We start from the raw sequence: 40626 nt of genomic DNA on the forward strand, positions 1-40626 counted from the left end.
AGACAGGATGTGTTCGATTACATCGAGATGTTCTACAACCCGATACGCAAGCATGTGAGAAACGGGATGCTGTCACCCGTAGAGTTCGAACGGCAGCAGATGATGAGCACCGAGGGCGTCTAGAAAACTAGGGGCTATTCATTCGAACTTCGGTTCGGTCGAAGTCTGGTTCGCTCATTAGGCAAAATCTTAATCCTCACGGCATCCCTCAAGGTACTCCGCTTTCGGGCCTTTACGCTAATATAAGTATGCTCGACGTAGATGCGAAACTTTATAGATATGTCAGGTCACTGAGGGGCAGCTATCGACGCTACTCAGACGACATAGCGGTGGTCATTCCCGGCGCTGTGGATCCTAAAACTGTTATCGCGAAGATCGAAGAAGTTCTACAAGAGGTTGGATTGCACCTAAGCAGCAAAAAGACCGATACCAGTTCATTCTCTGTCGTTGGAGACAGAATAAAAGCCACTAAGCCCTTTCAATATCTCGGTTTCACTTTTGACGGTTAACGTAAACTCATTCGCCAGTCATCTTTGACCCGCTATTACACAAAAATGCATAATGGAATACGGGCGAAAGTACGAGCGGCCAAAAACAAAGGGGTCGCTCGGGAAGAGATATACCTTCGGGAGCTCTACCGAAGGTATACACATTTCGGTAAAGATAGAAACTTTCCGAGGTATGCCTATCGCGCAGCACGTATTTTGGACGCGCCAGAGATCGGAAAGCAGTTGAGGAACCATATGGGCGCGTTTCGGACTGCTCTTAAATATTATTTGGACCGCGCTTACGATTAGATGTTTATCAAAAGAGTGATTGTTCGAAGCAGTCAGTGAAACTTTAGCTAAAGTCGTCCCAACGAAGAAAGTTGGAATTACTTTCCTGTCCTAGATGCACTGCCTTGTATAACTGGATCGGTTCTCTGCCACTGTGCCTACAGGTGGACCCACATCAGTCGTTCTGCTTTCGCCCTCCAACGCCGGGCGTGACGTGTCAGCGTCGCTTGGCTTTGCGGCATAAGCCGCGGCGACCGGTCGACCTTGCCTCTCCTATCGGCTCGGGACTTTCGCCGATCGAAATTGCGGGAGCTGCCGCATGAAAGCGGACAACATCCCACCCCCGCTAAAGCCCCTAATCACGCATTAATGGCCACAACGCCAAAACCTGCTATATAGCCGTCATCGCCGGACCGATCACGGGCCTTTCGGTGACTGAGAGAAGCTTCGGCATTGCTCCCGCCTAGCGTAGTGGAGCGGTCGCATGCCCACCCAAGTCTTTATACCCCTTCTCGTCGTGACGGCGTTCGTCAGCGCGTGGCTTCTGGGCGAGTGGATTATCCGCCACCGTCGCTCCGGCAGCTAGGCGCGCCGCCGCGCGCGAAAAAGGCGCTGTCCTACACGCGATTATCTCTATAGCTGGACCGGTTCCCTTCCACTTTCGCAAGGTGAACCCATGTCCTTCATGCCCGCCCGTCAGGGTCGTTTCATCTCCGCCGCCGAGCTTGCCGAGGCCGAGGCCGCCAGGCGCGCCGAAACGCGTGCCAAAGCCGCCAAAGCGTCTGCCGCTCCCACACCGGAAGACCCCGCCGAACCGCGCGCCCGCAGCGGCGCGGCGCTGCGTCAGCGCGGGGAAGGGCGGGGCGCTCCGCCTCCACCCTGCGCAGAACCCGCGCCTGCCCCTGCCGACTTCACCCCTGCCGCCGCGGCATCGCCCGATCCCGCGCCCGCCGCATCGCCTGCGCCCGCCAGTTTCCCCGCGCTGGTCGAGGATCTGCTCGGCGACGAGACGCGCGCCCCGCAAACGCAGTTCACGCTCGACCTGCGTATCGCCTTTCTCGAAGCGCTGGCGGTCAGCGGCAGCGTGCGCTCCGCCGCGCGGCGGGTGAAGGTGTCGCACCAGAGCGTCTATCGTGCGCGCCGCTCCAGCGCTCCCTTCGGGCGCGCCTGGGATGCGGCCATGGTGATCGCGCGCGGGCAGGCGGAGGCGCTGCTGGCCGATTACGCCATGTCCGGGGTGGAGGAGGAGGTCTGGTATCACGGCGAGATCGTCGGCACGCGGCGGCGCGTGAGCGACCGGCTGCTGCTCGCCCATCTCGGCCGTCTCGACCGCATGCGAACCGACGCGCGGATAGAGGCGCTGGCGGAAGATTTCGACGGCCTGCTGCTCCGTATGCGCGCCGGCGAGCCGATCGACGTGAATCTGGGCGAGGGGGCCATGCCCGCCGCCGCCGGTCCCGACACCTCCGCTCGCCCTCAGCCTGTCGAAGGGCATGGCCCAAACCACACCCCCGGCACCCCGGAGATTTTATCGCCTGGACAGTGTAACACCCGGTCCATGTCTGCAGCGGAGGATGCCGCGCCACCGCGCGAGGAACGCCATCCCGACGAACCGCCTTGCGACTGCATCGCCGCGCGCAACGGCACCGATGGCGGCAGGCCGCATTACCGCATGGGCAAGGACGGCTTCGAACCCGTGCTGAGCGCGAAGGGGGAGGGGCCATGCTGCGGCGAGCCGCGCTGGCCCGCCTGCCGCGCCTGCCCGCATTACCCGCCCGTCGCGCGTCTGCTCAACGAGATGGAGGACCGGCGCCCCCTCGATGCGCCTGAGCCGGACGAGCTGGGCGGCGATCCTGCGCAGATCGAGGAATGCCAGATTGCCGCCTTCGAGGCGGGGGACGAGGACTGGTGGCGCTACGGCGTGGACTTCGTCGCCTACGCGAAGAACGAGTTCGGCGACTGGGCACCCATCGAGGACCAAGACGAAGCGGACACGGGCAGGGCTTCCGGGCTGAAGTAGGGCGCTGGCGAGGGGCTTGCGGCGGCTCCGGCCTTGCCCGCAGATAAACCGCTGCCGCATCTCGCAACCGCAGCACGTTTCGTCGCAGGGGCGGGATAGCGCTGCCGGGCGGGGCATTGGGTGGGTGATGGACCCGGCTGCGGGGCGAGATGATCCCTCCCCTCCCTCACGAACCCCGCGGCCGGCTCCTCCCTCTCCCCCTCACGATGATGCAAGCAGGCAGGGCCGGTGCGCCGGTTCGCTCAGACCGAGATGATGCCGAACTTCACGCCCTTGACTGCCGCGGCGGACCGGTCGTTCACCTCCAGCTTGGCGAACAGCCGCTGGATATAGGTCGATACGGTGGGCAGGCCGATGTTGAGGATCGATGCGATCTCCGAATTGGTCTTGCCGTGCGCGATCCAGTGCAGGATCTCCACCTCGCGCGGCGCCAGCTTTGGGAACACGCCCTGCTGGTTGATCCGGTCCAGCTGCGTGTGCGCCGCCTGCATGATCGCCTGCAATTCGTCGATATCGGCGCGCTGCAGCACTTCGGGGCCCGTCACCTGTCCCAGCGCAAAGATGCCCATCTGCTGGTGCGATCCGAATGTGGGGATCAGGAAGCCGTCGGTAATTCCGCCCTCGCGCGCGCGGCCCACGAACTCGCGTTCCGCCGGCGTCAGCGTCCCGCTTTTCCACACGTCGCTCAGCTGGATCGGGTGCCGGTGCCGCGCCACATATTGGGGGAAGGGGTCGGACTTGCTCAGCCCCTCGTCGCGATAAATGTTCCGCCACGCCTCCGGCAGGCCGCGCAATTCGAAAACCATGGCGCCCGGCTCCTCCGTCGACGGCACCATGTACCCGAACCCCTCGAACCCCTGTTCGCGGAAATGGGCCCCGAGCATGTCGAGCAGCGAATCCCGATCGGGGCACGCCTTGATCCGTTTGAGCAGCTCGATCACGCGCAGATCCCTATGTCCGTCATGCGGATGACATTGATTCGAATGACATCCAATATCATGTCATACTGCACAATGTCTCGCATTCTTGGCACCTAATCAGTTACACGTAGTTAATCATTATGAACGGAAAGTTCATGGTGGCATAAAAAACAGGGTCGAAAACGTGCAAGACAGACAATTCATCGTGGTGGACCGCGACTTTTCTTGTCGCAATCAGCTCGCCCACAATCTCTCCCGCAAGGGTTACGTAATCCCCCTCGACCGCATGGAAGAGCTTGGTACGCAGCGTCCCAAGGATGCCTGGGTCTTCGTCGGCGACGATGGCGATCAGGTCGAAGCCGCGGCCGATGTGCTCGACCGTGAACTCGAAAGTTTTCCCCTTGTGGCCTACGGCCGCACCCCGCAGATGAGCCGCGTCCTCGAACTGACCAACGGCCCCTGCGTCGGCTATGTCCAGTGGCCCACCGACGGGATTGAATTCTGGCGCAGCTTCGAAGCGCTTGAAAAGCGTATTCCGCTCCGCTCGGAAGCCGCCCAGGTCGCCGCTCGCGCCCGCCGCATGCTCGCGGTCCTTACCGATCGCGAACGCGAAATCGCGGAAGGCATCTCGCAGGGGCTGTCGACCAAGGAAATGGCCGAACCGCTCGGCATCAGCCCGCGCACCATCGAGGTGCACCGCGGCAATATCCTCGCCAAACTCGACGCGCGGAATATGGCGGGGCTGGTCCGGCTCGTGGTTGAATCGGAACTGTCGACGGCCAGCTGACCCGCCGGGCGGGCAGGGGCTGTTACGCCGCTAAATCCAGAACGGCGAGTTCTACCGTTCCGCTTCCCGGGCCGATCAGCCCGAGTTCCGTCGCCGCAGCGCGGCTCACATCGATGACCCGGTTTCCATGGAAGGGCCCCCGGTCGTTGATGCGGACCGTCACCGTTTTCCCGTTACGCGGGTTCGTTACTTCGACCAGGCTGCCGAATGGAAGCGTCCGATGCGCTGCCGTCATCGCGTTCATGTCGAACTTTTCGCCACTGGCGGTGGGCCGACCATGGAAGCGGCGGCCGTAATAGGAAGCGACCCCACCCCCGATCGCCGTAGCGACAGGCGATGCATCGACGGGTGGATCGATATGCGACAGGTCGATGGCATTGGCCGCCGGTGCCGGCGCAGTCGGAAGCGCCGTGCGCGCGACCAGATTGGCGTCGAACGCGGCACTGGCGGTCGCGGTGTTGGCGTTCTCACGCGGCTGAGCCGCGGTTGCGGGCAGCGCAAGGGCTGCAAGAAGTACTATGCTGCGAAGCGCGCGATTGGCCATAATTCTGGACCTCCCGTTCGGTTCCGGCGTCTATACGGGAGCCTTTCGCAGGAGTCCTTAACACGGCAGCCAACTGCCCCATTCGTGCCACAGTTCATCGTAGATCGGGAACGACAATGCGCTTTCCTACCGTATTTCGTGGCTGATAGGGGCGACGGATACCAAAGCTGGTTCCATGATTCCCGCTCCCATTTTCCGGTCGCGGCAAAGCAAATGGGGCCGGCATTGCTGCCGACCCCACTCTCACCGATGCGTGGTCATGTCCGAAGACGAGAACTTGGCATCCGATGTTTTCCCTTCTGAGCATCCGAAGATGTTCGTCCGGTTCTGTCACCGGCGCTCGCACCGGCATCCGGTTCCGTCCGGCGGCCTACCCGGTCGAGTGCGCCAGGTCCGAGGACCCTCGCTTCTGTCCCAGGCCGGCCAGCGATGGGCGGCACCGAGATCGCGCTTCCCATAATGGTCGTTCGCTTTCATCAGCGTCATGGATCCAGTCCGAAGACCTTTTCTTCTGATGCTTCATCAGCAGACGACCGGTTAGCCCGATCCATAAAAGAAGTTTTCTGTGCTCCGTCATCGACCCACTTGCGTCAGACCGAAGTCTTCAGCACGTCAGTCTCTGGAAACACATGGACAGCTTCTTCCATGTCTTCCCGGTTTGGATATTCTCCGTAATTTCAAGCCTTTAGGCTCTCAATTTCGTCGAATGTCCGTGCCGTTCCGATGACTTGAAGCTGCTCCCGATGCAGTGATTCGTCCAGCGTGCAAGGCGCGAGTTATCCACTTTCCCCAGATTTGCTTGTGGAGGAAGGTGGATAACCAAACACTTTATCGCAAAATCATAATGTCAGAGGACTTGGCGACGTAATATTACACTGCCTTGAGCTCTTGTCAGCGTAATTACCGATCGCGTTTTGCGAGAAGGCGGAGACGCAGAGCATTGAGCTTGATGAAGCCTTCGGCGTCTTTCTGGTCATACGCGCCCGCGTCATCTTCGAAGGTCACATGGGCTTCGGAATAAAGCGAGTTGGCCGATTTGCGCCCGACGACCATCGCATTGCCCTTGTATAGCTTCAGGCGAACGGTGCCCGATACCTTTTCCTGACTGAGGTCCACTGCGGCCTGCAGCATTTCACGCTCAGGACTGAACCAGAGGCCATTGTAGACCAGTTCGGCATAGCGCGGCATCAGCTCGTCCTTGAGATGTGCGGCGCCCCGGTCGAGCGTGATCTGCTCGATGCCGCGGTGGGCCCGGGCATAGATCTCTCCGCCGGGCGTTTCGTACATTCCCCGGCTCTTCATCCCGACAAAACGGTTCTCGACCAGATCGAGGCGGCCGATGCCATGTTTGCGACCCAGATCGTTGAGCGCTGCGAGCAACGTTGCAGGGCTCATCGCCTCGCCGTTCAAAGCGGTGCCATCGCCTTTTTCAAAGTCTATAGTGATGTATTCGGGCGTATCGGGCGCATCTTCCGGATGGTCGGTGCGCGAGTAGACGTAATCCGGGGTTTCCTCCCACGGATCCTCGAGCACTTTGCCTTCAGACGAGGTATGAAGAAGGTTCGCGTCGGTCGAAAAGGGGCTTTCACCGCGCTTGTCCTTGGGCACGGCGATCTGGTGCGCTTCCGCCCATGCGATCAGCGCGGTCCGGCTCGTAAGGTCCCATTCGCGCCAAGGAGCGATGACCTTAATGTCAGGATCGAGCGCGTAAGCCGAGAGTTCGAAACGGACCTGGTCGTTGCCCTTGCCGGTCGCCCCGTGGGCGATTGCGTCCGCGCCGGTTTCATGAGCGATTTCGACGAGGCGCTTGGAGATAAGCGGGCGGGCAATGCTCGTACCGAGGAGATAGTCGCCTTCATAACGGGCATTTGCCCGCATCATCGGAAAAACGAAATCACGCACGAACTCTTCACGCAGATCTTCGATGAAAATGTGCTGGTCCGGAATTCCCATCGCGCGTGCTTTTTCACGCGCAGGCTCGATTTCCTCACCCTGACCAAGGTCTGCAGTAAAGGTGACCACTTCCAGTCCGCGCTCTACCTCGAGCCATTTGGCGATGACGGAAGTATCCAGACCACCGGAGTAGGCGAGGACGACGCGTTTGATATCGGACATGGGGGCACCTTGCTGTTACGCGCGCGCCGCTAGCAGGGGGAGGGGGCGCTAGGCAATCGTTTCACGCTTTGCCCGTCTAAAGCTGAAATGCTCACACGCTTCATGGGCGTGCGCCAGCATCAGCGCAATTGACTGTCCTTGCTTCCCCGGCGGTTGATGCCCGAACTGCGCGCGTTCGCATCACGGCCAGACTGGCAGGCAACGCACCGCTTGACGCCGGGAAGGGCTTCGCGGCGTTTCTCGGGAATCTCCTCCCCACATTCAACGCACCACCGCTCGCTTTCGCCTACCGGCAGACGTGCACGTGCTGCGCTCACCGCGTCGGACACGGTGTCGTCGATCTGGTCCTGTACGGCGCCATCGCGCGCCCAACCGCCTGCCATGAAAGCTCTCCTTCTCTTACAAAGGTAGGAAAGAAAACGAGATAATCAAATCAGGGGAGGCAGGCGTATTACTCGGCAGCTTCGCGCAAAGCCGGATCGAGATGCCATTGTGGCACATTGCCCTCGTCGGCGGCCCGGAGCCGTGCGCTTTCCGCTTCCAGATATTCGCGGGTCATCGGAATGGCTTCGCGATCCTTCACATACTGGATTTGCCAATTGACCATATTGCCGTGCCGAAAGCTCTGCTCTGCCCCAGCCAAATAGAATAACCACATGCGATAGAAGCGTTCGTCGTACAGTTCGACGATCTCTTTTTCGTGAAGGACGGTGCGGTTGTACCATACTTCCAGAGTGTGACTGTAATGGAAGCGCATCGCTTCGACGTCCGTTACCTCCCAGCCGAATTTCTCGCTCTGGCTCACGAGTTCGGAGAGGGCCGGGATGTAACCGCCGGGGAAGATGTACTTGCGCGTCCATTTGTCGGTAAATCCGGGAGGGCCTGCGCGGCCACAGCAGTGGCTCATCATGACGCCCTTGGGCGCCAGCAGACGTGCGGTGTGTTCGAAGAACTGCGGGTAATGCGGCGTGCCGACATGTTCGAGAAGGCCGACCGAACTGATCCGGTCGAAGCTTCCGGTAACGTCACGATAATCCATCAATTCGAACCGCACACGGTCGGCCAGGCCAGCTTCCTCGGCCCGCTCCTGGCAGAAAGCGATCTGATCCGGCGCGAGAGCGACGCCGGTGACTTCCACATCGTAATGGCGTGCGAGGTAGAGCGCGAACCCACCCCAGCCGCACCCGATATCGAGAATTCGCTGGCCCGGCTGCACGTACATCTTGGCGGCTAGATGCGCCTTCTTGTCGAGCTGTGCCTTCTCGAGCGAGGTCGTGGCCGGATCGCCACGGTAATAGGCCATGGTGTACTGACGGTCCTCGTCGAGGAAGCGCTCGTAAAGCTCACGAGTGAGATTGTACGTGTGTTCGGCGTTCTTGCGCGCCTTGTCGCGCGGATTGAGGCTGTCGACTGTCGCGAGCAGTTTCTGGGCAGCCTTGCGCAGCGGTCCCTGCGGTTTCAGCGCCCGTTCGCCATCACCTTTGGCATTCTTGGTCACGAAGAGGACGAGGTCGCGAATATCGTGCGGCTCTTCGACATGAAGCCATCCCCACATGAAAGCTTCGCCCGCGCCGACCTGAGGGTAGCGGGCAATGTGATTGGCCGCTTTCTTGTCGGTCAGGCGGATGTGCAGGGGGGGCTCGCCTTCTGAAGCGGAACCGTACTCATAGGTCGCGCCATCGTAATCGGTGACGACCATCCGGCCCTGCTTGATCGCGGCTTTCAAAAATTTATCGAGCAGCCACATCTGAGGCGATCTCCCTTGTCTGAATTAAAGGCGTCTGTGGGGCACCGGGGGAGGGCAAGTCAATCGAAGCGGGATCGCGGAGCAGAAGGGGCAGCAATGCCTAGATCGATCAGATGCCTGCATACCACTGGTATCCGGCGCGGTCTTCCCAGTAACCGCCTTTGCCGAGGCCCACATCGTCGAGACTGGCGACGGCTTCGATCCCCGTCAGATATTTCGCGTGCTTGTAACCAAGCTGTCGTTCGATCCGCATCCTGAGCGGGGCTCCGTTGCGCACCGGAAGCGCCTGACCGTTCAGCGAGTGAGCGATGATGGTTTGCGGGTGGTACGCATCGATCAAATCGACGCTTTCGTAATAATCGCCGCCGTTCAGATTATCGGCGCAGCGAAAGATCACGAACCTGGCATCGTCGCGCAATTCGGCAGCGTCGAGCAGCACAGAAAGTTGCGGCCCGGTCCATTGGCCGATCGCGCTCCAGCCTTCCACGCAATCGTGGCGGGTGATCTGGGTGCGCTGGGGAAGCCTGCGGATGTTCTCAAGGCTCAGGCTGAGCGGATTTGCGACCAGCCCGGTCACTTCAAGGCGCCAGTTGGCAAAGCCTTCCTCGACATGACGGGGATAGTCGCCGTTTTGCGGATCTGTCGAGCCATTGCCGCGGAAGAAGGGCGAGATGGCGCTGGCCGGATATTCCGGAGCGAGAGCGTCGCGGCTCGTCAGCAGGCGCTGGGCATTCTTGTGCCAACTGTCGGCGGCATCCAGAACCGCTTTGCCCGCGTTCGTTTCGGCTATCCGGTTACATCCGGCGACCAGAGCCGCGCCCGCAGCGACGAGGAAATTGCGACGCTTCATGCCTTGCGCCCTCCCGTAATCATGTCTCGCATCTGGCGGATGGGTCCGGAAAGAATGACCAGCAAAACGTGCAGGATAAAGAACCCGGCGATCGCGAAAGCGAAGATGAAGTGCAGGCTCCGGGCCGACTGTCGTCCACCCAGAAGGTCTACCAGCCATCCGAAGGTCGGCTCCATACCGGGGCTGATGGAGATGCCGGTGAAGATCATCATCGGTAGGAACACACCCAGGACGAGGCCATAGGCGAGTTTCTGGAGGAAATTGTACTTCCCTTCGTGATGATCGAAATTGAGCTTGAGATGTTCGACGACATCGCGCCAGATTGCGGAAGGTCGCCATTCCCTGCGTCTCGTCACGATATCGCGTTTGAAATGGCGATTGACCATCATCGCGATCCACATGAACAGCAGGCCCAATGCGAAAGGCCATGCCATCAGAATGTGCCAGTCCCGCGCAACGGCCAGGCTGTAATACCCCGGTATCGTCATCCAGTCGGGAAAGCGCGGCACCATAAGCCATGCCTGACTGGCTTCGAAGCCCCAGTCGCCCCAGTACAGCCGACGATGCGCGTTCGAGATCGTCAGTCCCGACATGAACAGGACGACCACGCACAGCAGATTGAGCCAATGCCAGAGCCGCGTGCTGAGGGCGTGTCGTTTCATGCGTGCCGTTCCTCCCGGGCAAGGTAGATTACGTCGCGTGGCTGGGAGAGCAGGTGCTGCCCGCTGTCGCAATATAGCGTCTGTCCGCTGGCGAGATGACCTTGCGCGAGGAAAAGGGCGGCCTGCGCCACCTCGTCCTGGCCCGTCTTGCGCTTCAGCAGGTTCATGCGGTGGGAGATTTCGGTTTCCTCTTCGCGCTGATCGTGACTGGCAAGAATGGCGCCGGGGGCAAGGGCATAAACCCGGTCGTCCGGCCTGGCGGCGCCCATGGCCAGCATCGGGACCGTCGATGCCAGCGCGTGCTTGCTCATCGTGTAGCTGAAGAAATCCGGGTTGGGATTGGCGATCTTCTGATCGGTAATCTGGATCACGCGGCGTCCGGCAACTGCACGTGCCGAGCACAGATAGGCCTGCGCCATGAGGGCGGGGGTGCGAGCGTTGATCTGCATCGTGCGTGCATTCGTGGCAGGATCGAGAAAGGTTACATCGTCGGCTTCGAAAATGGCCGCGCAATTGACCAGTGCCGGCCAGTCGGACAGGCGGGCGCTCAGTTCGGTGATCATCTGCGCAGTGGCCGCGTCATCTGCGAGATCGCACTGCACTGTTTCGGCCGAGGAGAGACTGTCCGCCAACGCTGCGGCGTCTTCCCGCGAGGTTCGGTAATGGATCACCACATGCCATCCGGCGTTGCCGAATGCCCGCGCGATCGCCGCGCCGATACGTTTCGCGCCTCCCGTTACGAGAACTGCTGGCCTGGCATCACTCATCGCCGCCGACCATAGCGGCACGCCCGGCAAAGAAAAGGCGCGCCGCCACCGATGGTTCGGTAGCGGCGCGCCGCGAGACCGGTTTCCCGATCAGATCCAGCGATTAGCGGCAGCTCAGGCTGCCCCTGTCGATTTCGCGACCGACAACGCCGCCGACGACACCGCCGAGGATCGCGCCGAGGGTACGATCACCGCGGCCGGCAATTTCGTGGCCGGCAAGGGCGCCGACGCCTGCACCGATAACGAGGCCGGTAGTGCCGTTATCGCGCTTGCAATAATAGCGACCGTCATTGCCGCGCCACATGCGGTCACGGCGGCTGATGCGGCGGGGTTCGTAGTAACGGCCGCGATCGTCATAGACCCGGCCACGGCCGCCACGATAACGACGGTCACGGTCGTGCAGGGCCGCCACGGTCGTGGTCGGGGCAGACGTTTCAACCAAGGCGCTTGCCGAAGTGAAAGGGGCGGGTGCAATTTCGACAGCAGCGGCTGGAGCGGCGATTGCTGCCAGCGAACCTGCGGCGATACCAAGGGCGATCCTGTTCATCTGAAATCTCCTCATTCGTGATTTGTGTGTGGATGACGCTCGAAATCGCCAGAGGCTCCACAACGTCCGATGAACGATCTGTTGTCCTGCCAAAAACGCGATGAGCCGAGCCAAAACACAGGACCAGCCGCTGGTTTTCAGAGCTTTCGGGACAAGGAAAGGCGTACCGCTTCGCTCAGCTTTTCGAGCATGCAAATCTCCTCGAGCTGGTCTGGCGCGGGCTTGAAGGAAGGATCGTAAAGCGCCGCGAAGAGGCGTGCCACGGTCCAGTCCGTCTTGCCTTCATCGACCTTCGTCAGATGATCGCCTGACTGCGCGATGCCTTCTTCGATGACGCGGTAATACCAGCCGCTGATGTGCGTCTTTACGATATGCGCAACCATGCCTTTCCGGCCGAAGCGATGTTCGATCTTCCAGCATGGTTTGCGGGGTTGGCTGACCTCCAGCAGAGCTTCGCCAAGACGGAAACGGTCACCGATGCGGACGTCGGTTTCGACGAGGCCCGTAACCTCGATGTTTTCCCCGAAGGCGGCGGGACCTGACAGCAGATCGTGGCCGCCGAGCCATTCGGCCCATGCGGAATAGTGGTCGTGAGGATAGTGATGCACGGCCATGTCGGGGCCGCCATGGTGCTTGGTGTCGGCGACCATGTCCCCTTCGAGCCCGAAGCTGCGGATCATGACCGGACCCTCCGCAGGCCGCTTGTCGATCGCACTGAGTTCGGCGCCGTTGAAAGGCCGGGGCTGGCCCGTGCACAAGGCTTCGACCACAATCGTCATGCGCAATCCCTCATCCGTCCCGATGGTTCGAGACCCGCACGGTAATAGACATGGACCACATGGACCACTGTCCAGGGCACAAAAATGTCAGCTTGCGAAAGGCCCGGGAACGCGCAGTTTTCCTGAGGGTCCGAGAGTGCCATCTGCCCGTTTCAGCACAGGAGAGGGGTGTAGGAAAGCGCTTAGACCCATAGAGGATCAGGACGGGCGCCGGGTCGTCAAGGCCATCCAGTCGCGCGGTGTTCCATCTGCGCCTTGTCCGGGGAAGATTTCCACACCTTCTATGGCGAAGCCGGCGTTGTAATAGCTGTCTTCGAGCCATTGCGGGTCGGGGAAATTATGTAATCGTCCGAGCAGATCGCGACCTTCGCCATTCCCGAGTTTGTAGCTTGCGAAGTGCCACCCACAGGGGCGCAGCGCCCGGCGGATTGCTGTTAGCAGGGTCGGTAGATCGGACCGTGCGACATGAAGCAGGCAAGCATTGGCCCATACCGCGTCATAATCGTCATCTGCCATGAGCTCGTCGAAACGCATCACCCGCGCACCAACGTCATAGTGCTCGTTAGCCTTTGCGACCATTTCAGGGGTGCCGTCCGTCGCATCGACATCGAACCCGCGTTGGATCATCCGCGCAGCATCGCATCCGGCCCCGCAGCCGAGTTCCAGAACCTTTGCGCCAGCTTTCAGGCGATCGAGGAATGCGTCCAGATGTCGGCTCGGCTTCTGAGCGAAGTCGCGCGTGTATTGCGGTGCGTTGGCACGGTAAAACGCGAGTGTGGCCGGATCAGCGGTAATCCCAACCTCCAACTTCAGTACGACCAAACCGCACTCCCGCGGCAGTGGCCAGCAAGTTGATCTCAGGCCGTCGCGGCTGATTCCAATGCTTCGGCCGCTTCGCGGTCGCGCTGGGCGCGGCTTTTCTTTTCTGCGGCGGTCTTGAGCTGGCCGCAGGCCGCGTCGATGTCGCGCCCGCGTGGGGTGCGAACGGGTGCGCTGATGCCGTGTTCGAACACGATTTCGGAGAAGCGCTTCACCCGTTCTGGCGTCGAACATTCGTAGGGCGCACCGGGCCAGGGATTGAAGGGGATGAGGTTCACCTTCGCCGGCAGTTTGTAATGCTTAAGCAGGCGAACAAGTTCGTGCGCATGCTCGTCGGTGTCGTTCTTGTCCTTGAGCATGACATATTCGAAGGTGATGCGCCGCGCATTCGACGCGCCCGGATAGGCGGCACAGGCTTCGAGCAATTCGTCGATGCCGTATTTCTTGTTGAGCGGCACGATCTCGTCGCGGATTTCCTTGGTCACCGCGTGGAGCGAAACCGCCAGGTTCACGCCGATCTCTTCCCCGCAGCGTTCCATTGCCGGAACGACACCGCTGGTCGAGAGCGTGATGCGCCGTTTCGACAAAGCCAGGCCTTCGCCATCCATGACGAGCTTGAGGGCACCTTTGACATTGTCGAAATTATATAGCGGTTCGCCCATTCCCATCATTACGATGTTGGTCAGCAGCCGGCCATCGGAGGTGTATTGGGCGCTGTCTTCTTCCACTTCGAGACCCGCCATCGAACCCTTGGGCCATTCGCCCAGTGCGTCGCGTGCCAGCATGACCTGACCGACGATTTCACCCGGAGTGAGATTACGCACGAGGCGCATCGTCCCGGTGTGGCAGAAACGGCAGTTCAGAGTGCAACCCACCTGGCTCGATACGCAAAGCGTGCCGCGGTCGGCATCGGGGATGAAGACCATTTCGAATTCCTGGCCGTCCGACGTCCTGAGCAGCCACTTGCGCGTGCCGTCGGTCGAATGCTGGGCTTCGACCACGTCCGGCCGGCCAATGAAGAAGCGTTCGGCAAGCCACGGGCGCATGGTCTTGGCGATATCGGTCATCGCTTCGAAATCGGTCACGCCGCGATGGTAGAGCCAGTGGAAGACCTGCTTGGCACGCAGTTTCGCCTGCTTGGCGTCGAGGCCCGCTTCGTCGAAAAGTTCGCGGATACGGTCCTTGGGCAGACCGATCAGGTCCACGCGGCCGTCTTCGCGCGGCGTGATGTCACGCGCGACGGGAACCGGGTCGATCTGCCCGGGAATGCTCATCAGTGTCGTCTGTGTCATGGGAGCGCCCCATATAGAGCGTGGAGGGGGATTTGGCCACATTGAAGAATTGCGGGAAAATTACGGACGCCGAGCAGGGTTCCGACAGGTGAACGCTTTCACTCCGCAGCGGGAGAACGGTGCGCAAATTTCTGCGTTTCATCCCGGGAGGCACACGCCCGGTCCGTAATAATGTGTCCCTAATGCAACATATTCTTGTTGTGTTACGTTAATGAAACTCGCCAGCGGAACCACCGTTTTCCTAGTCCACGCGATGCAAAAATCGCGGGTTAAAAAACGGAGTATATAATGAACAAGACAACAGCTCTTCTCGTCGCAGGAACCATCGCCGGCATGTCGGCCCCAGCCATGGCGCAGAGCACCGATGGCCAGTTCACCGGCTTTCGTGCAGGTGTGACCGCGGGTTACGACGCCGTACAGGCCGGTAGCAGCGTCGACATCGACAACGAGCCGAACAACAACGACCAGTCGATCGACGGTCTCGCCTATGGCGTGGTCCTCGGTTACGACGTGGACCTTGGCGGCGCGGTTGTCGGTGTGGAAGGTGAATACACCGACTCCACGGCGAGCACCAACTTCGACGACGGCGATTTCGAAGGCTTTGGGCTGGGTGAAGTCGACGCTGGCCGCGATCTCTACATCGGCGCGCGCGTCGGTGCCAAGATCGCACCCGATGCCCTGCTGTACGCAAAGGGCGGTTACACCAATGCCAAGCTGAACATCCTCAGCGACTATGGCACGGTCGAAACCGATCGCGACTTCAAGCTCGACGGCTGGCGCGCAGGTGCAGGTGTTGAATATGCCGTCAACCCGAACACCTACGTGAACCTCGAATATCGTTATTCGAACTACAGCGACGCGAACATCGAATTCGCCGACGGCAGCACCAGCCGCAACTTCGATGTCGACCTTGACCGCCACCAGGTCATGGCAGGCGTCGGCATGCGCTTCTAAGCCATTGCGCCATTAAGAAGGGGCCGGGGAGCTTGGTGCTCTCCGGCCCTTTTTTTGTCAGCGTCGCGAACAGGAAAGCGTTGCTGCATCCATCGCGGTGGCCGCGCCGGACAGGGAATAGCTGTCGGAGAAGCGACGGCCGTTGGTGCCGGTAGCGCGGACGGTCATGCGGCTGGCCGACCGCATCGCTGCAACGATAGCGGCATCCATCGTGCGGTCTTCAGCCCAGGCATCGCCGCCGCCGCCGGTCAGCTGGAAACTCTTGGTGCCGATGGAAAGCGTAATGCGGGGCCGCTGCGCGAGCTGGCGCGAGAGGCGGAAATGAACCTGCCCGCGGATATTCTGGCGCGGCCAGGTACCGATGGTGGCGAAGGGTTCAAAATCGCGGCGCGCGCGGCTGTCTTCCGGCATCGCGATGGCATAACACCGCGGTAGCGAGGGATCGCGAAATGCCCCCCAGTCGGAAAACACGCCGAGGCTGTCCTTCGCTGCGAGAGGCGCAGCCAAGGTAAGCGCGGCGACTGCGATCAGTTTACGCATAGGCGATCGCAACGATTTCCCATTCCTTCGCGCCGCCGGGCAGATTGACGTTGCGCAGATCGCCGACCGACGCGCCTTTCAATGCCCGGGCGAGAGGAGACGACCAGCCGATGCGCCCGGAGCTGGCGTCCTGTTCATCGTCACCGACAAGGGTGACGACCCGTTCATTATCATCCTCGTCAGCCAGAGTGACGGTGGCCCCGAAAAAAGCCCGTGACTTGTCGGGCTGTTCGACGGGGTCGATGACCCGCGCGGTCTTCATCCGGCGTGCAAGGTGCGACAGTTCGCGATCGATTTCGCGCATGCGCTTGCGGCCATAAAGATAATCGCCGTTTTCGCTGCGGTCGCCATTGCCCGCCGCCCAGCTGACTATCTCGACGATTTCGGGCCGTTCGGTGCCAAGAAGATGGTCGTAACGGGCCTTCATCGCGGCATAGCCAGCGGGCGTGACGGGATTGGATTTGGGCTGCATGGGCTTGCGCCCTAGCGCAAATCAGCGGCGCAGGTAATTCCCGATATCGCGTTCATAGCTGGACGATTTGTCCGGATGCATGTTGGCATAGCTGACCGCGTTTCCGATCACGCGCATGACATAATAGCGCGTTTCGAAATTGGACGGGATCTGTTCGATCCAGGTAACCCAGTCGACCGAGCCATTGCGCGGGTCGCCATTGGCCGCGAGCCACTGGTTCACCCGCCCCGGGCCTGCATTATACGCCGCGATCGCCAGGGGGTAGGCGCCGCCGTAACGGTCCATCAGGCGGGCGAAGTGCGCATCGCCGAGACGGATATTGTAGCTCGGGTTGGCGGTCAGATCCGCCGACATGTAGCTGACCCCGATCTTGCCCGCTTCTTCGCGTGCGGTTCCGGGCATCAGCTGCATCATCCCGCGCGCACCGGCATGGCTCACACGGTTGCGGTCAAATTCGCTTTCCTGCCGGGCGATGGCATGAACCATCGTCCAGTTTGCGCCCGAATGGGTCTGCACGGTCGGATAGCCGAGGCGTTCGAAGCCCTTGAAGCCGTGTTCGCCCGCCACGAGGCCTGCGACGACCGCCATTTCGTCCATACCGGTCTGTTCAGCCAGCTGACCAACGAGAGCCATTTCGCCGGGTGTGTCCGCCTTTTGGGCAATGGCTTCGAAGAAGGCCCGTTCGGTCCGCCAGTCGCGGCGATTTCGGGAAATCGCCCGCAGCGCACCGGTCAGCGGATCGGCTTCGAACGCAGCGCGTTCGGCCGAACTGGCAGCGGGGACATTCGCGAATGTGGGCATGAGTCGGCCAAGCTCGCTGAGGGCGAGCTGTCCGTAATACCAGTCCGGATATTCGGCGGCCATTTCCCAGTAACGTTGGGCACCGGCACGATCACCGGCGCGGGACGCGGCACGGCCGGCCCAATAGAACCCCTTCGAACGGGTCAGCGGCGTCTTGGCCGCAGTACCGTAGCGGTAGAACAGCGGCGCGGCCTGGGCGCCGTCACCCATCGACCACAATGCCTTCGTACCGCCGAGCCACATGAGATCGGTATATTTGTCGCGCAGAGTGAAGGAGCCGTCCGAAATGTCCGTACCGGGCGCGAAGACATCGTCGATTTTCGACGCGATGCTGACAGCCTGCGCGGAACCCGCGCTCTTGGCCACGGCCAGGGCTTCGCTGACGAATTGCGTGCCATCGAAGGCAGGCGCCGCAAAGGATGCGCGGGTCGAGAGCAGGTTGACCGCTTCGTAGGGCTGGCCCGAATTGCGATAGTAGCGTGCAAGATTGTAAACGTAACCGGCGTCGGTCATCGCGTTGGGGGGAACCGGAACGCCTGCCTGCGACGGCGTGCTGCCCTGAAGCATGGCGAGCCGTGCCTGCGCGGTCGGACGATAGGCGGGCGATACGCGCACGATATGGCGCGAGGCGGCTTCGTAATTGCCCTGCCACAAAAGCGCATCCATCCGCGCGTCCTGATCTTCGGGCGCAAAACGCGCGCCGAACAGGCCCTGCATGTAGAGTTCTGCCGGGCCGCTCATCGTGCCGCCACGCCAGGCTTCGCGTGCCACCTCCAGCGCTTCGGGACGATCCAGCGACGCCAGCGCCAGGGCGTAACGCGCCTTGCCGCTATTGGTGAGGGGCGGGTGCCGGTCGAAGAAGGAGACGAGCGTCTGCGGAGACGGCGCGTCGCGATCCAGCGCAGCTTCCGCCCGCCGCTGGAGCAAGTCCTGCTTGGGGAAATCGGGATAGCTGTTGATGAAGCCCGCGTAGGAAGAGAAGGGCAGGTTTTCCTGACTTGTCAGATATTCCCACTGACCGACCGCCTGATCGAGGCTGCCCGGCTGCTGCGCGACAAGGCTGGTGCGCGCATTGTCCTGTGCCTGAGAGATTGAAGGGAATGCCAGCGAAGTGCCGAGCACAAGTGCGAGAGTGAAAACTGTTTTACTGCCCATGCTGGACATAGTGCCCGGCCCCTCCTTATCAGGCGCTGAATGAATTATGGCGCGTGCCGCCAAAAACTGCCTTGTTTCATATCTCTAACGCAGGACTCACGTAAATGTTTTCAGGCTCGATTCCGGCTCTGGCGACTCCTTTTCGCGACGGATCGTTCGACGAAGCCGCTTTTCGCAAGCTCGTCGACTGGCAGATCGAGAACGGGAGCAAGGGATTGGTGCCCTGCGGCACAACGGGCGAGGCATCGACCCTGTCGAATGCAGAGCACCACCGGGTGATCGAAGTCTGCATCGAACAGGCGGCCGGGCGCGTCCCGGTGATTGCCGGCTGCGGTTCCAACGACACGCGCAATGCGCTGCTGCACATGCAGTTTTCGAAGAAGGCGGGGGCCGCGGCCGGACTGTGCGTCGCACCCTATTACAACCGGCCGAGCCAGGCGGGGCTTATCGCCCATTTCAGCTTTCTTGCAGAAAACAGCGACCTGCCGATCGTTCTCTACAATGTCCCGGGACGGACGGTGACGGATATCGAGGACGAAACGGTCGTCGAACTGGTCCGCAAATACCCAGATCGGATCGTGGCCATCAAGGATGCGAGCGGCGACCTTTCCCGCGTCGCGGATCACCGGATGGGGATCGGGCGCGAGTTCTGCCAGCTATCCGGCAATGACGAATTGTGGCTGCCGCATTCGGCCGCAGGCGGATCCGGATGTATTTCGGTGACCGCCAATGTCGCCCCGGCGTTGTGCGCGGAATTCCACGATGCCATCGCAGCGAACGAGCTGGTCAAGGCACGGGAACTCAACGACCGGCTGTTCCCCTTGCACTATGCGATGTTCTCCGATGCCAGCCCGGCACCGGCGAAATATGCGCTCAGCCGGGTACACGACTGGTTTTCACCCGATGTCCGCCTGCCGCTGTGCAATGCCAGCGAGGCGAGCCGCAAGGCGGTGGACGAGGCGCTCGAGATTGCAGGACTGATCTAGAGCACTTCGTCTTCGTCGAGCAATGGCGCGGCGGGGAAGGGCGGATCGCTGACCGCCAGCGCTTCGACGATACTGTCGGAATGTTCGCCCGCGTGATTGAGCGCGTCGACTTCAGCGATATGGAATAGCGCATCGCCCTGATTGACGATCGGAAGCGTCGCATGTCCGATGATCACGCCGTCCGATGGGCTGACAAGCTTGATCGGGTCCTCTCCGAAGAGGCCGCCGACGAATGCCAGCGGTTCGCCCTTGCGCACGGCGTCGCCCGATTTGTGGATGCGGCGACTGACCCCGCCGCGCGGGGCGCGGACCCAGCTTGAACGGTTGGACCGCAGCGGCACATGGACATCTTCCAGGCCGTCTTCCGCATCGATCATTCCGATATGCGCAAGCACCCGCAGAACGCCCGCCACGCCGACATTGAGGGCGAAACGGTCGAAGCGAAGCGCTTCGCCTGCCTCCAGCAGGAGCATCGGCGTCTCGCGTTCGTGGGCAAGGGCGCGCATCGAACCGGGCCGCAGTGGGCTTTCTATGATGATGGGCGCGCCGAATGCCATGGCGAGTTCCGACAGATAGGGACTGCCAGAGGCAATGCGTATCTGCGGCAAGTTGTAGCGATGGACCGCCGCCGAATGGATATCGATGCCCAGCGAGCAGCGATCGATGACATGGGTGAGGAAGCAGTGTGCCAGTTGAGCGGCAAGACTGCCATGCTCCGCGCCGGGGAAGCTTCGATTGAGATCGCGCCGGTCGGGCAGATAGCGGCTGTGCGCGGCAAAACCGTATATGTTGACGGCAGGCGCAAAAATGATCGTCCCTGCCAGCAGTTCGGGCGACAGGCGTTCGAGCAATCGCTGGATCACGGCTGTGCCGATGATCTCGTCACCGTGAATGGCAGCGCTGACGAAAACGCAAGGCCCACGCCGCGCGCCGTGCATCACGCGAAGGGAAAGAGCGGAGTTCAGTCCCGTCACCTGCTGGCTGACGGGAATGGCAATGGTCGCCTGCGTCCCCGGCGCGATCCGGCTTTCGTGAATGATGAAAGGTTCTGCGGAAGTTTCGGCGTTCATCTGCCTAATCGTCACAACGGCCAGCACCTTGGCAAGCGAAAAGCGTGGTCTGGCTGTTCCAGATGAGGGCGCATGCCACCTTGCCCGCGCGAGCCAGCCATCATCAGGATATCTTTAATCAGCCGGGTTATGCTTCTCCACAAATCCGACTGCCGCTTCGAGCATTTGCAGACGTGTCGATGACAGTGAAAGCCAGTGATCTTCACCCTGCAACGTTACCAATTCGAACGGTTTGCCGGCATCCTTCAGGGCATCTGCCATCTTGTGGGAATGCGAGTAGGGTACGACTGTGTCATCCAGTCCGTGAATTAGCAGAACAGGTGCATCGGCGCGTTGGGCCAGGCGACGAGGTGAGACTTCGTTCCAGCGGTCCTTCGATCCAAGCTGGTCCAGGAGGGACGATTTCGTAATACGTAAGCCGCCCGAAGCGCGATAATCTTCGTTATACATCGCCCGAATGTCGCTAACGGGGGCGACAGCTACCGCGCACCGATACAGATCCTGTTGAACAGTGACGCCGGCGAGAGCAGCATATCCGCCGTAGCTAGCCCCCACAATACAGGCGCGCTTGGGATCGACCAGGCCCTGTTTTGCCAATTCAGCCAAGCCGTCCGAAATATCGGTCTGCATTTTACGACCCCATTCACCGTACCCGGCGAGCTTGAAGGCTTGGCTTCGATTGGTGGACCCACGGAAATTGGGCTGGAATACTGCATATCCTCGTGATGCAAACGCCTGTGCCCACCAGTCGAACTGCAGGCGATCACTACTGTGCGGGCCGCCGTGGGGCAACAAAACAACTGGGAGGTTCCTGGCTTCGCGACCTGGCGGCAACGTGAGAATGCCATCCATCTCAAGCCCATCCGAAGCTGCGAAGGGGAAGGTCGAAATCGTCCCGACCTGCTTTGGTCCAAGGGTCTGCCGTTCGTAGGCAATCGCATCGGCTTTACCTGTGGCGAGGTTGACTACGAACCACGAACCGCTGTCGAGATTGCCACTTGTTCGAACCAGAACTTTTTTGAAGTCAGGTGTCCAGTCGACCATTCGCATATCGAAACCGGCAAAGGCCTTCTTGATTTTTTCTGCAGATTTCTGGAGCTCTTCGACTGCGAAAACCGATTCGTCGTCACTGTTTAGGTAACCGGCGATCTGACCGTTTGTTTTGTCGAAGTATAAACGCTTTATGTCCGTATCTTCGAGGAAGGGCTTTGGCTGCCCGCCTGACATTGGAATTTCATACCAATGCGCAATGTTTTCGCTGTCTCGTGCCGCGTAGACTATGTTCTGACCGCCATGCGACAAGCCGACGAGACCAACTCTGCCATTACGTTCGTTGCCGGTAGCGATGGTCGACCCCTCCGGCCCCGATAGATGCCAATCGCCGTTGGTCATGCTGACGTCCAAGGTCGCCGCAACCTTTCCATTCCCATCGACGAGCCAATCGCGGTCCATACCTTCGCGAGGAGCACTCGCTATCCGTTTGGCGCGGTTTTCCTTGGTATCGACTTGATAGAGAAAAGGTCTGCCATGATCCCAGGTGAAATCATTTCCAAAACTCGAACCTTTTTTCAGTTCGATTGCGCCGAAAAATGCGGTCCAGCGGTTATCGGCAAACCGCACTCCGTAATCGCCATTAAAGGCGTCCATCAATTCACGATTCCGCCCGAATACTGTTTCTACTTCCCCGTCATAGGTTACGGGGATGAGCCGAGCGACGCTGAACTCCGCCTTGTTCGTAGTAAAACCCCAAAGCTTCTCGGTCTGACTGGTGACCAGAATAAGCTGGTCGTCACCGACCCACCGGAAATAGCGGATTTTCGTATCGCCTACCTGAAAACGGCGGATCGCCTTCATTTGTTCGTCAAGAAAGAGGAGTTGTCGCTCGCCTTTCAGCGTAATCAGCAGGGCTATGTTCGATCCGTTGGGCGATATCGCTGCATCTTCGACCTCGGGCAGTGCGCCATAAGCAGAAAGCGGAGGAGCGGATTGGGCGATTGCTATCGACGTAACTAATAATGTGATTGCCGCAAGCAGCGACGCAACGAATCTCGATAACTGCATATACCCCCCCAAGTAATCCTGTGTGATTACCCAAATGCCTTACTGGCGCAAGCGAGATTGATGCTGAAGGGGCTTGGCCTTTCCCACGCCATCTCCTACATGCGCCCGCCTTATGGCTCGTCCCAAACCCGCCACTTTCGATAAGCAGAAGACCGTCGCCGATAATCGGCGTGTGCGGTTCGACTATCATGTCGAAGATACCTTCGAGGCGGGACTCGCGTTGCAGGGCACCGAGGTGAAGGCGCTGCGGGCGGGCGAGGCCAGCATCAAGGAAAGCTATGCCGAAGTGCGCGACGGGCAGGTCTGGCTGGTCAATGCCAACATTCCCGAATATTCGCATGGCAACCGGCTGAACCACGAACCGCGCCGCCCACGCAAACTGCTGCTGCACGAGCGCGAGATACAAAAGCTCTTCGGTGCGGTCGAGCGCAAGGGCATGACGCTTGTTCCGTTATCGATCTATTTCAATGCGACCGGGCGGGCGAAGGTCGAGCTTGCGCTGGCGAAGGGCAAGCAGGCGCATGACAAGCGCGCCACGATCAAGGATCGCGACTGGCAGCGCGACAAGGCCCGCCTCATGCGCGAGCGGGGCTGACCGAGCCATTCGGCCCTTAAAAAAAGCGCCTGCGGTAACCACATCGCCAGCCATGCCGCATTCGTCGCAATCCGCTACGCGCACCCCCTTGAACTCGCCTTCGAGGCAGCGCATGGCGGCGCTGTGTCAATGAGCAAGCGCAGATCGAAGACCTTTCTGACGGACTGGATCCGCCGGCATATGCCGACGCGCGAACAGATGGCTGAAAACAAGTATTTGCAGCCCATTGCTCACCGGTTTCTGACGCCGGAACTCTGGCGCTTCACGCGCCGCAGCGTCCCGCGCGGCGTGGCGCTCGGCATTTTCGCCGGCTTCATCATTCCGGTGGGGCAGATATTCCTTGCCGCTTTCATGTCCTTGCCCGCGCGTGCGAACGTGCCGTTGTCGGCGCTGGTCACCTTCATCACCAATCCGCTGACCTTTCCCTTCTGGGCCGTGGTGGCGAACAAGCTGGGTGTGTTCATTCTCAAGGTGGATCTGGCGGCGACGGGCGGCGCGGCTCAGGACGAGATGACCAGCGGCCGCTGGTCGTGGTTCGTCAATCTGTTCGAAGGGGTGGGCGTGACGGTTCTGGTGACCATCTTCGGCTTCGTCGTTCTCGCCATCGTCGGCGCGTCGATCGGCTATGTGCTGGCGAGCATCGGGTGGCGCATCATCGTGGCCCGCAAGCGCAAGCGCCGTCTGCGCGCTATGGAGCGTCGCCTTGAAGACCGCCTGAGCAAAGATGGCGAGGCATGAAAGTGCAGGACGATAATCCCATAACCCGCCTTCCACCCGCTCCACTGATGTTGGGAGTGGTGGCGGCCTGCATCGTTTCCATCGGTTTGGTGTGGCTGGTCGGCCAGCAATCGGTGGTGGCGCTGGCGTATGGCGGCGCGCTGATTGCGATCTTGCTGATGCTGCTGCTGGCCGCTCGTCTCAAGACCGATCCTGCCGAGACGCAGATGCTGCAACCCGACTGGTCCGTCACCAGTGCAGCGATCGAAACCCGGCACCGCGCCATTGCGATTGTCGATCGCGCCAACCGGCTCGTGTGCGCCAATTCCACATATGAAGGATGGTTCGAGGGAATTTCCGCTCCGTACGAACTGGCAATGGACCCGGCATCGCGCGAAGCTGCATCGGAGGCGGCGCGGAGTGCGTGGAGAGACGGACGGGCCGAGGTTCCCGTTGTCCGGCTGTCCAGCGGCGACATGGAATATCGCCTGCGTATCGAGCGCAGTGGGCGGGGCGAGGCCTATCTGGTCTGGCGCTTCGACGAAATTCGTACGCAGCGCAGTTACGATGGCCTGTCCGAACGGCTGGCCGGTCCGTTGGGCGAAGTATTGTCGCGCGCCGGCGTGGAGGTTGCGCTGGTGGCACCCGACGGCATCGTGCAGACGACCACGCCGGGTCTGGCGGAACGGGCCACCGGCCATCGCGAAAATGCAGTCGGCGGGCTGGAGTTCGTGCAATTGCTGCGATCCGACGACCGCGACCGGATTTTCTTCGCCAGGGAAGGGCAGCAGGGTTCGCCCCAGACGCTGATCCATGTGCCGCTTGATATCCCGAACGCTTCGAAAATGAGCGATGCGGATGAAACGCCGTCCATCATGCTGCTGCTGGACAGTACCGTGGGCATTGGCGGCGGCTGGGAAAGCACGGGCAAGGCGGCGATACCGCAACTGGAAGCCTTGCTGTCGGCGCTGCCTCTGGGCCTTGCGCTTACCGACCGCGACGGACGCTTTCTGTTTGCCAACAAGGCATTCCTGCGTGCGGTCGAACGCGAGACGTCCGGCCTGCCGCAGTTTCCATCCGATCTGGTCGTGCGCGAGGACAAGGCTGCGATGGCTGACACCGTCCGCCGCTTTGCAAAAGGGGCGACGGCCAGCGGCGACATGGCCGTGCGCCTTGGCAACAACAAGGACGAACCGGTCTCGATCGGTCTGGCCGGGGTGCGCGGGCTGGGCGATGCGGCGGTTCTTCTATCCATTTCGGATTCGTCGGAAGAAAAGCGGTTGCGGCGTCAGGTGGCCCAGGCGACCAAGATGCAGGCGGTCGGCCAGCTTGCAGGCGGCGTGGCACACGATTTCAACAATGTGCTGACGGCCATTATCGGTTACTGCGATCTCATGCTGCTGCGTCATACGCCGGGCGACAGCGATTACGACGACATCCAGCAGATCAAGGCCAATTCGAACCGGGCGGCCAGCCTCACCCGGCAGTTGCTCGCCTTCAGCCGCCAGCAGACGCTGCGCCCCGTAGTTCTGCAATTGCCCGACGTGGTCAGTGAAGTGAGCCAGCTTCTGAAGCGGCTCATGGGCGAGAAGATCGAGTTCTCGGTTCGCCACGATCGAGAGCTCGGTTCGGTTCGTGCCGATCCCCAGCAGTTGGAGCAGGTTATCATCAACCTGGCTGTAAATGCCCGCGATGCGATGCAAGCCTATGCGTCGAAACGGGGCAAGCAGGACTGGAAGGGTCGCCTGACCCTTGCCACGCGCCGGGTTTCCGCCCGCGACGTGCGCAAGATGGGCATCGATATCATGCCGGCCGACGATTACACGGTCATGATCGTCCAGGACACCGGCGGCGGGATCCCGGACGAGCATCTCAACAAGATATTCGAGCCTTTCTTCACGACCAAGGAGCAGGGGAAGGGGACCGGGCTCGGGCTTTCCACTGTGTACGGTATCGTCAAGCAGTCGAACGGCTTCATTTTCGCCGATAATGTGCAGGGCCCGGATGGCACTCCGATCGGTGCCCGCTTCACCGTTTACCTCCCGGTCCACAAGGGCGAACTGCCCGCCATCATGCGCGCCGACGAGCCTGAAGAGCAGAAGGCATCCGAGTGGTCTGCAGGCGGCAAGCTGCTTCTGGTCGAGGATGAGGACATGGTGCGCGCCGTCGCCGAACGGGCGCTGGTGCGTGCAGGCTATACGGTGACCACAGCTTCCGATGGCGAAGAGGGGTTGGGCATCGTGGCCAATGGCGATACGCAATTCGACCTGATCGTTTCGGATGTCGTCATGCCGGCAATGGATGGCCCTGCCATGGCGCGTGCGATCCGCAACGTTCGAGCTCACGTGCCCATCCTGTTCATGTCGGGCTATGCGGAAGAACAGCTGCGCAATGAAATCGACATCGAGAACATGTACTTCATACCCAAACCGTTCAGCGTGCAGCAGATCAATGCGAAAGTGGCAGAAGTGCTGAGCGCCCAGCGCAAGTAGGTTGGACAGCCTAACGCTGCCGATTGAAAGACCACGGGAAAAAACTTTCGTTCCCCACTTGTTCTTTTGGAACAAAGCCGATACATCACGTGTCAGTTGAAGAGTCGATACCGGCTCTGGCCAAGCGCAGGAGGTAATGTCATGGCGGCAAGTCTGAAGCTCGTAGAGGACAAGAAAGTGGACGCAGACCGTCAGAAGGCATTGGATGCCGCGCTTGCGCAGATCGACCGCGCATTCGGCAAGGGTTCGGCGATGAAGCTGGGCCAGAAGGAAGCGATGAATGTGGAGGCCATCTCCACCGGGTCGCTCGGTCTCGATATCGCCCTCGGTGTGGGCGGTCTGCCCAAGGGGCGCGTAATCGAAGTGTATGGCCCGGAAAGTTCGGGCAAGACCACACTGGCGCTTCACGTAATTGCAGAAGCCCAGAAGGCGGGCGGCACCGCTGCCTTCGTCGATGCGGAACATGCGCTCGATCCGGTATATGCCAAGAAGCTTGGCGTGGACATTGACGAATTGATCGTGTCGCAGCCGGATACGGGCGAGCAGGCGCTGGAGATCACCGATACGCTGGTTCGGTCCAATGCAATCGACGTGCTGGTCGTCGACTCCGTCGCAGCGCTCGTTCCGCGCGCCGAAATCGAAGGCGAGATGGGCGATAGCCACGTCGGCCTTCAGGCGCGTCTGATGAGCCAGTCGCTACGGAAACTGACCGGTTCGATCAACCGCTCCAAGTGCATGGTGATCTTCATCAACCAGCTGCGCATGAAGATCGGCGTTATGTACGGCAATCCGGAAACCACCACTGGCGGCAATGCGCTCAAATTTTATGCATCGGTTCGTCTGGACATCCGCCGCACCGGCCAGATTAAGGATCGCGACGATATCATCGGCAATGCGACCCGCGTGAAAGTGGTCAAGAATAAGGTGGCGCCGCCGTTCAAGCAGGTCGAATTCGACATCATGTATGGCGAAGGCATTTCCAAGATCGGCGAAATTCTCGATCTCGGCGTAAAGGCAGGCGTGGTCGAAAAGTCGGGCAGCTGGTTCAGCTATGACAGTGTCCGGATCGGTCAGGGGCGTGAGAACGCCAAGACCTTCCTGAAGGAAAATCCAGAGATGTGTACCAAGTTGGAAGCCGCAATTCGTGGCCGAACCGACGAGGTCGCCGAAGAGATGATGACCGGCCCGGACGCGGACGAGGACTGAATTCTCTTCAAGCGGGAACACGTTGATCCAGCATCCCCCGGATCAGCGCGCTAGCCGGACTGTCCCCCGGCGTTCCCGAAAAAACGGAAAGCCGGTGTGCGCCGCTTCATGGCCACACCGGCTTTTCCGTATGGGATTGGTATCCGCTTCGATCCGGACCTAGTGTAGGTGCGAATCGCACGACAGGAGAGCCGCGTGACAGTCACCGTCCACCATCTCAACAATAGCCGTTCGCAGCGCATCTTGTGGTTGCTGGAGGAACTTAACACTGATTACGACATCGTACCGTATCAGCGCGATGCTGAAACCAAACTTGCCCCGCCCGAACTCAAGCAGGTTCACCCCTTGGGCAAGTCGCCGCTGATCGAAGATAATGGTCTGCAAGTGGCGGAAAGTGGTGCGATCATCCAGTATCTTTGCGAGCGTCACGGTGGAGGCAGTTGGCTGCCGGAAGCTGATACGGAAGACCATGTCCGCCAGCTCGAATGGATGCAGTTTGGCGAAAGCAGCTTCTTCGTGCCCGTCATGCTCAAATTGTACACCGGGCGGCTTGGTGACGCGGCGGCTGCCCTGGCCCCCCGAATTGACGAGCAGCTTGCTGCGCATATCCAGTTTGCGGAGGATGCCATTTCAGACGATCTCCATTTTGTTGGCAATGACTGGACGGCGGCCGATGTAATGATGAGCTTTCCTGCCGAAATCGCGATCATGCAGGGATATGGTGACAAAGCGCCCAAGCTGGGCCGCTTCGTCGAGGCGATCCATGCCCGTCCCGCGTGGCAGCGCGCCCGGGAACGCGGCGGTGCGTACTTCATGTGGTGAGTGTTATGGCGCGGTCCGTCCTGCCTTCCAGCAAACGCGTCTGCTCTGCCAGTGTCACGAAAGGTGAGGCATTCGCCATGACGGTAACCCGAATGAGCCCGGACAGAGAGTTTGAGCAGGTTCTTCAGCAACACTTTAGCCCTATAAGGCAGCCGGATAATCAGATTACTGCGGGAATGATCGATGACTGAGACACGTACGGCACTGGTGACCGGGGCCGCCGGGTTCATCGGTTATTTCACCTGTCTCCGCCTCCTCAAGGATGGCTTCCGTGTCCTCGGTATAGACTCGCTTTCCGATTACTATGATCCCGAGCTGAAGCGACGCCGGCAGCAGGCTTTGCTTCAGCACCAGAGCTTTTCCGTGGTGAATGAGCCGATCGAGACGCCGCGACTGCTCGCCGATCTCTTCGCGAAACACACGCCGGACATCGTGGTTCATCTCGCGGCGCAGGCTGGTGTTCGCTATTCCATCGATAATCCGCGCAGCTATCTTGAAAGCAATCTCGTAGGGACATTCGAACTGCTCGAAGCCGCGCGGTGGAACCCGCCACAGCACATGCTGCTCGCGTCAACGTCTTCAGCTTATGGCGCCAATACGGAGATGCCGTATCGCGAAACGATGAAGGCGGACCACCAGATGTCCTTCTACGCCGCGACCAAGAAAGCGACCGAGGCGATGGCGCACAGTTATGCGCATCTCTACGATTTGCCGGTGACGATGTTTCGCTTTTTCACGGTTTATGGTCCCTGGGGCCGGCCCGACATGGCCTTGTTCAAATTCACGAAGGCCATGCTGAATGGTGAGGCGATCGACGTCTACAATAATGGCGAGATGATGCGCGACTTCACTTATGTTGAGGATCTGGTCGAGGCTGTTCGTCGCCTTATCGATGCACCCCCAATCCGGGTCGACCGCCCGCAGGACGTCCATGCAAACGACAGTCTTTCCCCTGTGGCGCCATGGCGGATAGTCAACATCGGCAATTCGCAACCGGTGCAACTCGGCGATATGATCGCAGCTATTGAGGAGGCGCTGGGGATAAAGGCGGAGCGTAATCTCATGCCGATGCAGCCCGGCGACGTTCCTGCCACCTGGGCGGATGCAGAATTATTGCAGTCGCTTACCGGGTATGTCCCCCGCACCGATATTCGCGAAGGCGTGTCACGCTTTGTTACCTGGTATCGTGACTATTACCGGACGTGAATTCACCGCCATGGGCATATGCCGCCCCGCAAGGTCGCACGCTTCGCGATGAACGGTGCCATCCTACTTCGTAGCTATACACCCCGAACATAGCGACTTTCGAGCGTCCGGCCCCGGTCCATCCGGCACCGTCCGCCGGTGCGCACCCGCCTCATCCACTGCTGATCGACTGTAACGCACAGTCTGGCTGGGCTTTCACGCTTGTCGCATGCCACGCGATTGCTTACTTGCCTCGCCATGACTTCGACCAACGACATTCGCCGCAGCTTTCTCGACTATTTCGCCTCCCACGAACATGCGGAAGTCGCCAGCGCCCCGCTTGTCCCGTTCAGCGATCCAACGCTCATGTTCGTCAATGCGGGCATGGTCCCGTTCAAGAATGCCTTCACCGGTCTGGAAACGCCTCCGGCGCAACGCGCAACCAGTGCTCAGAAATGCGTGAGAGCAGGCGGCAAGCACAACGATCTCGATAATGTCGGCTACACCGCGCGCCATCATACCTTCTTCGAGATGCTCGGAAACTTCAGTTTCGGGGACTATTTCAAGGAACAGGCGATCGATCACGCCTGGACCCTTCTCACCAAGGAATGGGGCCTCGACCCCGAACGCCTTCTGGTCACCGTCTACCATACCGACGACGAGGCATTCGATCTGTGGAAGAAACGGACCGGATTTGCGGACGAAAAGATCATCCGTATTCCGACCAAGGATAATTTCTGGGCCATGGGTTCCGATGGACCATGCGGTCCGTGCTCGGAGATATTTTACGATCATGGCGATCACATCTGGGGCGGCCCTCCTGGATCGCCCGAGGAAGACGGCGACCGGTTCGTGGAAATCTGGAACCTCGTTTTCATGCAGTACACGCAGGAAAACGACGAGATCGTCGCCGACCTGCCAAAGCCCAGCATCGACACCGGCATGGGGATCGAACGCGTCGCAGCAGTGATGCAGGGCGTGCATGACAATTACGATACGGACACCTTCAAGAACCTGATCGCTGCGAGCGAAAGCCTGACAGGCGTAAAGGCCGAGGGGGACCGGACAGCCAGCCACCGCGTCATCGCCGATCACTTGCGTTCGACAAGCTTCCTAATGGCCGACGGTGTACTGCCATCCAACGAAGGGCGCGGTTATGTTCTTCGCCGAATAATGCGCCGCGCCATGCGTCACGCCCACCTTCTCGGGGCGAGCGAACCGTTGATGCACCGACTGGTGCCTGCATTGGTGACGGAAATGGGCCAGGCCTATCCCGAACTCGTCCGCGGCCAGCCGCTGATTCAGGAGGTCCTCGAACGCGAAGAAACGCAATTCCGCCGCACGCTCGACAAGGGTCTCAAGTTGCTGGATGAGGCGACGGAAGACATGGGTGAGGGCGGTACTCTCGACGGTGAAACCGCGTTCAAGCTCTACGACACCTACGGGTTTCCCTACGATCTTACCGAAGATGCGCTGCGCAGCCGCGGCATAGGCGTCAATAAGGACGGTTTCGACGCCGCGATGGCGCAGCAGAAAGCTGCTGCACGCGCAGCATGGAAAGGATCGGGTCAGGCCGCGAACGAAGAGGTCTGGTTCGATATTGCCGAACGTGAGGGCTCGACAGAGTTCACCGGTTACAGCTCTACGACCGGGGAAGCCGCCGTCGTCGCCATCGTCAAGGATGGCGCCGAGGTGCAATCGGCTGAGGAAGGCGACGAAGTCGTCATCCTGACCAATCAGACTCCGTTCTATGGCGAAAGCGGCGGTCAGACCGGAGATGCCGGGCGTATCTGGACACCCGAGGGCCTGGAATTTTCGGTCGAGACGACGAACAAACCTCTCGGTCGTCTGCACTCGCACGCCGGCACCATCACCAAAGGAACGGTCAAAATCGGCGAAGCCGTCCATCTCGAGGTGGATGGCGATCGTCGCGATCGTATCCGCGCGAACCATTCGGCGACCCACCTGTTGCACGCTGCGCTGCGTAACCGGCTTGGCGGACATGTGACACAGAAGGGCTCGCTGGTATCCGACGATCGGTTCCGGTTCGATTTTTCCCATCCCAAGCCACTGAGCGAGGAAGACATCGCTGCGGTAGAAGCCGAGGTGAATGAGGAAATTCGCGCCAACGAACAGGTCGGTACACGTCTGATGACGCCTGACGATGCGGTTGCGGCCGGGGCGCTTGCGCTGTTCGGCGAAAAGTATGGCGACGAGGTGCGCGTGCTTTCCATGGGCCGCAAGGGCGGGGAAGGACGCACTTACTCCGTTGAACTTTGCGGCGGTACGCACGTTAAGGCGACCGGCGACATCGGCATCTTCAAGGTTGTATCGGAAAGTGCAGTCAGCTCCGGCGTGCGTCGCATAGAAGCGCTGACCGGCGAGGCTGCACGCCAATGGCTGGTAGCGCGCGACGAAGCGGTTCGCGCGATCGCAAGCGCGTTGAAAACGTCGCCAGACGACGCCCGCACACGCGTCATGGCACTTATCGAAGAACGTAAAAGGCTGGAAAAGGATCTGGCCGAGGCGAAACGCGCGCTGGCGCTTGGCGGTGGCGGCGCTGCAGACGTCGCAGCAGCCGATGAGGACATTGGCGGTGTAACCTTCTCCGGTCAGGTCATTGCAGGACTTGATCCGAAGGAGCTTCGCCCATTGCTCGACCAGGCAAAGAACCGAATGGGTTCGGGTGTGGCGGCGATTTGCGCGGTCAACGATGGCAAGGGCGCCTTCGCAGTGGCGGTCACGGACGATCTCACCGACCGCCTCAGCGCTGTCGATCTGGTGCGCGCCGGTGTCGAGGCTCTGGGAGGCAAGGGCGGCGGTGGCCGCGCCGACATGGCCCAAGGTGGCGGTCCGGACGGCTCGAAAGCCGATGCAGCACTCGACGCCGTGCGCCAGGCACTGGCCAAAGTCTCAGCTTAACGGTCGAAATGCTGGTATAGAGCGCGTAGTTCGCGCTCGATCGCTGCTACTTCGGCCGTATCATTGAGGCTCGATCGAGACTGGGCAACATTTTCCAGACGCTCCGCCAAGACAGTCGCTTTGTCGCGCAGTTCGGCCTTGTCTGTCATCTCATGCGCCCGCTGTGCAAGGAAGTTCAGGTCTGCGACCGGCCGCATGGCGAGAAAGGCATCGACCATGGGGCCGAGCAGCGCCTGATCATTGCGCCAGTCGTTACCGGCAAACAGGTACTGGACGACATGCTGGCCCGCACCAAAGCATTCGAACCGGATACAGCCGGCAAAACCTTTCTCGGCCCGATGCTCGTAAATGGTGCAGAGACCGTTCCCACCAAGCTTGGGGCACGGTTCGCCAGCAGATTTGATGGCGGAGAATCCGGGCATGTCTTCGGAAGGATAGGCGATGCAGCATAGCGCTGCACAGCGATCGCAGTCCGAGCGCGTTTCCAGCACGGCGGGCATGGGTCAGCGTTCCGATGTACTGGTGCGTAGCTTGGGCTTGTAGGTCAGCGCCCCTTCAAGCTCGATCTGTTCGCGGAATTCGTCGCGCTTTTCATGAATGGATGCAATCACCGGCCCCATCGCAACCCCGATATCGATGAGCACGGCCTCGGAAAGCTGGAGCGAACTTTCCAGCGTTTCCGGCACGGCATGACTGGCTCCTGCACGATAGAGTTCGGCAGCGTGCGAACTGTCGCGAGCGCGGGCCACGATCAGCAGGTCAGGGTATGTCTTGCGCAGTTTAGCCACCAAGCGCTGTGCCAGAACCGGCTCGTCCATGGTGAGCACCAGAGCGAGGGCATTCTCGATCCCGAGCTTGTCGAGCGCGTCGGCGCGAGACGCATCTCCGAAAGCCGCGCGGATGCCCTCGCGCTTGGCGTTGGCAATGAGGTCGGCGTTCGAGTCGATTGCGATGTAGGGCTTGTCATGCGCTTCCAGCATCCGCGCGATAAGCTGGCCGACACGGCCCGCGCCGACGATGATGACGCGCGGCTTGTCCATGTCTTCTGCAGGCAGTTCGGGTATCGGCTCGATACGCCGCCCGATGATCCTGCCGATATGCGCAAGCAAAGGCGTCACTGTCAGACCGATCGCTGTAACGATCTGCCAGAACTGGGCCGTACCGGGCTGGATCAACAAAGCCGCCGATGCAGCGGAAATGATGATCAGCGTGTCTTCGGACGGGCTGGCCATGAGAATGCCCGTCTCGACTGCCGTACTGCGGCGTGCGCCCATCAGATACAGCAGTGTCGTGGTAATAAGTGCCTTGAGCGTAAGCAGGCAGACGACCGCGATGGCGATTGCGCCGATGTTCTCGAAGATACTGTAGACATTGATCGTCATGCCCACCGTCAGCAGAAATATCCCCAGTGCGAAGCCGCGAAACGGTTCGAGGATATTGGCTACTTCCGGGGAATAATCCGTTTCCGCGATCATCAGCCCCGCCAGGAGGGCGCCCACGATCATCGAGAGGCCTACCATCGAGGTGGCGAGGCTCGCCCCGATCACCACCAGAAGGCTTGCAGCGAGAAATATCTCGGGGCTTTTGGTACGGGCTGCCTGTGCGAAGAGGCGCGGCAAAACGAAGGGTCCTGCGGCGAGCATCAGCACGATGACGACGGCGCCCTTCCACAGCGTGTCGACCATCCCCTCGAACCCGTCCGCTGCGGCATGGGGGGCGAGGGTGCCCAGAAGAAAGATGATCGGAACCAGCGCGATACCTTCGAACAGCAACATCGACAGGGCCGCTCTGCCGACCGGTGTTCGAGTACCCGAAATCGGCAGAACTACGGCGGTCGACGACATGGCCAGAGCCAGGCCAAGCGCCAGGGCCCCGGTCCAGTACTGCCCCAGAATGGACAGGAAAATCGCGATCAGCGATCCGCCGACCAGCAATTCGAGTGATCCAAGGCCGAAGACCAATCGCCGCAATTGCCACAGGCGTTTGTACGAAAGCTCCAGCCCTATTGCGAACAGCAGCAGCACGATGCCGAGCTCGGCAAACGGCTCGAGCCGTTCCGGATCGGTAATGGTGAACCAGGTGAGCCATTCATATTCGGATGTCGCCCGGCCCAGACCGAACGGCCCCACCACGACGCCGACCAGAATGAAGCCGATGATGGGCGTGATCTTGAACCGGGCAAACAGCGGGATCACGATCCCCACGGCACCCAAAATCACCAGTGCATCCGACATCATCGGAGGGATCGCGGTCTCGGCATTCATAAGGCGCGAATGTTTCCTTCGTGTTGAACGCAATGCCCCCAGCGAGATTGTGCTGGCATCACATAGAGATGGCGCCCGCCGGGTCAGGCGACGTCCGTAACGGGCTTAGCTATGCGCAAGCCACCTGTCAGCCCCGCAATGGCGCGCGGGTTAACCGCCGCCGATGGTGGATGGACCCAGAGGTTCGCGGCGCGGACGCGGTTTGCCCGGGTGCTTGCCATCCTCGTCCCATTCGATGCGATAGAGGTCGAAACGCCGGTCGGCCAGATTGCGGACCGTCCCTTCGGCGCGCGCCCATTGCAGATCGGCAAGGTTGATGTCGCTGATGGTCAGGGTCTCGACATTCTCGGTCGCTTCGGCTGCGATGCCATCGCGTGCAAAGGGGAAATCGCACGGGGTCAGGATACAGCTTTGCGCATACTGAATGTCCATATTCCCTACGTTGGGTAGATTTCCGACATTCCCGCTGAGCACCACGAAGCACTGGTTTTCGATCGCGCGCGCCTGGCCGCAATAGCGCACCCGCAGATATCCCTGCCGGCTGTCCGTGCAGAAGGGCACGAATATGATGCGCGCACCTTCGTCGGCGAGGCGGCGGCTGAGTTCGGGAAACTCGCTATCGTAACAGATCTGCACGCCGATCGGGCCGCAATCTGTCTGGATCACCTCGACCTTGTCGCCGCCCTTGATGTTCCACCAGTACCGTTCGTTGGGTGTCGGGTGGATCTTCTCCTGGGCATGCACTGCACCATCGCGCAGGCAGACGTAGGCGACGTTATGAATATCGCCATCGTCCATGCGCGTGGGATGCGATCCGGCGATGATATTGATGTTGTAGCGCATGGCCATTTCCGAAATGTCCGTACGCAGCCGAGGCGTATATTCCGACAAGCGCTCGATCGCTTCGACCGGTGACAGTTCCTTCTCCTCGAAACTCAGCAGCATCAGCGTGAAGAGTTCGGGAAAGACGATGAAGTCGGCTTCGTAATCGCTTGCCACATCGACGAAATATCGGACGTGGCGCATGAATTCGTCGTAGTCGGCGACCTGCGGCGCCTGGAGCTGGCAGGTGGCCACGCGCACGGCTTCCACGCCGCGGGGCAGGCGCTTCTTCACCGGCTGATCCCGTTCGACGTAAGGGTTGCGCCAGACCATCATCACGGCATTGCTCTGCGAGGCCTTGTCCTCGGGCAGATATCCTTCGAGGATGCGCTCGGGCTCGAAGCCGTTTGCCATCTGAAAGCGCAGGACGGGATCGTGCAGCTTCTTCTCGACCACCTTGTCGAGATAGTCCTGCGGGCCTTCCACGCGGCGGCGGAAGCGGCGATAATTGGGCATGCGTCCGGCAAAGACGATGCCTGTCAGGTCCTTATCTTCGGCCAGCGCCCGGCGCTCTTCATAAAGACGCCGCCCAATACGCACGCCCCGCACCTTGGGATCGACGCACATTTCATAGCCATAGAGCCAGTCGCCGGTCGGATCGTGGCGGCTGCCGTAACCGTTGCCGGTGATCTCGTCCCAGTCGTGGTCCTGAAAGGCGAGTGCCTCGGCCAACTGCATGGTCGCGCAATAGCCGACGACCTCATCATCGAGCAGGGCGACGAAGCACCCTTCGCGGAAATTGTTGATCTGCCCGCGGATCTCGCCGTGCGTATAGGCAGGCATGTCCTCGTAAACGCGGCGCACCAGATTGGCGATGCCGGGAATGTCCTTGATCTTGGCATTGCGGATATCGAGCCGCTTCTGTCCGAATTTCTCCGGACCCTTGCGTTTCACACTGCGCTTTTTGGTAGGCTGCTTGGCCATTGTGTCCCCGTGTCAGATTTCTGGCATCAACGTTCAGTGTGAACGCGTTTCGCGAAGGGCGGTTTCGTGCCGATTTCGTGGTTGGCGATACGGCGCGCAGCGCGCTACGGCAACAGTCCTCGCACGAGGGTCGCTGGCCGCCCTAGGGTCCGGGAAGAGTGCGGATCGTGGGCGATTGTGAAAGAGAGACAGACGGAATGGTGAAACATGACGTGATCGTTGTCGGGGGAGGGCCGGCGGGGATGATGGTGGGCCTGCTGCTGGCCCGGGCCGGTGTCGACGTTCTGGTGCTGGAGAAGCATGCCGATTTCTTCCGCGATTTCAGGGGTGACACGGTACATCCTGCAACCATGGAGATCCTCGATCAGCTCGGCTGGCTGGAGGAATTCTTGCGTCTTCCGCACAACCGGGTCGATAGTGCCGAATTCACCTGGGAAGACCGGACGTACAGTATGGCCGATTTCTCCCATCTACGTACGCCGGCTCCTTTAATCGCCATGATGCCGCAATGGGACCTGCTCGACTTCCTGCGCGATAAGGCACGAGCTTTTCCCGGCTTTCATCTCGTGATGTGCGAGGAGGTTACCCAGCTTGCGCAGGAAGGCGGGCGTGTCACCGGTGTCGTTACCGCGGCGGGCGAGAAATTTCATGCTCGAAGGCTTGTCGTGATGGCAGACGGCCGATCCTCGCTGGTTCGTCGCAAGGGTCTCCTGCCCCTGCATGATCTGGGAGCGCCGATCGATGTCCTGTGGTTCAAGGTGCCGAAGAGCGGTTCCGGCAGCCGACTGCGCGGACAGATAAAGGGCGGCCACATGCTCGTTCTGTTCGAACGCGGCGATTACTGGCAATGCGCCTTCGTCATCGCCAAGGGGCAAGCGGCGCGCATGATGGCACAGCCAATTGCGGACTTGCGCGCGCTGGTCGCCGCCGCGGCGCCGGACCTGCCCGATCTGGAAAGCGCACTGTCAGACTGGGATCAGGTCAAATTGCTCAGCGTGTCGCTCGATCGGCTGGAAAAGTGGTATCTGCCGGGGTTGCTGGCAATTGGCGATGCGGCGCACGCAATGAGCCCGGTCGGCGGCGTGGGTATCAATCTGGCCATTCAAGACGCCGTCTGCGCGGCCAATGTCCTGGCCGCACCGCTAGCCGCGGATTGCGATATCGATCACCTTCTGAGCAAGGTCCAGGCGAAGCGCGAACTGCCAGTACGCGTCGTTCAGGGCGTGCAGAAACTGGCGCACGAGGTGGTAATCGAACCAATCCTGAAAAGTCAGGACGGCAAGCCCCGCGAAGCGCCCTTGCCGCTAAGGCTTGCCGATCGGTTCAGCCGCTTGCGACGTCTGCCTGCGCGTCTCATCGGGTATGGTTTCCGGCGTGAGCGCCTGACAGCGCCATACGCGGCGGAACATGCAGGCTGATACGAAAAACCCCCGTCCCGAAGGACGAGGGCTCTTCAAATACTCAGTTGCGGTGGGGACTTAGCCCCAATTCGCCATTTCCTTCTCGAGGTTCTCGACAATTGCTTCGAAGAACTGTTCGGTGGTCATCCAGCTCTGGTCCGGACCGATAAGAAGCGCAAGATCCTTGGTCATCTTGCCGCTTTCGACAGTCTTGATGCAGACACGTTCCAGCGTTTCCGCGAACTTCACGACGTCCGGCGTATTGTCGAAACGACCGCGATAGATAAGGCCGCGCGTCCATGCGAAGATGCTGGCAATCGGGTTGGTCGATGTCGCCTTGCCCTGCTCGTGCTGGCGATAGTGACGGGTAACGGTGCCGTGGGCAGCTTCCGCTTCCACCGTCTTGCCATCGGGCGTCATCAGGACCGACGTCATCAGGCCGAGCGAGCCGAAACCCTGCGCGACCACGTCCGACTGCACGTCGCCGTCGTAGTTCTTGCAGGCCCAGACGAACTTGCCGCTCCACTTGAGTGCGGATGCGACCATGTCGTCGATCAGGCGGTGCTCGTACGTGATCTTCGCTTCGGCGAACTTGTCCTTGAATTCATTGTCGAACACTTCCTGGAACAGGTCCTTGAAGCGGCCGTCGTATTTCTTGAGGATCGTGTTCTTGGTCGACAGGTACACCGGCCATTTGCGATCAAGGCCATAGTTCATGCAGGCGCGCGCGAAGTCGCGGATGCTGTCGTCGAGGTTGTACATCGCCATGGCGACGCCCGAACTCTGGAATTCATAAACGTCGAGATCGATGTTCTCGCCATTTTCGCCTTCGAAAACCAAGCGCAGTTTCCCGGCGCCGGGGATCAGCGTGTCCTTGGCGCGATACTGGTCGCCGAATGCGTGACGACCGACAACAATCGGGTCGGTCCAGCCCGGCACCAGGCGCGGGACATTGTCGATCACGATCGGTTCGCGGAAGACCACACCGCCCAGAATGTTGCGGATCGTGCCGTTCGGGCTGACCCACATCTTCTTGAGGCTGAATTCTTCGACGCGTGCCTCGTCCGGTGTGATGGTGGCGCATTTCACGCCAACGCCGTGTTCCTTGATGGCGTTGGCGGCGTCGACCGTGATCTGGTCTTCCGTCTCGTCACGCTTTTCGATGGAGAGATCGTAATATTTCAGATCGACGTCGAGGTAAGGCAGGATCAGCCGTTCGCGGATCCACTGCCAGATGATTTTCGTCATTTCGTCGCCGTCGAGCTCGACGATCGGGTTCGCAACCTTGATCTTGGCCATGGGTATCCTGTTCGTTCGAATTGAGGTTGCGCGCGCCATAGCAGAGCGCGGGGCGAGGGCAAGGGAGGGGGCAGGATAGACTTTGGCCGCTGGCGCTGAGAAGGCCGGGCTTGCTCCATGTGCAACCGATCTGGCGTGGGACCAGGCGATAAAAATGCTTTGGCTGGACACTGTCTGCATGCTCAGAGCCTTGCCCTGACGGTTTCTAAACTCGATAGTAACCATCGCAGCATAGGGTTTGCGGGCACTTCCAATCACCTGAATGATCAGATCTAACTAGGCGACGCATGACTATTGTTCCGGTAATTCTATGTGGCGGAAGCGGCACTCGGCTCTGGCCGCGAAGCCGGAAGGCGATGCCGAAACCCTTCCTGCCTCTTGTGGGCGAGAGAACGCTTTTCGAAGCGACCCTCCATCGCTGTGCCGATCCCGAAGTGTTTGCCCGCCCGATCGTGGTTACGGGTGCAGAACATGTCGAGCATGTCGAAGCGCAGTCCGCCCCCGGCACTGCGATCATCGTCGAACCTGAAGCGAAGAATACTGCAGCAGCGATCGCGCTGGCGGCATACCGGCTGCCGAAAGACGCCATAATGCTCGTTTGCCCGAGCGATCATCACATTGCCGATTTACAGGCGTTTACCGATGCAGCCACGAGCGCAGCGTCGCTTGCGAGCGATGGCTGGCTCGTCGCTTTCGGTATCGAGGCGAGGAAGCCGGAAACCGGATTTGGATATATCAAATGCGGCGCACGGCTTGGTGATCGTTCCTACCGTGTAGAACGGTTCGTGGAAAAGCCGGACCTCGCGACAGCCAGGTCTTTTCTCGCGCAAGGCGATTACCGCTGGAATGGGGGTTTGTTCGCCTTCGTCGCAGGGAAATTTATCGAAGAACTGGCGTCGCACCGACCGCAGATTGCCGCCTTGGTCGAGCAGGCGGTTCTCAGTGGCCGCGACGAAGGCGGTCACTTTCATCCGGATGCGGAGGCGTTTTCCAAGGTCAGCGGCGAAAGCATCGACTATGCAGTGATGGAGAATACCGACAGGGCCGCGGTGGTGCCGGTTGATATGGGGTGGTCGGACATCGGCAACTGGGTGGCGCTGCGTGAAGCATGCGTAAGAGCCTGACCCGAAACTAAGTTGGGTGATATCAGCGAGTTAGCTTGACGGCCAAATCCAGGGCTGATTCAGGAGTTTTGCGAAGAACTTCTGGAGATCAGTGATGTGGACCGATACCACCCGTTCGCAGTATGCGCGC

The 40626-nt window shown here is 60.4% G+C and carries 36 protein-coding genes; 15 read left to right on the forward strand and 21 right to left on the reverse strand.

Annotation, left to right across the window (positions count from 1 at the left end):
• The 3 genes from AC13F2_RS02405 to AC13F2_RS02415 all read left to right on the forward strand — a co-directional run.
• A partial coding sequence (locus AC13F2_RS02405; protein WP_482963953.1) for an IS3 family transposase occupies window positions 1-123 on the forward strand: 123 nt, incomplete at its 5' end.
• Between the two features lie 80 nt (window positions 124-203).
• A complete protein-coding gene (locus AC13F2_RS02410) occupies window positions 204-509 on the forward strand; it encodes a reverse transcriptase domain-containing protein (protein WP_482963954.1) in 306 nt (101 codons plus the stop codon).
• A 943-nt stretch (window positions 510-1452) separates the two neighbouring features.
• Window positions 1453-2796, forward strand: a complete 1344-nt coding sequence (locus AC13F2_RS02415; protein WP_482963932.1) for a hypothetical protein — start codon at window positions 1453-1455, stop codon at window positions 2794-2796.
• A 242-nt stretch (window positions 2797-3038) separates the two neighbouring features.
• Here AC13F2_RS02415 and AC13F2_RS02420 read toward each other — a convergent pair whose 3' ends face one another.
• Window positions 3039-3737: a helix-turn-helix transcriptional regulator gene (locus AC13F2_RS02420; RefSeq protein WP_482963933.1), complete on the reverse strand. Its 699-nt coding sequence runs from the start codon at window positions 3735-3737 to the stop codon at window positions 3039-3041.
• A 163-nt stretch (window positions 3738-3900) separates the two neighbouring features.
• On the opposite strand from AC13F2_RS02420, the gene AC13F2_RS02425 reads away from it, so the two are divergent.
• A complete protein-coding gene (locus tag AC13F2_RS02425) occupies window positions 3901-4503 on the forward strand; it encodes a LuxR C-terminal-related transcriptional regulator (protein ID WP_482963934.1) in 603 nt (200 codons plus the stop codon).
• Between the two features lie 22 nt (window positions 4504-4525).
• On the opposite strand, the gene AC13F2_RS02430 is transcribed toward AC13F2_RS02425, so the two are convergent.
• From AC13F2_RS02430 to rlmN, 11 genes are all read right to left on the reverse strand, one after another.
• Window positions 4526-5047: a septal ring lytic transglycosylase RlpA family protein gene (locus AC13F2_RS02430; protein ID WP_482963935.1), complete on the reverse strand. Its 522-nt coding sequence runs from the start codon at window positions 5045-5047 to the stop codon at window positions 4526-4528.
• Between the two features lie 900 nt (window positions 5048-5947).
• Window positions 5948-7162 (reverse strand): argininosuccinate synthase, encoded by a 1215-nt coding sequence (locus AC13F2_RS02435; protein WP_221597587.1) that lies wholly within the window; start codon window positions 7160-7162, stop codon window positions 5948-5950.
• Window positions 7163-7281: 119 nt separating this feature from the next.
• On the reverse strand, window positions 7282-7545 hold the full coding sequence (locus AC13F2_RS02440; protein WP_103023245.1) for a DksA/TraR family C4-type zinc finger protein: 264 nt from the start codon (window positions 7543-7545) through the stop codon (window positions 7282-7284).
• A 68-nt stretch (window positions 7546-7613) separates the two neighbouring features.
• The gene (locus AC13F2_RS02445; protein WP_482963936.1) at window positions 7614-8909 is read right to left on the reverse strand and encodes a class I SAM-dependent methyltransferase; all 1296 of its coding nucleotides are present in this window, start codon (window positions 8907-8909) and stop codon (window positions 7614-7616) included.
• A 109-nt stretch (window positions 8910-9018) separates the two neighbouring features.
• Complete coding sequence (locus AC13F2_RS02450; RefSeq protein WP_482600227.1) at window positions 9019-9759, reverse strand: molybdopterin-dependent oxidoreductase; 741 nt, start codon at window positions 9757-9759, stop codon at window positions 9019-9021.
• Window positions 9756-10421, reverse strand: a complete 666-nt coding sequence (locus AC13F2_RS02455) for a cytochrome b/b6 domain-containing protein (RefSeq protein ID WP_482963937.1) — start codon at window positions 10419-10421, stop codon at window positions 9756-9758. The genes AC13F2_RS02450 and AC13F2_RS02455 overlap by 4 nt, the downstream gene beginning before the upstream one ends.
• Window positions 10418-11188 (reverse strand): SDR family oxidoreductase, encoded by a 771-nt coding sequence (locus tag AC13F2_RS02460; protein WP_482963938.1) that lies wholly within the window; start codon window positions 11186-11188, stop codon window positions 10418-10420. Before AC13F2_RS02460 ends, AC13F2_RS02455 begins: the two co-directional genes overlap by 4 nt.
• A 103-nt stretch (window positions 11189-11291) precedes the next feature.
• Entirely contained in the window at window positions 11292-11735 is a 444-nt protein-coding gene (locus AC13F2_RS02465; protein ID WP_103023250.1) for a glycine zipper 2TM domain-containing protein, read from the reverse strand.
• A 137-nt stretch (window positions 11736-11872) separates the two neighbouring features.
• On the reverse strand, window positions 11873-12514 hold the full coding sequence (locus AC13F2_RS02470) for an MOSC domain-containing protein (RefSeq protein WP_482963939.1): 642 nt from the start codon (window positions 12512-12514) through the stop codon (window positions 11873-11875).
• 198 nt (window positions 12515-12712) lie between these two features.
• The gene (locus AC13F2_RS02475; RefSeq protein WP_482963940.1) at window positions 12713-13336 is read right to left on the reverse strand and encodes a class I SAM-dependent methyltransferase; all 624 of its coding nucleotides are present in this window, start codon (window positions 13334-13336) and stop codon (window positions 12713-12715) included.
• Window positions 13337-13371: 35 nt separating this feature from the next.
• Window positions 13372-14625 (reverse strand): dual-specificity RNA methyltransferase RlmN, encoded by a 1254-nt coding sequence (gene rlmN, locus AC13F2_RS02480; protein ID WP_482963941.1) that lies wholly within the window; start codon window positions 14623-14625, stop codon window positions 13372-13374.
• A 288-nt stretch (window positions 14626-14913) separates the two neighbouring features.
• Here rlmN and AC13F2_RS02485 point away from each other — a divergent pair, with 288 nt between their 5' ends.
• Window positions 14914-15579: an outer membrane protein gene (locus tag AC13F2_RS02485; protein ID WP_103023253.1), complete on the forward strand. Its 666-nt coding sequence runs from the start codon at window positions 14914-14916 to the stop codon at window positions 15577-15579.
• A 57-nt stretch (window positions 15580-15636) separates the two neighbouring features.
• Here the strand turns inward: AC13F2_RS02485 and AC13F2_RS02490 are convergent, their stop codons facing one another.
• From AC13F2_RS02490 to AC13F2_RS02500, 3 genes are read right to left on the reverse strand one after another with little or no spacing between them, the layout of a single operon-like run.
• Window positions 15637-16119 (reverse strand): invasion associated locus B family protein, encoded by a 483-nt coding sequence (locus AC13F2_RS02490; protein WP_482963942.1) that lies wholly within the window; start codon window positions 16117-16119, stop codon window positions 15637-15639.
• Window positions 16112-16591, reverse strand: a complete 480-nt coding sequence (locus AC13F2_RS02495; protein ID WP_103023255.1) for a GreA/GreB family elongation factor — start codon at window positions 16589-16591, stop codon at window positions 16112-16114. The genes AC13F2_RS02490 and AC13F2_RS02495 overlap by 8 nt, the downstream gene beginning before the upstream one ends.
• A 21-nt stretch (window positions 16592-16612) precedes the next feature.
• Complete coding sequence (locus tag AC13F2_RS02500) at window positions 16613-18547, reverse strand: lytic transglycosylase domain-containing protein (RefSeq protein WP_482963943.1); 1935 nt, start codon at window positions 18545-18547, stop codon at window positions 16613-16615.
• Window positions 18548-18651: 104 nt separating this feature from the next.
• Here AC13F2_RS02500 and dapA point away from each other — a divergent pair, with 104 nt between their 5' ends.
• Entirely contained in the window at window positions 18652-19533 is an 882-nt protein-coding gene (gene dapA / locus AC13F2_RS02505) for a 4-hydroxy-tetrahydrodipicolinate synthase (protein WP_103023256.1), read from the forward strand.
• Here dapA and AC13F2_RS02510 read toward each other — a convergent pair.
• Window positions 19530-20603, reverse strand: a complete 1074-nt coding sequence (locus AC13F2_RS02510) for a succinylglutamate desuccinylase/aspartoacylase family protein (protein WP_482963944.1) — start codon at window positions 20601-20603, stop codon at window positions 19530-19532. The two genes, dapA and AC13F2_RS02510, sit on opposite strands and share 4 nt — an antisense overlap.
• Window positions 20604-20717: 114 nt before the next feature.
• Window positions 20718-22664, reverse strand: a complete 1947-nt coding sequence (locus tag AC13F2_RS02515; RefSeq protein WP_482963945.1) for an alpha/beta hydrolase family protein — start codon at window positions 22662-22664, stop codon at window positions 20718-20720.
• A 112-nt stretch (window positions 22665-22776) separates the two neighbouring features.
• On the opposite strand from AC13F2_RS02515, the gene smpB reads away from it, so the two are divergent.
• The 7 genes from smpB (at window position 22777) to alaS (ending at window position 32603) form a co-directional block, all read left to right on the forward strand.
• Window positions 22777-23259, forward strand: a complete 483-nt coding sequence (gene smpB / locus AC13F2_RS02520) for an SsrA-binding protein SmpB (protein ID WP_103023257.1) — start codon at window positions 22777-22779, stop codon at window positions 23257-23259.
• 129 nt (window positions 23260-23388) lie between these two features.
• Window positions 23389-23997 carry a DUF2062 domain-containing protein gene (locus tag AC13F2_RS02525; RefSeq protein ID WP_222827275.1) on the forward strand — a complete coding sequence of 203 codons (609 nt, stop codon included), beginning with the start codon at window positions 23389-23391 and terminating at the stop codon, window positions 23995-23997.
• Complete coding sequence (locus tag AC13F2_RS02530; RefSeq protein WP_482963946.1) at window positions 23994-26468, forward strand: hybrid sensor histidine kinase/response regulator; 2475 nt, start codon at window positions 23994-23996, stop codon at window positions 26466-26468. The genes AC13F2_RS02525 and AC13F2_RS02530 overlap by 4 nt, the downstream gene beginning before the upstream one ends.
• A gap of 141 nt (window positions 26469-26609) precedes the next feature.
• Window positions 26610-27674, forward strand: coding sequence for a recombinase RecA (gene recA, locus AC13F2_RS02535; protein WP_103023260.1), 1065 nt, complete (start codon window positions 26610-26612; stop codon window positions 27672-27674).
• Window positions 27675-27869: 195 nt separating this feature from the next.
• On the forward strand, window positions 27870-28496 hold the full coding sequence (locus tag AC13F2_RS02540) for a glutathione S-transferase family protein (protein ID WP_482963947.1): 627 nt from the start codon (window positions 27870-27872) through the stop codon (window positions 28494-28496).
• 183 nt (window positions 28497-28679) lie between these two features.
• Entirely contained in the window at window positions 28680-29702 is a 1023-nt protein-coding gene (locus AC13F2_RS02545; protein WP_482963948.1) for an NAD-dependent epimerase/dehydratase family protein, read from the forward strand.
• 237 nt (window positions 29703-29939) lie between these two features.
• Entirely contained in the window at window positions 29940-32603 is a 2664-nt protein-coding gene (gene alaS / locus AC13F2_RS02550) for an alanine--tRNA ligase (RefSeq protein ID WP_482963949.1), read from the forward strand.
• Here the strand turns inward: alaS and AC13F2_RS02555 are convergent.
• From AC13F2_RS02555 to AC13F2_RS02565, 3 genes are all read right to left on the reverse strand, one after another.
• The gene (locus AC13F2_RS02555; RefSeq protein WP_301642649.1) at window positions 32600-33103 is read right to left on the reverse strand and encodes a YkgJ family cysteine cluster protein; all 504 of its coding nucleotides are present in this window, start codon (window positions 33101-33103) and stop codon (window positions 32600-32602) included. The genes alaS and AC13F2_RS02555 overlap by 4 nt on opposite strands.
• Window positions 33104-33106: 3 nt before the next feature.
• Window positions 33107-34867 (reverse strand): cation:proton antiporter domain-containing protein, encoded by a 1761-nt coding sequence (locus AC13F2_RS02560; protein ID WP_234003109.1) that lies wholly within the window; start codon window positions 34865-34867, stop codon window positions 33107-33109.
• Between the two features lie 150 nt (window positions 34868-35017).
• Window positions 35018-36673, reverse strand: coding sequence for a GNAT family N-acetyltransferase (locus AC13F2_RS02565; RefSeq protein WP_482963950.1), 1656 nt, complete (start codon window positions 36671-36673; stop codon window positions 35018-35020).
• A gap of 197 nt (window positions 36674-36870) precedes the next feature.
• Here AC13F2_RS02565 and AC13F2_RS02570 point away from each other — a divergent pair, with 197 nt between their 5' ends.
• A complete protein-coding gene (locus AC13F2_RS02570) occupies window positions 36871-38091 on the forward strand; it encodes an FAD-dependent oxidoreductase (RefSeq protein ID WP_482963951.1) in 1221 nt (406 codons plus the stop codon).
• A 60-nt stretch (window positions 38092-38151) separates the two neighbouring features.
• Here the strand turns inward: AC13F2_RS02570 and AC13F2_RS02575 are convergent, their stop codons facing one another.
• Complete coding sequence (locus tag AC13F2_RS02575) at window positions 38152-39372, reverse strand: NADP-dependent isocitrate dehydrogenase (protein WP_103023265.1); 1221 nt, start codon at window positions 39370-39372, stop codon at window positions 38152-38154.
• Window positions 39373-39659: 287 nt separating this feature from the next.
• Between AC13F2_RS02575 and AC13F2_RS02580 the strand changes: the two genes are divergently transcribed.
• Complete coding sequence (locus AC13F2_RS02580; RefSeq protein WP_482963952.1) at window positions 39660-40496, forward strand: mannose-1-phosphate guanylyltransferase; 837 nt, start codon at window positions 39660-39662, stop codon at window positions 40494-40496.
• Window positions 40497-40626: the final 130 nt, after the last annotated feature.

The organism is Qipengyuania sp. L-5Y (assembly GCF_056859455.1).

Bases quoted from the DNA above. Each gene is read 5' to 3' on its own strand.
- AC13F2_RS02485 (WP_103023253.1), top strand. From the start codon at position 14,914: ATGAACAAGACAACAGCTCTTCTCGTCGCAGGAACCATCGCCGGCATG.
- dapA (WP_103023256.1), top strand. From the start codon at position 18,652: ATGTTTTCAGGCTCGATTCCGGCTCTGGCGACTCCTTTTCGCGACGGA.
- AC13F2_RS02470 (WP_482963939.1), bottom strand. From the start codon at position 12,514: ATGACGATTGTGGTCGAAGCCTTGTGCACGGGCCAGCCCCGGCCTTTC.
- AC13F2_RS02465 (WP_103023250.1), bottom strand. From the start codon at position 11,735: ATGAACAGGATCGCCCTTGGTATCGCCGCAGGTTCGCTGGCAGCAATC.
- AC13F2_RS02545 (WP_482963948.1), top strand. From the start codon at position 28,680: ATGACTGAGACACGTACGGCACTGGTGACCGGGGCCGCCGGGTTCATC.
- alaS (WP_482963949.1), top strand. From the start codon at position 29,940: ATGACTTCGACCAACGACATTCGCCGCAGCTTTCTCGACTATTTCGCC.
- AC13F2_RS02515 (WP_482963945.1), bottom strand. From the start codon at position 22,664: ATGCAGTTATCGAGATTCGTTGCGTCGCTGCTTGCGGCAATCACATTA.
- AC13F2_RS02435 (WP_221597587.1), bottom strand. From the start codon at position 7,162: ATGTCCGATATCAAACGCGTCGTCCTCGCCTACTCCGGTGGTCTGGAT.
- AC13F2_RS02500 (WP_482963943.1), bottom strand. From the start codon at position 18,547: ATGGGCAGTAAAACAGTTTTCACTCTCGCACTTGTGCTCGGCACTTCG.
- smpB (WP_103023257.1), top strand. From the start codon at position 22,777: ATGGCTCGTCCCAAACCCGCCACTTTCGATAAGCAGAAGACCGTCGCC.
- AC13F2_RS02460 (WP_482963938.1), bottom strand. From the start codon at position 11,188: ATGAGTGATGCCAGGCCAGCAGTTCTCGTAACGGGAGGCGCGAAACGT.
- AC13F2_RS02565 (WP_482963950.1), bottom strand. From the start codon at position 36,673: ATGGCCAAGCAGCCTACCAAAAAGCGCAGTGTGAAACGCAAGGGTCCG.
- recA (WP_103023260.1), top strand. From the start codon at position 26,610: ATGGCGGCAAGTCTGAAGCTCGTAGAGGACAAGAAAGTGGACGCAGAC.
- rlmN (WP_482963941.1), bottom strand. From the start codon at position 14,625: ATGACACAGACGACACTGATGAGCATTCCCGGGCAGATCGACCCGGTT.
- AC13F2_RS02430 (WP_482963935.1), bottom strand. From the start codon at position 5,047: ATGGCCAATCGCGCGCTTCGCAGCATAGTACTTCTTGCAGCCCTTGCG.
- AC13F2_RS02570 (WP_482963951.1), top strand. From the start codon at position 36,871: ATGGTGAAACATGACGTGATCGTTGTCGGGGGAGGGCCGGCGGGGATG.
- AC13F2_RS02490 (WP_482963942.1), bottom strand. From the start codon at position 16,119: ATGCGTAAACTGATCGCAGTCGCCGCGCTTACCTTGGCTGCGCCTCTC.
- AC13F2_RS02560 (WP_234003109.1), bottom strand. From the start codon at position 34,867: ATGAATGCCGAGACCGCGATCCCTCCGATGATGTCGGATGCACTGGTG.
- AC13F2_RS02510 (WP_482963944.1), bottom strand. From the start codon at position 20,603: ATGAACGCCGAAACTTCCGCAGAACCTTTCATCATTCACGAAAGCCGG.
- AC13F2_RS02495 (WP_103023255.1), bottom strand. From the start codon at position 16,591: ATGCAGCCCAAATCCAATCCCGTCACGCCCGCTGGCTATGCCGCGATG.
- AC13F2_RS02575 (WP_103023265.1), bottom strand. From the start codon at position 39,372: ATGGCCAAGATCAAGGTTGCGAACCCGATCGTCGAGCTCGACGGCGAC.
- AC13F2_RS02415 (WP_482963932.1), top strand. From the start codon at position 1,453: ATGTCCTTCATGCCCGCCCGTCAGGGTCGTTTCATCTCCGCCGCCGAG.
- AC13F2_RS02525 (WP_222827275.1), top strand. From the start codon at position 23,389: ATGAGCAAGCGCAGATCGAAGACCTTTCTGACGGACTGGATCCGCCGG.
- AC13F2_RS02455 (WP_482963937.1), bottom strand. From the start codon at position 10,421: ATGAAACGACACGCCCTCAGCACGCGGCTCTGGCATTGGCTCAATCTG.
- AC13F2_RS02440 (WP_103023245.1), bottom strand. From the start codon at position 7,545: ATGGCAGGCGGTTGGGCGCGCGATGGCGCCGTACAGGACCAGATCGAC.
- AC13F2_RS02445 (WP_482963936.1), bottom strand. From the start codon at position 8,909: ATGTGGCTGCTCGATAAATTTTTGAAAGCCGCGATCAAGCAGGGCCGG.
- AC13F2_RS02450 (WP_482600227.1), bottom strand. From the start codon at position 9,759: ATGAAGCGTCGCAATTTCCTCGTCGCTGCGGGCGCGGCTCTGGTCGCC.
- AC13F2_RS02530 (WP_482963946.1), top strand. From the start codon at position 23,994: ATGAAAGTGCAGGACGATAATCCCATAACCCGCCTTCCACCCGCTCCA.
- AC13F2_RS02555 (WP_301642649.1), bottom strand. From the start codon at position 33,103: ATGCCCGCCGTGCTGGAAACGCGCTCGGACTGCGATCGCTGTGCAGCG.
- AC13F2_RS02580 (WP_482963952.1), top strand. From the start codon at position 39,660: ATGACTATTGTTCCGGTAATTCTATGTGGCGGAAGCGGCACTCGGCTC.